The organism is Pseudomonas sp. W2I6, assembly GCF_030815935.1.
Taxonomy (GTDB): Bacteria; Pseudomonadota; Gammaproteobacteria; order Pseudomonadales; family Pseudomonadaceae; genus Aquipseudomonas.
Genome location: NZ_JAUSXJ010000001.1, coordinates 5,269,199 through 5,326,122, shown reverse-complemented (window position 1 = coordinate 5,326,122; position 56,924 = coordinate 5,269,199). Strand labels below are relative to the sequence as shown.

58 protein-coding genes and 1 pseudogene (2 of these 59 running past the window's edge) are annotated in these 56,924 nt (G+C 55.0%); 8 read left to right on the top strand and 51 right to left on the bottom strand.

Going from position 1 to position 56,924, the window contains the following annotated elements; translation table 11 throughout:
• The 3 genes in view from QF039_RS24585 to QF039_RS24575 are tightly spaced (each overlapping or abutting the next) and all read left to right on the top strand, a layout consistent with a single transcriptional unit that may run on beyond the window.
• On the top strand, positions 1-1,185 hold the 3' portion of the coding sequence (locus QF039_RS24585) for a TolC family protein (RefSeq protein ID WP_008437421.1). Its footprint begins 72 nt before the window's first position; 1,185 of the gene's 1,257 nt are visible here — the last part of the coding sequence; its start codon lies off the left edge, out of view; it ends in the stop codon at positions 1,183-1,185.
• Positions 1,182-2,666 (top strand): efflux RND transporter periplasmic adaptor subunit, encoded by a 1,485-nt coding sequence (locus tag QF039_RS24580; RefSeq protein WP_008437420.1) that lies wholly within the window; start codon positions 1,182-1,184, stop codon positions 2,664-2,666. The genes QF039_RS24585 and QF039_RS24580 overlap by 4 nt, the downstream gene beginning before the upstream one ends.
• Positions 2,663-5,821 carry an efflux RND transporter permease subunit gene (locus tag QF039_RS24575; RefSeq protein WP_008437418.1) on the top strand — a complete coding sequence of 1,053 codons (3,159 nt, stop codon included), beginning with the start codon at positions 2,663-2,665 and terminating at the stop codon, positions 5,819-5,821. The genes QF039_RS24580 and QF039_RS24575 overlap by 4 nt, the downstream gene beginning before the upstream one ends.
• Positions 5,822-5,926: 105 nt before the next feature.
• Here QF039_RS24575 and QF039_RS24570 read toward each other — a convergent pair whose 3' ends face one another.
• The 42 genes and pseudogenes from QF039_RS24570 to QF039_RS24365 form a co-directional block, all read right to left on the bottom strand.
• On the bottom strand, positions 5,927-6,610 hold the full coding sequence (locus QF039_RS24570; protein WP_008437415.1) for a DsbA family protein: 684 nt from the start codon (positions 6,608-6,610) through the stop codon (positions 5,927-5,929).
• The gene (locus QF039_RS24565) at positions 6,607-6,903 is read right to left on the bottom strand and encodes a hypothetical protein (protein ID WP_008437414.1); all 297 of its coding nucleotides are present in this window, start codon (positions 6,901-6,903) and stop codon (positions 6,607-6,609) included. Before QF039_RS24565 ends, QF039_RS24570 begins: the two co-directional genes overlap by 4 nt.
• Positions 6,900-9,863, bottom strand: coding sequence for a conjugative transfer ATPase (locus tag QF039_RS24560; RefSeq protein ID WP_307521154.1), 2,964 nt, complete (start codon positions 9,861-9,863; stop codon positions 6,900-6,902). Before QF039_RS24560 ends, QF039_RS24565 begins: the two co-directional genes overlap by 4 nt.
• Positions 9,863-10,291: a TIGR03751 family conjugal transfer lipoprotein gene (locus tag QF039_RS24555; RefSeq protein ID WP_008437412.1), complete on the bottom strand. Its 429-nt coding sequence runs from the start codon at positions 10,289-10,291 to the stop codon at positions 9,863-9,865. The genes QF039_RS24560 and QF039_RS24555 overlap by 1 nt, the downstream gene beginning before the upstream one ends.
• The gene (locus QF039_RS24550) at positions 10,269-11,759 is read right to left on the bottom strand and encodes a TIGR03752 family integrating conjugative element protein (protein ID WP_024073352.1); all 1,491 of its coding nucleotides are present in this window, start codon (positions 11,757-11,759) and stop codon (positions 10,269-10,271) included. Before QF039_RS24550 ends, QF039_RS24555 begins: the two co-directional genes overlap by 23 nt.
• Positions 11,749-12,651 (bottom strand): TIGR03749 family integrating conjugative element protein, encoded by a 903-nt coding sequence (locus QF039_RS24545; RefSeq protein WP_008437410.1) that lies wholly within the window; start codon positions 12,649-12,651, stop codon positions 11,749-11,751. The genes QF039_RS24550 and QF039_RS24545 overlap by 11 nt, the downstream gene beginning before the upstream one ends.
• Positions 12,651-13,304: a PFL_4703 family integrating conjugative element protein gene (locus QF039_RS24540; protein WP_020302977.1), complete on the bottom strand. Its 654-nt coding sequence runs from the start codon at positions 13,302-13,304 to the stop codon at positions 12,651-12,653. The genes QF039_RS24545 and QF039_RS24540 overlap by 1 nt, the downstream gene beginning before the upstream one ends.
• The gene (locus QF039_RS24535) at positions 13,301-13,681 is read right to left on the bottom strand and encodes a TIGR03750 family conjugal transfer protein (RefSeq protein ID WP_008437403.1); all 381 of its coding nucleotides are present in this window, start codon (positions 13,679-13,681) and stop codon (positions 13,301-13,303) included. The genes QF039_RS24540 and QF039_RS24535 overlap by 4 nt, the downstream gene beginning before the upstream one ends.
• Positions 13,682-13,694: 13 nt before the next feature.
• Positions 13,695-14,033, bottom strand: coding sequence for a TIGR03745 family integrating conjugative element membrane protein (locus tag QF039_RS24530; protein ID WP_008437401.1), 339 nt, complete (start codon positions 14,031-14,033; stop codon positions 13,695-13,697).
• Between the two features lie 18 nt (positions 14,034-14,051).
• The gene (locus tag QF039_RS24525; protein WP_008437400.1) at positions 14,052-14,291 is read right to left on the bottom strand and encodes a TIGR03758 family integrating conjugative element protein; all 240 of its coding nucleotides are present in this window, start codon (positions 14,289-14,291) and stop codon (positions 14,052-14,054) included.
• The gene (locus QF039_RS24520) at positions 14,288-14,596 is read right to left on the bottom strand and encodes an RAQPRD family integrative conjugative element protein (protein WP_178110642.1); all 309 of its coding nucleotides are present in this window, start codon (positions 14,594-14,596) and stop codon (positions 14,288-14,290) included. The genes QF039_RS24525 and QF039_RS24520 overlap by 4 nt, the downstream gene beginning before the upstream one ends.
• Before the next feature lie 157 nt (positions 14,597-14,753).
• Positions 14,754-15,065: a hypothetical protein gene (locus tag QF039_RS24515; protein ID WP_008437393.1), complete on the bottom strand. Its 312-nt coding sequence runs from the start codon at positions 15,063-15,065 to the stop codon at positions 14,754-14,756.
• Positions 15,066-15,140: 75 nt separating this feature from the next.
• On the bottom strand, positions 15,141-16,619 hold the full coding sequence (locus QF039_RS24510; protein WP_008437391.1) for a UvrD-helicase domain-containing protein: 1,479 nt from the start codon (positions 16,617-16,619) through the stop codon (positions 15,141-15,143).
• Positions 16,620-16,628: 9 nt separating this feature from the next.
• Positions 16,629-17,384 (bottom strand): TIGR03747 family integrating conjugative element membrane protein, encoded by a 756-nt coding sequence (locus QF039_RS24505; protein ID WP_008437388.1) that lies wholly within the window; start codon positions 17,382-17,384, stop codon positions 16,629-16,631.
• Between the two features lie 18 nt (positions 17,385-17,402).
• Positions 17,403-19,619 carry a type IV conjugative transfer system coupling protein TraD gene (gene traD, locus QF039_RS24500; protein WP_024073353.1) on the bottom strand — a complete coding sequence of 739 codons (2,217 nt, stop codon included), beginning with the start codon at positions 19,617-19,619 and terminating at the stop codon, positions 17,403-17,405.
• A gap of 3 nt (positions 19,620-19,622) precedes the next feature.
• Complete coding sequence (locus QF039_RS24495) at positions 19,623-20,033, bottom strand: hypothetical protein (protein ID WP_008437384.1); 411 nt, start codon at positions 20,031-20,033, stop codon at positions 19,623-19,625.
• Positions 19,993-20,277, bottom strand: a complete 285-nt coding sequence (locus tag QF039_RS24490; protein ID WP_024073354.1) for a hypothetical protein — start codon at positions 20,275-20,277, stop codon at positions 19,993-19,995. Before QF039_RS24490 ends, QF039_RS24495 begins: the two co-directional genes overlap by 41 nt.
• A 7-nt stretch (positions 20,278-20,284) precedes the next feature.
• Positions 20,285-20,788: an integrating conjugative element protein gene (locus QF039_RS24485; protein WP_008437383.1), complete on the bottom strand. Its 504-nt coding sequence runs from the start codon at positions 20,786-20,788 to the stop codon at positions 20,285-20,287.
• Complete coding sequence (locus QF039_RS24480) at positions 20,785-21,342, bottom strand: lytic transglycosylase (RefSeq protein ID WP_008437382.1); 558 nt, start codon at positions 21,340-21,342, stop codon at positions 20,785-20,787. The genes QF039_RS24485 and QF039_RS24480 overlap by 4 nt, the downstream gene beginning before the upstream one ends.
• Positions 21,327-22,121, bottom strand: a complete 795-nt coding sequence (locus QF039_RS24475; protein WP_124361236.1) for a TIGR03759 family integrating conjugative element protein — start codon at positions 22,119-22,121, stop codon at positions 21,327-21,329. Before QF039_RS24475 ends, QF039_RS24480 begins: the two co-directional genes overlap by 16 nt.
• Positions 22,122-22,131: 10 nt before the next feature.
• Positions 22,132-22,848 (bottom strand): hypothetical protein, encoded by a 717-nt coding sequence (locus tag QF039_RS24470; RefSeq protein WP_038448855.1) that lies wholly within the window; start codon positions 22,846-22,848, stop codon positions 22,132-22,134.
• A gap of 159 nt (positions 22,849-23,007) precedes the next feature.
• Complete coding sequence (locus QF039_RS24465; protein WP_008437374.1) at positions 23,008-25,248, bottom strand: DEAD/DEAH box helicase; 2,241 nt, start codon at positions 25,246-25,248, stop codon at positions 23,008-23,010.
• Between the two features lie 104 nt (positions 25,249-25,352).
• The gene (locus QF039_RS24460; protein ID WP_008437372.1) at positions 25,353-26,810 is read right to left on the bottom strand and encodes a DUF6094 domain-containing protein; all 1,458 of its coding nucleotides are present in this window, start codon (positions 26,808-26,810) and stop codon (positions 25,353-25,355) included.
• A 15-nt stretch (positions 26,811-26,825) separates the two neighbouring features.
• Complete coding sequence (locus QF039_RS24455) at positions 26,826-27,431, bottom strand: hypothetical protein (RefSeq protein WP_008437370.1); 606 nt, start codon at positions 27,429-27,431, stop codon at positions 26,826-26,828.
• Positions 27,432-27,503: 72 nt separating this feature from the next.
• The gene (locus QF039_RS24450) at positions 27,504-27,785 is read right to left on the bottom strand and encodes a hypothetical protein (RefSeq protein ID WP_008437369.1); all 282 of its coding nucleotides are present in this window, start codon (positions 27,783-27,785) and stop codon (positions 27,504-27,506) included.
• A gap of 84 nt (positions 27,786-27,869) precedes the next feature.
• Complete coding sequence (locus QF039_RS24445) at positions 27,870-28,475, bottom strand: DUF3275 family protein (protein WP_008437368.1); 606 nt, start codon at positions 28,473-28,475, stop codon at positions 27,870-27,872.
• Positions 28,476-28,552: 77 nt separating this feature from the next.
• Complete coding sequence (locus QF039_RS24440; protein WP_082236564.1) at positions 28,553-28,888, bottom strand: hypothetical protein; 336 nt, start codon at positions 28,886-28,888, stop codon at positions 28,553-28,555.
• Between the two features lie 110 nt (positions 28,889-28,998).
• Complete coding sequence (locus tag QF039_RS24435) at positions 28,999-29,316, bottom strand: hypothetical protein (RefSeq protein WP_008437367.1); 318 nt, start codon at positions 29,314-29,316, stop codon at positions 28,999-29,001.
• 90 nt (positions 29,317-29,406) lie between these two features.
• Positions 29,407-29,721: a hypothetical protein gene (locus tag QF039_RS24430; protein ID WP_008437366.1), complete on the bottom strand. Its 315-nt coding sequence runs from the start codon at positions 29,719-29,721 to the stop codon at positions 29,407-29,409.
• A 96-nt stretch (positions 29,722-29,817) separates the two neighbouring features.
• Positions 29,818-30,321: an STY4534 family ICE replication protein gene (locus QF039_RS24425; protein ID WP_008437365.1), complete on the bottom strand. Its 504-nt coding sequence runs from the start codon at positions 30,319-30,321 to the stop codon at positions 29,818-29,820.
• Positions 30,322-30,416: 95 nt separating this feature from the next.
• Positions 30,417-30,668 carry a hypothetical protein gene (locus QF039_RS24420; protein ID WP_008437363.1) on the bottom strand — a complete coding sequence of 84 codons (252 nt, stop codon included), beginning with the start codon at positions 30,666-30,668 and terminating at the stop codon, positions 30,417-30,419.
• Between the two features lie 1,535 nt (positions 30,669-32,203).
• Entirely contained in the window at positions 32,204-32,644 is a 441-nt protein-coding gene (pilM, locus tag QF039_RS24415) for a type IV pilus biogenesis protein PilM (RefSeq protein ID WP_008437362.1), read from the bottom strand.
• A 57-nt stretch (positions 32,645-32,701) separates the two neighbouring features.
• Positions 32,702-33,088, bottom strand: coding sequence for a hypothetical protein (locus tag QF039_RS24410; RefSeq protein WP_124361237.1), 387 nt, complete (start codon positions 33,086-33,088; stop codon positions 32,702-32,704).
• Positions 33,070-34,386 (bottom strand): shufflon system plasmid conjugative transfer pilus tip adhesin PilV, encoded by a 1,317-nt coding sequence (gene pilV / locus QF039_RS24405; RefSeq protein WP_008437360.1) that lies wholly within the window; start codon positions 34,384-34,386, stop codon positions 33,070-33,072. The genes QF039_RS24410 and pilV overlap by 19 nt, the downstream gene beginning before the upstream one ends.
• The gene (locus tag QF039_RS24400) at positions 34,376-35,317 is read right to left on the bottom strand and encodes an ATPase, T2SS/T4P/T4SS family (protein WP_008437359.1); all 942 of its coding nucleotides are present in this window, start codon (positions 35,315-35,317) and stop codon (positions 34,376-34,378) included. The genes pilV and QF039_RS24400 overlap by 11 nt, the downstream gene beginning before the upstream one ends.
• A 10-nt stretch (positions 35,318-35,327) precedes the next feature.
• Entirely contained in the window at positions 35,328-35,843 is a 516-nt protein-coding gene (locus tag QF039_RS24395) for a type 4 pilus major pilin (RefSeq protein ID WP_173667485.1), read from the bottom strand.
• Between the two features lie 25 nt (positions 35,844-35,868).
• Positions 35,869-37,008, bottom strand: a complete 1,140-nt coding sequence (locus QF039_RS24390; RefSeq protein WP_008437357.1) for a type II secretion system F family protein — start codon at positions 37,006-37,008, stop codon at positions 35,869-35,871.
• The gene (locus QF039_RS24385; RefSeq protein WP_008437356.1) at positions 36,998-38,557 is read right to left on the bottom strand and encodes a GspE/PulE family protein; all 1,560 of its coding nucleotides are present in this window, start codon (positions 38,555-38,557) and stop codon (positions 36,998-37,000) included. Before QF039_RS24385 ends, QF039_RS24390 begins: the two co-directional genes overlap by 11 nt.
• 12 nt (positions 38,558-38,569) lie before the next feature.
• Entirely contained in the window at positions 38,570-39,142 is a 573-nt protein-coding gene (gene pilP, locus QF039_RS24380; RefSeq protein WP_008437355.1) for a type IV pilus biogenesis protein PilP, read from the bottom strand.
• A complete protein-coding gene (gene pilO2, locus QF039_RS24375; protein ID WP_008437354.1) occupies positions 39,132-40,463 on the bottom strand; it encodes a type 4b pilus protein PilO2 in 1,332 nt (443 codons plus the stop codon). The genes pilP and pilO2 overlap by 11 nt, the downstream gene beginning before the upstream one ends.
• Before the next feature lie 3 nt (positions 40,464-40,466).
• Positions 40,467-42,282 (bottom strand): annotated as a pseudogene (locus QF039_RS24370) (PilN family type IVB pilus formation outer membrane protein).
• Positions 42,282-43,439 (bottom strand): TcpQ domain-containing protein, encoded by a 1,158-nt coding sequence (locus tag QF039_RS24365; protein WP_008437352.1) that lies wholly within the window; start codon positions 43,437-43,439, stop codon positions 42,282-42,284. The pseudogene QF039_RS24370 and the gene QF039_RS24365 overlap by 1 nt, the downstream one beginning before the upstream one ends.
• A 456-nt stretch (positions 43,440-43,895) precedes the next feature.
• Here QF039_RS24365 and QF039_RS24360 point away from each other — a divergent pair, with 456 nt between their 5' ends.
• From QF039_RS24360 to QF039_RS24340, 5 genes are read left to right on the top strand one after another with little or no spacing between them, the layout of a single operon-like run.
• Positions 43,896-44,246 (top strand): metalloregulator ArsR/SmtB family transcription factor, encoded by a 351-nt coding sequence (locus QF039_RS24360; protein WP_008437351.1) that lies wholly within the window; start codon positions 43,896-43,898, stop codon positions 44,244-44,246.
• A 22-nt stretch (positions 44,247-44,268) separates the two neighbouring features.
• Positions 44,269-45,558, top strand: a complete 1,290-nt coding sequence (locus QF039_RS24355) for an arsenic transporter (protein WP_008437350.1) — start codon at positions 44,269-44,271, stop codon at positions 45,556-45,558.
• Positions 45,559-45,567: 9 nt separating this feature from the next.
• Positions 45,568-46,038 carry an arsenate reductase ArsC gene (locus QF039_RS24350; protein WP_008437349.1) on the top strand — a complete coding sequence of 157 codons (471 nt, stop codon included), beginning with the start codon at positions 45,568-45,570 and terminating at the stop codon, positions 46,036-46,038.
• Positions 46,038-46,772, top strand: coding sequence for an arsenical resistance protein ArsH (gene arsH, locus QF039_RS24345; RefSeq protein ID WP_008437348.1), 735 nt, complete (start codon positions 46,038-46,040; stop codon positions 46,770-46,772). Before QF039_RS24350 ends, arsH begins: the two co-directional genes overlap by 1 nt.
• Before the next feature lie 19 nt (positions 46,773-46,791).
• Positions 46,792-47,340, top strand: a complete 549-nt coding sequence (locus QF039_RS24340) for an arsinothricin resistance N-acetyltransferase ArsN1 family B (protein WP_008437347.1) — start codon at positions 46,792-46,794, stop codon at positions 47,338-47,340.
• Positions 47,341-47,595: 255 nt separating this feature from the next.
• Here the strand turns inward: QF039_RS24340 and QF039_RS24335 are convergent, their stop codons facing one another.
• The 9 genes from QF039_RS24335 to QF039_RS24295 form a co-directional block, all read right to left on the bottom strand.
• Entirely contained in the window at positions 47,596-49,551 is a 1,956-nt protein-coding gene (locus QF039_RS24335) for a DEAD/DEAH box helicase (RefSeq protein ID WP_024073377.1), read from the bottom strand.
• Positions 49,548-51,428 carry a hypothetical protein gene (locus QF039_RS24330; RefSeq protein WP_019818088.1) on the bottom strand — a complete coding sequence of 627 codons (1,881 nt, stop codon included), beginning with the start codon at positions 51,426-51,428 and terminating at the stop codon, positions 49,548-49,550. The genes QF039_RS24335 and QF039_RS24330 overlap by 4 nt, the downstream gene beginning before the upstream one ends.
• A gap of 110 nt (positions 51,429-51,538) precedes the next feature.
• A complete protein-coding gene (gene topA, locus QF039_RS24325; RefSeq protein ID WP_008437341.1) occupies positions 51,539-53,443 on the bottom strand; it encodes a type I DNA topoisomerase in 1,905 nt (634 codons plus the stop codon).
• 99 nt (positions 53,444-53,542) lie between these two features.
• Positions 53,543-53,740: a CrpP family ICE-associated protein gene (locus QF039_RS24320; protein ID WP_073845721.1), complete on the bottom strand. Its 198-nt coding sequence runs from the start codon at positions 53,738-53,740 to the stop codon at positions 53,543-53,545.
• A 178-nt stretch (positions 53,741-53,918) separates the two neighbouring features.
• Complete coding sequence (locus tag QF039_RS24315) at positions 53,919-54,344, bottom strand: hypothetical protein (RefSeq protein WP_008437339.1); 426 nt, start codon at positions 54,342-54,344, stop codon at positions 53,919-53,921.
• A 110-nt stretch (positions 54,345-54,454) separates the two neighbouring features.
• On the bottom strand, positions 54,455-54,919 hold the full coding sequence (locus tag QF039_RS24310; RefSeq protein WP_008437336.1) for a single-stranded DNA-binding protein: 465 nt from the start codon (positions 54,917-54,919) through the stop codon (positions 54,455-54,457).
• A gap of 15 nt (positions 54,920-54,934) precedes the next feature.
• Positions 54,935-55,474, bottom strand: coding sequence for a DUF3158 family protein (locus QF039_RS24305; RefSeq protein WP_008437334.1), 540 nt, complete (start codon positions 55,472-55,474; stop codon positions 54,935-54,937).
• Positions 55,475-55,479: 5 nt separating this feature from the next.
• Positions 55,480-56,205, bottom strand: coding sequence for a PFL_4669 family integrating conjugative element protein (locus QF039_RS24300; protein ID WP_008437331.1), 726 nt, complete (start codon positions 56,203-56,205; stop codon positions 55,480-55,482).
• A 68-nt stretch (positions 56,206-56,273) separates the two neighbouring features.
• Positions 56,274-56,924 carry the 3' portion of a hypothetical protein gene (locus QF039_RS24295; protein WP_138183495.1) on the bottom strand. Its footprint extends 90 nt past the window's final position, so 651 of the gene's 741 nt are visible here — the last part of the coding sequence; its start codon lies off the right edge, out of view; it ends in the stop codon at positions 56,274-56,276.

Sequence of the window (56,924 nt, the reverse complement as noted above, 5' to 3'; positions counted from 1 at the left end):
AGCTTCGCTAGCGCATTGACATTCGATGAAGCGCTGCGTCTGGCCGAAAACAATGCACCATCGTTGACCGCACAAGACGCCAAAATTCAAGCAGCCACTAGCGCGGCCATTCCCGCCGGCGAACTACCCGATCCCAAGCTACTGCTGGGCGTGCAGAACTACCCCATTGGTGGACCCGACAGATGGAGCATCGACCAGGACTTCATGACCATGCAAGTGGTCGGGATTAGGCAGGAGATGCCCAACAGCGACAAGCGCAAAGCACGTATCGAGGTCGCGGATGCGGCTGTTGATCGAGCGTCAGCCGAGCGTCGAGTGGCGCGTCTGAACGTCCGACAGTCCACGGCATTAGCCTGGATCAGAAGCTACTCGGTTGAGCGTAAAGATGCGTTGTTCCAGGACTTCTACAAAGAAAACCGTCTTCTGACCGATACCGTCAGAGCTCAGATTGCGGGTGGCCGAGCCCAACCCGCCGATGCGGTGACACCTAAACAGGAAGCTGCTCAACTGGCTGAGCAGCAGGATGATTTAGTTCGTCAACGTGCACAGGCCCGGGCCGCCCTCAAGCGCTGGATTGGCCCTGCCGCCGATGACAAACCGGTAGGCGGTTTGCCTGATTGGCCTATTGAGACCTCAGGTTACTCCCATAAGCTGCAACATCACCCCGAATTAGCGGCTTTTGTGCCGATGACCCGTGAAGCACAAGCCAAGATCCGTGAAGCTGAGGCGGAAAAGCAGTCTGACTGGAGCTGGGAATTCGATTATCAGCACCGAGGCCAACAATTCGGTGACATGGTCAGCGTGCAGTTTTCATGGGATCTCCCGCTGTTCCCTAACTCTCGGCAAAACCCCAAGATTGCGGCCAAGCACGCCGAACTAAACCAGCTTGAGGCTGAGCGCGAAGCCCTGTCACGCGAGCATACCCAGCAACTGGAGGATGAGTTGGCTGACTACGAGCGCCTCAATCGTGCAGTCAGCCGTAATCAGGAAAGCTTGTTGCCGTTGGCTAAAGAAAAGGTCGAACTCACGATGGCCAGCTACCGCTCCGGCAAGGGTGATTTGAACTCGGTTGTTGCCGCCCGACGCGAACTCATCGAAGCCCGTCTCAAGCAGGTTGACGTTGAAGAGCAACGTGCCCTGACCAGCGCTCGCCTGTATTTCTCTTACGGGGAGTCCGCTCAATGATTTTTAAATTATGGAAAGGGACTTTAATCATCGGCATCTCGATTGCCTTGGGTGTTGCCGGGGGTTACTGGTTAGCCCAACCGCGAATGAGCGGAGTAGCTGGTGTCGTACCGGATCATGAACCCAAAGCCTCTGCCGATCGAAAAGTTCTGTATTGGTATGATCCCATGTACCCACAACAGAAATTCGATAAACCGGGTAAGTCACCCTTCATGGACATGCAGATGATCCCTCAATACGCAGATACCAAGGGGGACAGCGCTGCCATTCGAATTGATCCAAGCCTGACTCAGAACCTTGGTGTGCGACTGGCTAGTGTCAGTCGAGGCGTATTTGCCTCGACACTGAACGTGGTAGGTGTGCTGGCCTTCAACGAACGGGACGTTGCAGTCATTCAGGCCCGTACAGCGGGTTTTGTCGAGCGTGTGTATGCCCACGCACCTGGTGATGTGCTGAAAGCGAATGCCGCCTTGGCAGATATCTTGGTGCCGGAGTGGGCAGCTGCTCAGGAGGAATTTCTCGCCCTCAAGCGTAGTGGCGATGCTGGCTTGCTGACAGCGGCCCGGCAGCGACTGCGGCTAACCGGAATGCCACTTACGTTAATTGCTCAAGTTGAGCGCACTGGCAAAGTTCAATCGAACCTGACGCTGACCAGCCCTATTGGTGGTGTGCTTCAAGAGCTGAGTGTGCGTGAAGGTATGACGGTGGCCGCAGGCGAGACGTTGGCTCGTGTTAATGGTTTGAGCAGTGTCTGGCTGGCCGTGGCTGTACCAGAGGCGGAAGCTGGGTCAATCGTAGTAGGGCAAGCAGCTGAAGCGCGTTTATCCGCATTCCCTGGAGTTGTGCTCAAGGGCGTCGTCAGTGCGATTCTTCCGGAAACCAGTTCGGACAGTCGCACACTTCGCGTTCGAGTTGAGTTACCCAATCCAGATGGCCGACTCAGACCAGGTTTGACCGCACAGGTAAGCCTCAATCGTTCAACGGAGCAAAGTGTTCTGTGGGTGCCGAGCGAGGCCGTCATTCGTACCGGTCGACGTGCGTTGGTCATGCTCTCTGAAGACGCTGGTCGATATCGCCCGGTGGAGGTGCAGCTAGGCCAGGATAACGATGGCAAGACGGCGATATTGAAAGGCTTGGAAGAGGGGCAGAAAGTGGTGACCTCTGGCCAGTTCCTGCTCGACTCGGAGGCCAGTCTCAAGGGCGTTGTCGCAAGCTCATTGGACGTTTCGCCATCTACTATGCCCGTTGGCGCTTTGCATGAGGCCGATGGTCAGATCGTTGAGATCAACGACAAAGAAGTCACGCTCGCCCACGGTCCCTTCAAGACATTGGGTATGCCAGGCATGACGATGACTTTCCCTCTCGCCACTCCTGCTCTGATGAAGGGCCTAAAAACGGGCGACAAGGTTCGGATCGCTGTTAGCCAGACGGACGATGGTCTGCGTGTTGAACGTCTGGAACGCTCTGGGGGCCAGCCATGATTGCGGCCCTTATTCGCTGGTCGGTGGCCAACCGCTTTCTTGTGTTGCTGGCGACGCTGTTCGTCACGGCATGGGGGATCTGGGCGGTTCAAAGTACGCCCATCGATGCATTGCCAGACCTGTCGGATGTTCAGGTAATTATCCGTACACCTTACCCAGGCCAAGCCCCACAGATCGTCGAAAACCAGGTGACCTATCCACTGGCAACCACCATGCTCTCGGTACCTGGGGCCAAGACTGTGCGCGGTTACTCCTTCTTTGGCGACAGCTTCGTTTATGTGCTGTTCGAAGACGGAACTGACTTGTACTGGGCCCGCTCGCGGGTGTTGGAATACCTGAGCCAGATACAAAGCCGCCTACCAGCCAGTGCTAAGCCAGCCTTAGGACCTGATGCCACTGGCGTTGGCTGGATTTTCCAGTACGCGTTGGTTGATCGCAGCGGTGGGCACGATCTGGCGCAACTGCGAGCCCTACAGGACTGGTTTCTCAAATTCGAGCTCAAGACGCTGCCGAACGTTGCGGAAGTTGCCACCGTAGGTGGCATGGTCAAACAGTATCAGGTCCAGCTCGATCCGCTAAAGTTGGCGAACTTGGGTATCACGCAGTCTGAGGTGACCGAGGCGATCGGCAAAGCCAATCAGGAAACCGGTGGAGCCGTGCTGGAAATGGCGGAGACAGAGTTCATCGTACGAGCTTCCGGCTACCTAAAGACGCTCAATGACTTTCGCGCCATCCCGCTCAAACTGGGCGCGGGCAGTGTGCCGGTCACGTTGGGCGATGTTGCCACGATTCAGTTAGGGCCTGAGATGCGTCGAGGCATTACCGAACTCGACGGTGAAGGTGAGACCGTCGGCGGCGTGGTGATTCTGCGCAGCGGGAAGAATGCTCGTGAAACCATTGCGGCGGTCAAAACCAAACTCGACGAGCTGAAAAGCAGTCTGCCGGCGGGGGTTGAAATCGTCACCACCTACGACCGCAGCAAGTTGATTGATCGTGCCGTGGAAAACCTCAGCCACAAGCTGATCGAAGAGTTCATCGTCGTCGCGTTGGTCTGCGGAATCTTTCTCTGGCACCTGCGTTCATCTCTGGTGGCAATCATTTCCCTGCCGGTTGGGGTGCTGATCGCCTTCATCGTGATGCGCTATCAGGGTATCAACGCCAACATCATGTCCCTTGGCGGGATTGCCATCGCCATCGGCGCTATGGTCGACGCTGCCGTGGTGATGATTGAAAATGCCCACAAGAAGGTCGAGGCTTGGCACGTGGCCAATCCTGGGGAGGAACTGAAAGGTGAACGTCATTGGCACGTGATGACTGAAGCGGCTGCCGAGGTAGGACCTGCATTGTTCTTCTGTCTGCTGATCATCACCCTGTCGTTCATTCCGGTGTTCACGCTGGAGGCTCAGGAAGGACGTCTATTCGGTCCATTGGCGTTCACCAAAACCTACGCTATGGCCGCAGCGGCTGGACTGTCGGTAACTCTCGTACCGGTGTTGATGGGGTATTGGATTCGTGGACGAATTCCCAATGAGCAGCAGAATCCGCTAAATCGCTGGTTGATCCGGATCTACGAACCCGCTCTGGACGCCGTATTACATCGACCTAAAATAACGCTGCTGGTTGCGTTGCTAGTCTTTGTCAGCGCGTTGTGGCCGATCTCTCGTCTGGGTGGTGAGTTTCTTCCCCCGCTGGACGAAGGGGACCTGCTCTATATGCCATCAGCTCTGCCTGGATTATCGGCGCAGAAGGCCGCGCAACTGCTTCAACAGACTGACCGTCTGATAAAGACAGTTCCAGAGGTCGAACACGTTTTCGGCAAAGCCGGCCGCGCTGAAACCGCGACTGACCCAGCACCTTTGGAAATGTTCGAAACCACCATCCAATTCAAACCACACGAACAGTGGCGCCCAGGCATGACCCAGGAAAAGCTCGTTGAGGAGCTAGACCAAGCGGTGCGTGTCCCAGGATTGACCAACATCTGGATACCGCCGATTCGTAACCGCATCGACATGCTGGCCACTGGCATAAAAAGCCCTATTGGTGTGAAGGTTGCCGGTACCAACCTGACGGAGATCGATGCCGTCACCCAAGCCATCGAACGTGTTGCCAAGGATGTCTCAGGTGTGAGTTCAGCGTTGGCCGAACGACTGACCGGTGGCCGCTATATTGATGTGGATATCGATCGTAAAGCTGCGGCCCGCTATGGGTTAAATATTGCCGATGTGCAATCGATCGTGGCCGGCGCAATCGGCGGTGAAAACGTCGGGGAGACGATTGAAGGGTTGGCTCGTTTCCCAATTAACGTACGTTACCCTCGTGAGTGGCGGGATTCACTCGGCGCTCTGGAGCAGTTACCTATCTATACCCCTCTAGGCAGCCAGATCACTCTTGGCACCGTTGCGAAGATCAAGGTCAGCGATGGTCCGCCGATGCTTAAGAGTGAGAACGCCCGACCTTCAGGCTGGGTGTATATCGACGTGCGGGGACGGGATATTGCTTCGGTAGTCGCCGATCTACGACGGGTCGTCAGCGAGCAGGTTAAGTTGCAGCCTGGTATGAGCCTGAGCTACGCAGGACAGTTCGAATTTCTCGAAAGGGCCAACGCACGACTCAAGCTGGTGGTGCCTGCCACGCTGTTGATCATCTTCGTGCTGCTTTATTTAACCTTTGCTCGCTTCGATGAGGCCTTGCTGATCATGGCCACTCTGCCATTCGCACTGACTGGTGGGGTATGGTTTCTCTATCTATTGGGATTCAACCTGTCGGTCGCCACTGGTGTCGGCTTTATCGCTTTGGCCGGTGTTTCTGCCGAATTTGGCGTAATTATGCTGCTTTATCTGAAGAACGCCTGGGCTGAGCGTGAAGACCTCGGCGATAGGACCGAGCACGGGCTGATGGCCGCGATTCGTGAAGGCGCTGTCCAGCGCGTTCGGCCCAAAGCCATGACTGTGGCTGTCATCATTGCTGGCTTGTTACCCATTTTGCTGGGCAGCGGGACCGGCAGCGAGGTGATGAGCCGAATTGCGGCACCCATGGTTGGAGGCATGATTACCGCGCCCTTGCTGTCGCTGTTTGTCATTCCGGCAGCCTATCGACTGATGCGTCGCCGGCACCTCTCAGTTGAGCCCATCAATCCTCAAGAAAAAGTCGTATGAAACTGACCCTGATTGCAGTTGCAAACACCGTATTTGCGCTGTCTCTTTCGGCCCACGCGTAGGACATGCCGGGCATGAAAATGTATGAATGGAATGCAAGCTCATTTAATGACAATGGCTAAGTGATTTAACGTTCGACTTTTGCAGAGCGTCGCAGCTCTTTTTTTGAGCCAGCCAATCACGAGCTGATAATAACAATACCCCGTCAGCTGGTCCCTCAAGCTTTACGGAGCTGCCAGTCGTGTTGTCTTTAATTATCACAGTAGGAGTTGCCGTAATGCCCGCTTTGAGGGCCTCCTCGACCTGTTGGCCAACATGCCGGGCGATCACTTTGTCGGTAGCTGCACAGGACAATAAGTCCTGGTAAGTAACATCAACGACGTTCAGATGCCCATTGAAACCCTCACCGTTGCTACGGGTCCGGTCAAAAATCTGGTCAATGGCTTGCCAGAAGGCAGGTGCGCCACCAAGCGCCCCCGCACATTCAGCGAGCTTGGCTTCGTGTAATGCGGTCGGACCGTGCACATCCAGTGGCAGATGATGCCACTGCAGGTTTACATCCTTCTGCTGCTGTATCCAGGTTTTCAACGCAGGTGTGTACGTCTTGCAGTAGGGGCACTCCAGATCCGCGAACTCAGTCACAGTCCAGCGTGCTTTGGAAGGACCAAACAACCACGGGCCTGTGTTGTGCGGGGATGGTATCTCACTTCGAGTGAGGGCTAAGCAGGCCATCGATGTGCCTGCCAAAACGCACCCCAGCATCAACCAATATTTGCGAAGGCCTATCATGCCCGAGCCTCTGCTGGCTTCGATGAAAGCAGCGCTTGTTTACGAAGGGCCTCAAGAAGAGCGTTCTCAGCATTCTCGGGTTGTGGGTGCTGTAGCAGCCAATTGGCTAACACCGCGTGAAGTTGGGACTCGATGTCACGACGATCCACCGCACGAACCAAAACCTGTTGCAGTTGCTCTATCAAAACGGGGGCACACACCTCAAGGGTTTGAAGGGCGTCTTCACCCGGTTGTTCAAGCAGCTGGGTCAGACTTTCTATAAGGTTCTGGGTCAGGGAATTCAATGCTCTCATGCTTGGCGCTCCAAGGCCGTGACTTGCTCGGGGAAAGTAATGATGTGAGGTTCGATACCGCGATAGCGGTCAAGCGTTGCAGCAACTTCAATGGCCGCATCCAGCTCGCTGCAGCCTTTGGCTTGCATGATGTCGAAGCGTTGCTTTTTCTCTTCCGGCTCGGTCATGGCCAGGGCCAGATACAAACTCGGTGGTACCGCCCGGAATAACATTTCCATGCTTTTGGACAACACGACGCCCTCGGTGAATTTGCCGCTTTCTTTACGCGCTGACAGCATCATCGACTTCTGTGCAGGAGTCAGTTCACGAAACCGCGCGATCTTCTCCACCTCATCAGGCGGCATGTTTAAGCACATCCACCACTCGATCATGTTGAGCAGGGCTGAGGCCTCTGGCGGCACGTCGTCAACGTTCTGGGTGGCCATCCAGAACCAGGCGCCGAGCTTTCGCCACATTTTGGTAATCTTGACGGAGTAGGGGGATAGGAGTGGGACCTTCAACTGGATGTGGCCTTCGTCGGTGAAGCAGATCAGCGGACGGCCTTTAAACTGGTCACGCTCGGCAATGTTGTTGACCGTGTTGAGCAGGGAAATATAAGCGATGGCCATCTGTGCGCTATAGCCTTCTCGCGCATAGGTGGCAAGGTCGACAATGGTAATGTCCGCTTCTGGCCATGGGGTGCCAGGACGGTTGAACATGTCGCCTTCGGTGCCCATACAGAACATGGACAAGGCTTCCGCCATCTCCAAGAATCGTGAGCTTCGGGCGTCTGGAATACCGGGCTCGAGTCCCATTTCTCGCAGCGCTTCACGGATATCTTCCGGCAGAACGATACGTTGCTCCGTCACGCATTTTTTCGCTGCATTCAGTATGCATTGGCGGATGGCGCTACGGTCGGCACGAGTAAGACGGGCATCCTCTTTTTCTTCACCACCGGTGATCATCAGCCTGGCCGCAATTTCCATCTCGCCCAGGATGTCGCGTTGTTCATCCTCGGTCTGGCTAGTCAGATGTTCGTCCGACGCCTCAAGATCATCAGCTTGGATAATCTTCACGTTTTGGCTGGGTTCGATGAGCTTCACGGCATCAGCGAATGGCGCGAGGCTGACACCCGATCCAGGTGCAAGTCGAACCCGGTTTACCGTCAAACCCAACTTTTTGGCGAAATCACCGAGTAAGCCGAAGCTGTTGCCAGCCTCCACAATGAATAGACGTGGCCGATAGATGGCGATGATTTGGCTAAGGATGTTTGTCGCGCTGGCCGATTTACCTGAACCCGTAGGCCCGAAAATGAACAAATGCGCGTTCATCTGCCGGTCCAGCTTGTTCAGCGGGTCGAAGGTTATCGGCGCTCCCCCACGGTTAAACAGGGTAATACCCGGGTGCCCGGTTCCGGTCGACCTACCCCAGACGGGGGCCAGGTTCGCAATGTGTTGGGCGAACATCAGTTGTGCGTACCACTCCAGTGCTTTGCGCGCATTGGGGTCGAAGTTGCCGGGTAGCCATCTAAGGTAGGAGTTCAGCGGTGCCACTTCATCCCGAGGTTCCACCGGCTCCATGCCCGCACCCAGCAATGCGCTGCTGAGTTGCAAACTGCGTTCGTGCAGCTGGGCATCATCTTTACCCCGCAGGTAAAACGCTACGCTACCTCTGTACAGCTTGTGCTTGCGCCCGAGCAACTGACGGGCGGTGGCGACGTCTTCGCGTGTCAGGATCGAGGCCTGAGTGTCTCCAACTGCCTTGCGTGAAAGCTGTTCCAGATGCCCTTCGAGAATGTCCTGCGGGGTGATCACGAGAGTGATACAGAGAATGGTGTCCTCTGGCATTTTGTCGAACAGTGCGTTGAGCGCATCACCGCCCTTTCGGGTTTCACCGGTTAAGTGCCCGGTCTTGGGAGCATCCCTCAAGCGGTCAAGCATCACCACCTGATGGGGAAGGCCGTCGAAATACCACAGACCTTTCTCTATATCTGACAGTGGTTCGCGATAAAACAGGTTTTGCGAGAAGTCAGTGCCGCTGGCGAGCGGCAGCTCGCCCTCTGCAGCACCAGGTGCTTGCTTGCACACCAATTCGTAGAAGCGGCGAATATCTGCATCGGCAGGGCCAAGATGATCGGGACGTGGATTGAACCAATGAATCAGCCAATGGCGAATGGCGTGGCCATCCATGCGATGGGTTTTAATGCCGGCGTTCGCCAAGCCGCCCACCAAGCGATCGCAGATGATTTTCAGGTAAGGACCTGGTGCCTGGCCTCGCACATCCGCTTGCGCGCCTTGGGTACGGCGGTAGACAACAACACGGACGCGGCGCTGTTGGCCCCTCCAGGGCAGTTGGCTGACCTTGGTGTCTTCAAACAGCCCGCCTGGTTTGGAGATGGATTCCAGGTGTTGCTTCATCAGCTTCAAATAAAGCTCGGTGAATGCACTGCCTTGTGCGCGTGGTTGAACGTAGTCATGCAGTTGCTGAAGGTAATCGTCCCAGCTGGTTTCGTCCTGGGCATAGAGCTGAACCACCCAGGGTGAGGTTTCAAGCTCGTCGAAGGAGTCCTGGAGGGCGTTTTCCAGGGCGTCGCGGGCCTTGCGTAACCATTCGGGATCCCGACCTTCAGTACCAATCGGTGTCAGCTCAAAAAAGGCAGCACGAGACACGCCGTCTTCCAATAGCATGGCTTTTTCTGCAGGCAGGTAATCTACCCACGGCAGTAGGTCTACGAAGGAGGGGTTGACGTGGTATAGACGGTCAGCATCAGCGGTTGTGGCTGGCTTTTTCTTTGGGTTACGCCAATCGCTCGGCGAGGGAATACCCATGGCAGCAAGGCGTTCGTAGTAACACTCTGTAGCAGCCTCAAACGTCTCGGTTGCTGGTCCCTGCACATCGTCAGATAACGGCGAACCTGGTGTTACGCCAGGTTCCACACGCTCTGTCGCCCGTCGCGTTTTGAATCGTTCAAAAAAACCCATCAATATGCCTCCGTGCGTTCGCCAGGCATGGCGTATTGCACCCGCTGATACAGCGGAAACACCGTGGTGTAGCCTGGGATCGGTGCCGGGTCTGAACCCGCTAAATGAGGAAAGACGTACATCACCAGGTCGGGATTGGGTAGGCGTTTAAATTGGCTGTAGATCTCGTTTTGTGCGGTACGTGTGAACATGGTGTTGTCTGTTTCCCTCGTCTCCAGAGGCCGACGAAGATCTTGGCGTGCATCGAGCAATTGGCGGCTGCTCGAGCTGCTTGAGCCGCTGGAGCCTTGATCCCAAACGTCCATCATTGTGCGGTCCCCATGGGGGAGCAATTCGTCTTTGTTGGTGGAACAGGCCGAGGCGAGTAGGGCGATGGCCAGGTATGCACCTAGTTTTAAGCCATGATTAGTCAAGCGCAGTCGAAACATGACGGGCTCCTGAGCGATAGTTGACCTTGCGGCCATTGAGTTCGTAATCGATGGTCAGTTGCTGGTCCAGGTGCACAGCTATCTTTGCCCCGGGTTGTACATACACCGCTGCGAAGGCTTGCCCGTAGAGTTTGTTGACCCAGCTGGAGACGTCATTGACGCCCTGGCCAATAATTTTGCCCATGGCTTCACTGCCCGAGCCGCCGACAGAACCGATGGTCCCGGACTGAGGGTTTATAAAAGAGCCGCTGTTTCCATCTGACTTGATGAGGGAGGCAGCACCTGCGCCGGCGGCGGTAATCAGTACCTGCGAGCCAATGTATTGCGAGGCGTTGCTTTTGCGGTCGCCACTGATACAAGGAATGCCATAGGCATCGCTTATCCAGCCCAGGCCACCCTGAATGGTGGTTTGGTTGCCATTGTTCTGATTGTTACTATTTTGACTGCTATTCGTTTCTTCCTGAGGTTGTGGCAGCGTGCGCACAGTGCCGTCATTGAAGACGAACGTCAGGCTTTTGATCTGACCGCGTACGCAAGACAGGGTCCAATCGCCGGAAGCCGTTCCGCTGGCCACCGCGCCGGCGACGTCGGGCAAGTCGATGCCGTTGGCCGTGAGATTGTCCGGCCCGATCAATACCTTGAACGGGTAGGGGTCGTTGACAGTGCCGTCAATGGGCACCCGGCCGATCAGCGCGGACATGGCCACCGAACCCATCAATGTCGAGTTCTGCGGCAAGGTGTAGACCTTGCGCACCTGTTTGCGGGCCTCCTGTGGCGAGATTTCATTCGCAACACTTTGAGCGCCCGTGCGCAGTGCATTTTGTCCTCGGTCCACGGACTCGCCAAAAGAGGTCGGGAAGTTGAAGCCGCTTGCCGTTTGATTTGTCCCTGCAGCGATGGGCTTGCCGTTGACATCGACCGGCGTTGCGTCCTGCGGCTCTATCCAAACAACGTCCGCGCCAGGTCCGCCTTTGAAGCCTTGACCGTCACCTGGCTGAACGCCGAAGCCGATCGGCAAATCAGATCCAGACTCATTGCCACTGCCCGATTTGCTGCTCAGGGTATTGTACTGCTGCTGCAGTGTGTCCAAGAGGGTTTGGCTCTGTTGTTGCGCCTCCTGCTTCATCGTTTGCTGAACGTTCTGCAGTTTGTTATCGACGTTGAGGTCGATGTTCTGCAGGCGTTTTTGCAGCTCGATGTTCTGTTGCTTTAGTTCGTCATTGTTCTTCAAAGCATTGGAGACTTGGTCCTTGAGTTGTCTGCTTTCCACGACAATGGTGCGCAATGTGTCGCTGGGTGTATCTCCGTCAACCCCAAGCTTTTTAGCCTCCTTCGTACTAAGTACAACCGTTTCCGGCGCATGAACCTGTTGGTCGGCACTTTCGCGATTGAATAATTTGACCACTACGTATATCGCCAGGATCGCGAACGGTATGACCAGGTATTTAACAAGTGGATTACTCTTCACGACGGCCTCCCTTCGGATCGATCTGGCTGATGGCGGCCGGCAATAACGATTCGGCTAGACCATGACCACGGGTCACCAAGTAGACCGTCGAGGTGTCGCTGGAATCACCTTTGGCGCCAAGGTAGGGATGCTGAAAAGTCGCGGTGACAAAGTCACCCATCAGGTCACGCGGATCCAATGTGAGGTTTTGGGCGCTTGTGTTACGTAGCTTCACCGCCGTGACCCAATACTCGTCTAACCGCCACGACCCCAACGCAGAGGCTTCGACCGGCAATATCGGCATTAGGGTGGTGAGGTCCAAACCGCGCTTCAGATTGATCTGAGCAATCCCCTCCACGGGCTCAACGGTGCGTAGGGGCGCGTAAAGCATCTGTGCGGCATAGCGCGTCATGACCACCGGAAGAGGGGTCTCACGACGCGGTTTCGGCGCGTCCTCATCCTCCTCGGCTTGAGCGCTGGCTTGGGCCGTGGAAGAAGTTGAATGGTTGCTTGTAGGTTTGGCGTTGACTTGGCCGTAACGCGGGGCGGGACTGTCCCCGGCTACAATTTTAGCCGGCTCGGATGCGACCTGATTTGGTTTCCCTACCGTTGCGATGATATCCACGAGCATGATCTCACCGGAGTTCATGTTCTGCAGCTGTAAGCGAGTCGGTTCAATCGGCTCTTTCGCCAACAGGTAGAGGGCACCACCGGTGCTCTGCACGCGCAGTTTGTCGACGAGGTTACGAGGCAGACCCACCCGTACGTTTTGGTCCACAAAGACAATACGCTCCTGACCCACGATCAAGGGCAGTGCTATAGGGATACGATCCCAGCGCAGGATTTCGACGGCGTTGGCCAACCCGCAGAAGTGAAGGGCTACGAGCCCGATGATCAGTAGGCGGCGTGTCATCATTTGCCTCCTGCTCTGGTCGTTTCTGCGGAGACTTCGATGCGTTGTGGATTACTGCTATAACAGTCCCAGGCCAAGCCGAATGGGTTTTTTTCGGGATCGACGTCGAATCGGATAATTCTTAACGGATAGCGAGCAAATGCCCGCTTTACGCGCTCCCCGCCGTAGTGCTCGTCAGCGGTGATGTCCAGGTTGACGGTCCAGTCATTGATGCTGTGCTGTTCAATATGTTGCTCAGACTTATCGTCGATGCCTCTGCCTGGAATTTCAAATACACCCCGCTCACGTTTGCGCAGTTCCCCGCTATTGCGGCGTAGCTCGAAATCTTTCTGCAAGTAGGCTTTGCAGCTGGGAGTCAGGTAGCTTTCCAAGCGGGTAATGTTGTCCTCGTAGTCGGTTTCACCGTCAACGGGCCAACGGTTCATCTGCTGAAAAATGTACAGACCGAAGGCGTATACCGACTCCGGTGGAATATCCCACCACTTACGGGTGCTACCTGAACGTAGATCTGGAGGTACATGAACAGTTAGGTCACGCGGTGCGCTCTGCCAGCCATAAGCCATGTACAGACCCAGGGCAATGAGAAAACCAATGACCATGCGCAGGCTGTTAATGTGGGCCAGTTGGGCGTCTACTTTTTTACGGTAAGTCATTGAACCTCCGTTCGATGACAGGTCCACGCACCTGTACGAGTAATCAGCAGGGCTTTATTCCAGGTAGGAAAGAACCGCGCGATGTTCAATTGCATCTGGCGGTATAGCCATGTATCAGGTCGGCCGCGTTTCCACCGACGCAAGAAACGACTGGCAAGAAACAGCCCTAGGACAGCACAGAGCATGGCGGCGCCGATGATAAGTGCCCAAATCTGGGTCAATATCGCGGCCGGAATACCGATAACCAGCCCTGCGCCGGTGCTCAACGCCAAGGTGGCCCACATTTCGTCAGCGGTAAGGCCGCCCATGATGACTGGCTGATTGTTCAATCGCACAGGGAGGAAAATCAGGGTCCCATCGTCTGAGAGTTCTGTCATGGCCACGGCTCTTTTAAAGAATATTTGAAGCCTTGGTGACCAGAAAAATGGCGACACCGAGGATGGCGACGCCAACGGCGGCTGTCGCCCCCAGATCTCCCCATTTTTTCTTGCCAAGTTGAATTTCGTGGTAGGTGCCGAAGGCATGCCAAGCAACGCCACTGAAAATGACTGCGCAGATGATGAGGCCAAGCAAAGTAAAACCGTCAAAGGCGTAGTTCTGCATGGTTTGCATCAGGTTAGAGCCTTCCCCCCGGGTAGGAGGCTGAGACTGCGGAAGAGCCGCCATGGCCAGTTGGGGGAGAGCAAGCAACCCGATCAGCATGCGGCCCGGTTTTAAGAATGAAGTCATGGTGTATCTCCCATAGGGTCAACTAAGAACAAATGTGGTGAGGATCATGCAAAGCAGTAGGATGCGGACGAGCGAGGTCGAGGCAATCGTTCGATCAAGGTTGCCAGTGGCCCATCCTCGGTAGCAGCTCCAGATAGCCCAGGCGCCCCACATAAAGATGATGGCTACAGCGACGCCGACGAAAAACAGGTAGCTCGTCGAGGCAGGAAATCCTCCTGCCGCTTGAAACGCAGCAGCCTGAGCGCCGCTCATGCTCATGGCTTGCGTCCTTCGGTCGTGTATTGGCCTGACAGCTCAACAGGATCACGAGGCTGGGCTCGGGTTGGGGTTAGATAGCCCTCCAACCCATGACGAATTCGAGCGATATCACCTGCTAGACGCTGGTAATCGAAGAAGTAACGCTTGCCAGGTTCGTCGGCCACTTGAGCGCTACGACGTGCGGTGTCCTCTAAGGCATTCAACTGGCGGATCATCACGTCCAGGTTGGCCTGTTCGGAGGCTGAAGCAGCGGTCGCATGAGAGACAGGCAGGCCGCATCCAAAAAGTGCGATGAGGCCTGGCAAGGCAAGTCGGCAAGTGAGTGCAGTGAGACGCGGGTACTGGATCACGGCTGGGCTCTAGTCATTCCTGATGCCGTCAGCTTGCCGTGATCAAGCTATGGTCGCCGCAAGAAAACCATATTCAGGACTGTAAGGATTTCTTCTGACGGTACTGACACCATCAATCACAGTGGATAGGGCGTTTGAAGAACAGCAGATACCCGATGGGCAAGGCGAATCCGTAAGCCCAGCCTTGGGCGTTTTGATTGCCAACCTTGACTTCTCCTTTGACCACGGGCTGCACGCTGACCAGCTCCCAGCCTTCGCTGCCTAATTGAGCAAGGCGGTTTTGACGTTCAGAATCTTCCAGAAAACCCTGGGTGTCGGGTTCAGTGGTGGGCTCTTCGGACTTGAACATGAAGAGCTTTTTGGTTCTGACAACGTACTGAAAGGGAGAGAACTCAGTGTGGTATTCAAATTTCTGACGGCCCATGGCGACGTCCTCAATGTGCAGAGCTACCAGGGTTTCAATAATAAGCGCGTGCCAGCAATCTGAAATAGTTTGTTGCTAAGCGCGTGATTTCTGAGGTTGGAGTGCAGAGGTCCGAGCATCGACATAGCGCTGCATGATAGAAAGCACCATTGAGTTCAACGCTAGGATCTTCATCCCTCGCGTCACCGCCACGTACAGCAAATTCAACTCGTCATCTTTACGACCTTGATCGATATCGGGTGAAAGCGGATCAGCGCTAAAGTCGTCATACAGGCTGACAAAGTCCCACTCCAGCCCCTTGGCCTTGTGCCCAGTCGTGAGTGTCACGGTGGCGTCGAGCTCGTTATCTACAGAGCGGGAACGTAGGGTTTGGATCCGCTGGGGCAGGTCCGGATAGGCTGTAATGATCTTGATCGATCGCAACATCTCCGTATCCTGGCTTACCTCGGCTATTTCCACGTACTGTGAAAAGTCCCGGTAATCTCTCAACAGCCTGCGGTTCTGCACCTCATGGTTACGGTTGCGGCTGAATAGGTATAAATCTTCCAGATCGCGTAGCGAGTAGCTGTCGATACCGCCGACCCAGAAAATCTTGGGGTTGCTTGCGACCAGCTGCAGGGCGTTCTCGATGACGCCGGTCACGGTACGATGGATAAACGTGCGATGCGGTAGCTCTTCAGGCAGAGCCCGTTTAACCAGGGTATTGCAACCTAACCCCTGCAGCTTTCGTGTCTCACCCTTGTAAAAAAGAATGATGTTGGCCACATGCGCGACGGCAGGGCCGAAGCGAAAGCTTTGGGTCAGGTAGTGACGTTCGGCGTCGGCCATCCAGTCGCTGTTGAGCGCATCTTCTGCGCCGCGGAAGCGATAGATCTGCTGGTGGGGATCGCCGACTGCCACCTTGCGGACCCGTTGTATTTTTACTATGTCGGCAATAACTGGGTTCACGTCTTGACCTTCGTCGAGCAGAATGGCGTTAAATCGTTCGCTCAGGTCGGGCTTGCTTAGCTGATACAGCTTCAAGTAAGCGTCATGGGTGATCGACATTGCTGTGTCCTGCAGATCGATCATCCGGTTCCAGATGGTTTTAGCCACGTTTAAAGCATTGTTCAGGAAACGTTCCTGGGCACTTGTGAGCATTCGTTGCCCCTGGAATCTGGGAAAATGCACACGGCCCAACTCGTCATCGGCGCTGGCCATGAAGTTGTTAAGCGTGCTGAGGACATCCCGCACGAGCTCCCAGTCCTGGGTGTTGATGGCCCTTGCGATGTCCGTCAGGCGTAAGTTATTGGTCTGCTTGGTGGCGTACTGACTGCCATAGACTGCATATGCGAGGCCATGCGCCGTCTTACACACCACGTTTCTGCGTGGAAAGCGGCCCCTGGCAGCGAGCTCGACGGATTTGTTGTAGCAGAGGTAGAGCATTTTCACCGAGGCGTGTTGTGTGGCGTAGCCCACCAGTGTGGTGGTTTTGCCGGTACCGGCAAAAGCCTGAACCAGTAGCTTGTCAGCCGTGGAATGGATGATGGGCTGCTGTTCTTGTGTCCACTGCATGGGCAGCTCCTAAAGGTATTTTTTGAAGCTTGAAACGGTGATGTAAACGGACACACCCAACAGCACGGCGCAGGGCAACAGAATCAAAAGGGGGCTGATGCTGATGGGGATGGCCAGGTAGACCGTCCAGGGCACGATGGTCAGCGGAATGATCGTCCCCCGGGCTTTGTGATACAGGTAACTTGACTCGCGGCCGGAGCCGAATTTTCGTAGATCACGCCGCACCAGGCCATCGACCAAGCCAGTGAACGCCGCCAGTGCGAACAGCGGAATCGTCAACGTCAGAATGACCATTCGCACACAGAAGGTCAGGACTGTGTATAACGCGGCTAAGCCATAGTCCTGGAATTTGATCATCGCCCGACCGAGTTCGTAGCGAAGGTTCAAGGTTCCCGTTTGTTGTGGTGATGTTGAGCGAGCGTACTGTGTCAGTGCATTTATATTGTCCTGCATGCCGGTTTTCACCATCAGCCAGTCATAGACCGTTTGTGCCAGCCAGGTTGCCGTACGCCCCGGTTCTTTGATGACAACGCTGTGCAGCAGATCCTGGGACAGCCAGCCCAGTTCATGTTGGAACATCTGCTGAGCATGTTTCCAGCCGGCATCCGGCCAGAACGTGTACATGCAAAGCCATTCAACGACGATGGCGCCGAGCAAGGAGCCGAACATCACCCCCAAGAAATGAAAAGGGGTAGAGAACAGCATGCCCAGGAAGTTTTTTTGACCTTCCTGCTGTTGCTGGGCTTTTTCCGCGATATCGGCCATGGCTCTGTTCCTTCAAGCCTATGCGGCTTTTCCGTTATTGGCCATCTGGCGGAAGTCGTCTACCAAGTCATCAGGAAGCGACTCACTTAGTGCGTCATATCCCGGTGCTTGCCACCAGTCGCTGCTGGTTCCGGATCCTTTACGCATGCCCTCAACCAAGGCCTGAAGATCCTTGGGCATCACTTCATCGGGATCGCTTGCCGGCAACGGCATACGAATCTTCCACAAATTCCCGCCCTCTATCAGGGCAAAGCATTGCCCCTTGGGTAGGGCAACCACATGCGCCGGTTCGATCATCGGTACGCTGACACTTTGGATCTGATCGTGAGTGTTAGAGGTGAAAGCGGTGTTGCCGTTAATAGCGTCGTTTGCACTGCTTGCTGGTGTACTGGTAAACACCTGGACCTTTGGCAACTGGTTGGTCAGCAGCTCGGCGGTTGCAGTCTCACGTACACGTAACATGAACAGGTTGTTGAAGTTACCGATGACTTGGCCAGCTTTAGCCCGGTTACCGATTTTTGCCTCAATATCGCTCATGGTTTGGGTATAGGCCGTGACCTGCATGCCGGCACCACCGCCTTTGTTGATCATCGGTATGAATTCATCGCCCATCAGTTCGTTGAATTCGTCCGCATGTACGTTAATTGCTACCTTGCCGCCGGTGGCCCCGGGCAAGCCATCATCGATGCCAAACTTATAGATGTGACCCGCAACTGACACCAGGTCGCTGAACATCGAGTTGCCCACCGCTGCAGCTACCTCTGTATCAGATAAAGCGTCCAGGCCGACATAGACCACTGCCCGTTTGCGGATGATCTGCATCCAGTCAAAGATTGGTCGTGGGTCCTCAAGATCCATGTAGTCGGGAGATAGCAGCTCTGCAATCCGGCCTGTGGTCAGTTTTTCCAGCAATGGCAGAAGGCTGGCCACGATCTTGTCGAAATAGGTTTTGTCATAGCGTACGGCTGATCGCAGACCCTCCATCACTGGGTCGGAGATGCGTTGCTGAGTGAGGTACATGTCCAGGGCCACCACGCGTAGCGGTCGATCCTTCATGGCGAAACTGAGGTTCTTACGATCGATCTTTCCTTCCAGCTCAACGATGGTTTGCCAGGCTTTGGGATCATTTTCAGCAAAGTGCTTCTGCGCATACTCAATAAACAGCGCGTCAATGTTTGTCACATGCTTGAGGATCTGTTCATAGTCCGGCCGACGTCCCAGTGCCACGAGGGCGCGCGCGATGATGTTGACGAAACGCCAGGCGAATTCCCGGAATGCCGCGGAATTGCCTTCCCCCGAAAGTTGGCCGGCAATGCGGGTGGCAACCTCCGAGATCCGACCAAACCGGCCGACGGCGTTGTAGCGAGCGGAGTGATCGGGCCAGCCTAGGTGGAACACGTAGAATTCCTCCAGTCGGTTTGCGCGCTTGCATTCGATGTACATGCGCTTCAGGAGGTCTGCGTCGCCTTTAGGATCGAAGACAATCACCACTTCGCGGTCCAGGTCCATTTCTACATTGCGCTGGCTTCGATGAACGGGTTGCACGCGGCGCCCCATATGAACGCGGCGCCGGGGGCTACGGCGGGTACGCCTGATGTCTTGGGTGATAAACAACTCTGCCAAGCGGGTTTTTCCAACACGAGTAGTCCCCAATACAAGGGAGTGTCCAACCCGCTCACCCAGTGGCAGGCTGACATCCGCTTCGTTCGGCTCTATACCGTGTAAGCGCGGTAGCCCCCCGACTGGAGGAAGTGGACGCGCCGGGTTAAATGGCACATCCCACGAGGTAGCCTTTGACAGCAATTTGAGTGGAAAGGGTGCGAACTCCAGACGCTCCTCAATTCTGCGAGCAAAGGTATAGATAGACGTGGGCTCGACATACTCGGCGTACTTTGGGAGGTAAGTCTCCATCAACCGCTGAGTATGTTTTTGGGTCCAGCGAAAGCCTTTACCGATGAATAGCCGCTCATTGCTGACCGGCATGTCTTTGCTGGTCATGGTGTAGTGGGGTAGGCGCCGAATATTGCGCCGGTAACGCAGCACTACCAACGCTTGTTTGAGGCGGACGAACCCTAGACCCAGAAAGCCTGTACCGGCAACCATGCCGAATAAAGGCGTCAGAGCAACCGCCCAGGGCGCGAAAATACAGAGCAACGCCGCAGCGGCACATACGCAAACTGTGTACAGCTCAACAGCAGGGCGTAGTAACGACTCAATGGTGTAGGAGGTGGTCATGGATCACTTCCTATGAGTGAAAGGGGACAATGGCCCCACTGTTTCGAAATGGAAAACGACTGGCTTGCCTGTCTCAGCGATCAGCCCATAGGACTTGGCCAGGCGGTATATGGGGTGGTAGCTGTTAAGGGAGTTGACGTGTCCAGCAATGCGCTCTCGCCAGACTTCTAGTGGCATCGCTGCCTTGCTCAAATTACACGGCACGCACGCGGGCATCATGTTGCTGATGGCGTGGTTCTCTGGCCGCCCCAAAATGATGGCACCGGAGTACTTGCCGTCCACCCTCTCTGGTTCTCGCCATACTGCTTCCATGTGGTCCGCATGCCACCGGTCACCCAACAGCACACCGCAGTATGCGCAATGGCCCGCGAATTTAGCGTGAAGCTCGCAGCGTTGCTTCTTGGTCAGCTTCATGGGGCCGGGATCCTCCTTTCATGCGTGATGATGAATTGGCCAACTCTTGCCTCGCTTGCTCAACTGCCTCGGGCAGTCGTTCTTTTAGCCGCTGACATAGCTCCACCTCGTCACCAGGTACGCGGGCGATGACGGTGCCGCCATAGAGCTTGGCGACATAGGTGACCTGTTCAAAAAGCAGTTGGCCTGCTCGTGGGTCATCTGGTTGCTTGATGACCAAGGTGATGTGCGTAAGAGAGGCCATACCCTGGTTACTGCTGGATCGTTGTGGCAGTGATCAACAGCGGGTAATGCTGGACTCCCAAGCGCTGTGCCAGATCATTTGATGGAGCCGGGACCAACTGTAGATTTCCTGCCCATCGTTGGATTTCGGCAAACCGCTCGGCGCTGGCCACGTTAACCACAAGGCCCACTGCCTGCAGTTGCTGTAACTGATCGCGGCGCTGTGATAACCACTTTCTGGAGCTTTCATCGTCGCCTACAAGAAACAATGGTTGCAGGCCAGGTGCATTGATTACCCGGCCCTGTACCTGCCCGGGTGTCAGTTGGTCAGAGCGCACTGGAAACGAGCCTTGCCCACGCACACCAATATTCTCTGACTGTGCTGACTGCTCAGTAGGTTCTGGAGCCAAGTACTGGTAGTAGGGCAGAGCGGAAACACCCCCTCGGTCTTCAACAACAATCAGCGAGGTGGCATGCACTGCCATGGGGGAGGCCAAAGACAGCAAAACAGGCAGATGCAGCAATCTATTCATGGATTATTCGCCATCAGGTTGATACCGGTGACCCGGCTGAGGTGTTTGGCAAAAGCTCGTCGGTATCGGGCAGCGGGTTCGCCTCCGGCAGGGCGGTGGTACCGACCAGCAGCGGTGATCCAGTCGCCTCCTTTGGCTTTTTGCTCAGCCAGGATCTGGGCCGTAACCGAGAGGTTTTTGTACGGATCCAGCCCTTCGCAGGGATAGCTATAACGGTGGCCGTTGGCACCGATGTTGGTTTGTCCAAGCCCGACGTCGACTCTATTTGGGCCTGCGGTCTGAAGGGCGATCATCAACGCTCTGCAAGCATCGCTGCGTGTCGCAAAGCGATATCCGGCGCCGGCGACATTCAACGTCCAGGGCCAGGGGACGATCTGGCCGCGAAGTCGGGTGCCACTCTCTTGCAGTGCAACGGAGTACAGCACCTCGGACGGAACGCCGGCAGGCAGGGCAATCAACTGATAGGCCGGTGGCGGAACCTCGGCACCGTTAGCAAATGCCGCGGTGAGCAGTAGCCCCCCCGTTAAAGCCGCGCGAATTACAGACGCTGCCATTGTCCATTCACCTCGCGTACCACGGCCGGCAGCTCACCGCCGAGTCCAAGGCCAAGCCATCGACCGGCATCGTGATTCAATGTGATCTGTCGGCTTCTCACGCTGGCCGGTTCGACTCCAGCCAAGATGGCCCAGCGGCGAATTATTTCGTCATCACCTTGACTACCAACGAAGTACAGATCAAAGGACTGTTTCTGGTTTTGTAAGTCTTTGACGCGGTCAATACATGCGTTGCAACTGTCTTGAACAAAAACGGCTAGTCGTCCAGTGCCTTTCACAGCAGTTACCGCTCCCGAGCCTGGAGCAGATGCAGGGTTGGACGATAGTTGGATGACTTTTTCATTGGGGTAAAGACGTGCGAAGGCTTGGTCATAGGCCCTTTGGTACGCCAGTTCCTTATCGATACGCTGTCGCTCGGCTCGCACCTGCAGCTCTGCATAGCGTCGGCGCTCCTCCTCCGACTTCGCTTCGATGCCAAGTGCTGTCAGAGGATCCAGGCCTGGCGAATAGATTCCGCGAGGACCCTCCATCACAGTTTGAAAGCGGGACCATTCTTGGGGGGTTAATCCCCACTCGCGGGCGAGTTCTGTCTGACTGGCTCCTTGAGAAGAGTTGTGAACTTCACTGTTCTGAGTGTTCGAGATCGACGTTGATTGCCCCGAAGCCGCATGACAGACATATGCAAACGCGAAGGTGGCCAAGCCTGCAATGAAACCCAAAACGTAAAGAGCAATGTTCCTGGGCTTCTTTGTTTTCGAGGAAGTGGTAGGGGAGTGCATAAAGGAGGTCCTATTGCGCGACGGTTACGGTTTGAGGTGTTCCGGCCACGTCAAAGCGTGCGGATCTTCCGTCCAGCGCGTTGAGGCGCCAGGCGGTGCCCGCCACAGCGTCACCAGGTCGGATAAGGTAAATTTGATTCAACTGCGTGCTGCCAGGCGGTGCTACGGACAAAAAGCGTTCACCGCCGCGATACTCGATACCGACAACGGTAAAAGGGGGTGTTTGCGGTGTGACAGTGGTGGTAGCGGGCGGTGTTGGCCGCTTTGGTTGGCGGGCAACGGGCTTAGGCTTGGGCTTGAGGGGAACAGCAGTGGTTTGTTTGATGCGTGACTGACTGAGTTCTTGAAGACGGCTATCGAGTGTTTCGACGCTGGCTTTGAGGACTACCAATTCACCAGCAGACGCAGCATTTTGAGAGATTTCTTGCGCAGACTCCGTCGCTTGCTTTGCATACGCTTGTGCGGCATCAATTCGATTCGATAAAGCCTGCTGCCCGGCTCGGAAGTCCTCATTGGTCACCAGGTGGTTGCCGGCTACCGTGTCCAGTCGCTCATCGACTTTGCCCAGCCGCGTCAACAACGCATCGAGCGACTCTTTGTCTGCAGTCGCAGCCAAGCTGTTGCTGAGTTGGGAGAGTTGATGATGCTCATAACCCAGAATGCCTGCCAATAATGCAAGGCACAGACTGAGTATCGCTGTGGTTCGAGTAGGGCGTGGTAGGTTCATGGGCGTCCTCGCGAAAAAGCGAATACACCCTCTCAAACCGGTCTCTTAGGTGCATCAGGAAATAGGTTTTCCAGGACGCATGGTTTTTGAAGTGTCGAGTTGGCCGCTGGTAAATTGGGATCGTTATAAAAAAATGGCCACCCGAAGGTGGCCGTCAAACTATGAAGCAATGAGCTGCCTTGCAAGTGTCATTTCAACTGAATCACCATCTTGGTTCAGCGAGTCGAGACCAGAATCTGGCACATCTCCCGACGTGCTTTGAGCCACGGCGATTTTCTTGGCCATCAACTGCAGGCAAGTAATCTGAGAGCTGCCGGCATAGCCAAAAAAAACCACCCGCACCGGCTGCTTTTGCCCAATCCGCCATGACCGTCGAGCTGCCTGTTGCAAGGTGTACACGTTGTACCCCGTCTGCAGGAACGCAATGGTCGGAAAATCGAGCAAATCCAACCCGGTCTTGACCAGCTCCGGGTTAGTGATCAGTACGTCGACACCTCTGTCTACCTGGTCGAGGATCCAATCCTCGCGCCTGGCGGTATCCACTGACGCCCTCAGGACCGCTACTTTTAAACCAGATTGCTCCAGCAGTCGTTTCAGGCGAGAGGTGGTGTCTCGCGTGCCGCTGTACACGGTATAGGCCAGAACCTTCCGGCCTTTGGCTTTTTCCGTGAGGCAGAGGTCGAGCAGTGCTTTCTCCTTCGGCATTATTTGCTCATCTGCAAAGATCGAGGGGACGAACGCCAAGGTATCTTTGCTACGAGGGTGCTTAACGATCTCCGGTCGAAAGCAGCAGTCAGGCCAAGCCAGCAGCACGTTGAGTACTACCCCTAGCAAGGTAGTGTCTCGACGGGCCAATGCTTGGCGAAGTTCCTGCGTCAGTTTTCCTGCCAATTGCTGATAGGCCGACGCTTGTTCTGCAGACATGCTGATATCGACAAATTCCTCCTGGTACGCCGGCAACACGTTGCCACCGATATCTTTAAGTTTCAGAAACACGGTGAACGGCAACACAAAACGGTGAATGCCTTTAGGGCCGAAGCCTGGGGCTTTCACCGTTCGCACCGAGAGTTTTTTTCCCTTGGCTGTTTTGTGTGACACGTTGTCCCGCTCGGTGTAAATGTCCTTCAATACGCCGTGGTCGCGCATGAATGACATCGCGGCCGGAGCCATACTTCCGCGCGCGTTTGGTTTGTAACCGTCCTCGATCATTCGCCGGGTAAGTATTCGGAACAGGAGGTAGAACAGATCATCGGCATAGCCACCCATGAGGGTGCCTGTCAGCAGCACGGTTTTCCGTGCTTTCGCTGCCAATACACCCATGGCTTGACCCTGGGCCGAGCCACTGTTTTTGTATTCATGTCCTTCATCCACCACCAGCAGGTCGAAATATCCGTCTGGTAGGTAGCGTTTGATGAACTCGGTGGGTTGGAAACCGCCCTCGCCAAAGCCAAACTCAATGTTGGCCATGGCGCGCTCCATGCGTTTGGCTTGGCGGTCGCTGAAGATGAAATTGCCCTGAGCGTCCATCAGGTTGATGAATTCGCTGACGTTGTCGATCAGCATCGAAGCGAGGAAGTCCTCCCCGAAGTCATTCAGCAATCTGTCCGCACGTACTGGACCGATAGTCGGAATCCGACACATCGATTTTAGTATGGTCGCACGACGAGTTCCGTTGTCGGCTTTGCCCGGGCGCATCAGCGTCCAGAGTTGTCCTTGGCAATAAGGGCAGCTGCGACGGCGTTCCTCTCGGTGAAACTCTTCGACAGTCACACGGTTGCCTTCTAAGTCCAACAGAAGGCGTCCGCAGTCGGGGCATCCTGCGAAGTTGTATCCGCCGCTGGCGCGACGTGGCCAACATACCGTACGCCAGTGATACCCCATGCGCATTCGCACGCGTCCGAGAATGAAGAACTCTTTACGGCCATCGTAAGGATCCCCCAGTTGGTCACGTAGCTTGATCAGCTTAACCAGCGTATCGGGTCCATTGAGAACCCACACGCGTGCGTCTGGGATGGTTTCGAGTATCTCCCGTCGCCATTTGTAGACCAGGTGTGGAGGCGAAACCACCAAAGTGCGGCGGTAGCCCGCACTGTGCATGACAGCGGCTACAGCGATGGCCATCATGGTTTTCCCAGTGCCCATTTCTGCATTGATAACGGCTGCCTGCTCGTTGCGGTCTAGCAATAAAGCTGCAACGGCCTGCACTACATCAGCTTGAGCAGGGAACGGCTGGCGTTTGAGTTCGCTCATAACCCGTTGATAGGCTTCGTTGATGCTGCCGGAATAAACCGGTGGGTTAGAGCGATTGAGGGAGTCCAATAATTCATCACCGAATTCGTCGATGAACTCAGTCAGGCCGATGGCCAAGGGCGATACAGAGACTTGGGATAGGTCGTTCATGAGTGTTTCTCCAATAGGAACGAAACAGGGCATGCACGACACCCCGACGGGTATGGTGAATACCCTGCGGGTTGGTTAACGGATGGCCAGGTTGGCGTGGTGGGTCAGTAGTCCGATGGCAGCAACACGGTTGTTGCACTGCGGTCAGCTTCGGTGATGATCCAGAGCCGGGTCTCATCGCCGGCGCATATGTCATAACAGGAGAACAATCGATCCCCGTAGGTCAAAGCCCGTTGGTTACTGCTCCAGTCTTCTTTGGGCAGTTCCCCCCAGTCACCGGAGAAATGCCGTCGCAAGTAAGTGCTTGGATCGAGATGTCCACGCTCAATCAGGTGGTGCACTGACTGGGTCAGCACTAAGCGGCCAGGTTCAAATGTCACTCGTGGTGGTGGGGTCAGTGTTGGCTGTGTCACCACCTCATCAGCCTCATGCGGCGTATCCGCCGATGAACTGATGGTGATCACGCGGCCTTGGTTGGCAGAGCCTGGCGTCATGTCCCATGCCCGAATGATGGGCACGAAACGATCAGTCAGGATCCTTACCTCGGACACGTTGCCGTCCTGGTCTTCGGTGAACTCGGTCTTGCGGACCTTATCTTTGTAGGTATCGCCTTTGAGTACCAATACTCGGCCGGTTTTGGATTTCACTACGCCGGAAATCGCACCGGCAGCCAATGCCAACGCCAAGTGCCAGCGCGACAGCTCCCTCACGGGAGGTCGTGGCTGAGCGCCGCTTTGACCAAAGTGCAGTGTGAAGTCAGGCCACATGCCACGAAGTCTTTTGATTTCTTCGCTGAGCTGTTCAGGTTCAAGGCTGATACGGTAGAAGTGTTCCAGCTCGTTGGATGCCGAGAGAACCCTGTAGGGCTCCCATGGCCAACTGGTTGGTAACGCTTCCGCGCTCAATGTGCCGGTACCGATCGCCTGAAGGCGTGCGCGTACGTTTTTGACTTCTTGCGGTCGAGCGAGGTCCTGCCGGCGGATTCGTATACCGAAGATCACTACCTGTTTAAAGGTTGGATCAGCGGCTTTGTAGATCCGCAGTTCAGTAAAGTGATTGCATAGCCAACCACACAGCTCATCGTCCAGCACGTAGTGCGGAACAATCAGCACCAAGACTCCCCCGTACTGCAGCAGTGGTAGCGTCCGTTGATAGAACATCTTCTCCAGGCGCCGACGGCCGTTACCTTGGTACTGAGATGCACCTGCATGGTCAGCGACCAGGTTACCGTAGGGCGGGTTGAGCCAGAGCAAGCCGAAGGCCTGGCGGCTGATCATGGTGTCCATCAAGTCGCTGTGCAGCACGCAATCCAGCAGTGTCTTGCTGTGTTTGGCACGCTCCTGGTCATACTCGACTGCGTAGGTCTCAACGCGGTCACGCCCGAGTGCATGAGCAGCTTCAGCTAAGGCAACGCCTTCGCCTGCACAGGGATCGAAGATCCGCATCTTCCCGCTTGGGGATGGTGCCAACGCTTGTAGGGTGAGTTCCAGCGTCGTTTCGTCAGTGGGGTAGTAGCCATTGCGAGCGAAGTTGCGCGCCAATCGTGGGAACATCAAAGCCATGGTGAGGCTCCTGGATCAATGCTCAAACTGAGCGTGGGTTGAGAGCTGCCCCTGGCGAATGAGCTCGCCTAGGGCTGTTTCGAGAACGTCGAGTTGCAACGACAAACGCCATGCCGCAACAGCACCGGACGTTCCAGGTAACAGCTGCAGCATGTCGTGTTGGGTGAGCAACCCCATTACCTGCTCCTGCCAATGAGGCAGTAGCGGTAATGGACAGGTGTCCTGTATCAAAGGCCAAAGCCGTTGATGAGGTGACTGCCCGTTCTCAAGAAGGGCGTAGGCGAAGTGGTTGGCCCGATCCGGCTGTACGCAGCGTCGGTCAAACAACCAGAGGTGAATCAAGCTGCCGAATAACGTACCGCGCATTTGTCGCGTGGTGCGCTTCTCCAACAGATCGATGTTGGGGAAAACAGGAAGACTTCGGCCATCTACAACGATGTGAAACCGGCTTAGACCATCTTCTGTCGTGCCGAGGGTCAGCCTGGCCAGGAACTCCTGCAGCGCCGTGTCTCGACCCCATGCAGAAAGGAACACCAGGTTGCGTTGTTCGTCACACGCGCAAGCGTCGACGAAAAGATCATTGCACTCCTCGATTGGGAAGAGCGGGGTAGGGCTGGGCATGGGAACCTCCATAATGGAGGGGGAACCCGCCCGGAGGGGCGGTGAGCCCCTCGGGGGTGTTAGCAGTAAGTGTTATTGCTTGGGAAACAGCAGGTTGTCCGATTTGAACGTTTTATCGTTCGGGTCAAACGAGACCGTCTCGTCTTGAAATAGAGGGCTGTGCCCAGTGAGAAAAATTTGCCCCAGGTATTTGGGGCGAAGGGCAACGGCGGCATCGGCTTGTTCTGCCGTCATTTCGAGCTCCTCTACCAAGAAGTCCCAAAGCTCCTCATTCGTCGACACCTCGTTATTGGCGAGCTGATCTTCGATGTTTTCGAGGATTTCTTGGGTCAGGTTATTGAAGATTGGATTCATGTGCTGCTCCTGCTAAGTCGAGGAGCGCCCAGGAGGGAGCCCCTCATGGGTTGTGCCGATTGGCTTGGCGTATCGCGGGCTTCGTCAGGTATTGGAGATATTCCATACCTGCAGTTTGAAGTTGTGTACATAGCCGAGCTCAGAGAGCCGACTGCACTGTTGGCGTAGTTGCTGACGATCAACAGTTGTGTCCAGCCTGACTGTATCGCTTAGAGGCCAGATTGTGCCGAACAACTCAGCATCTGCCTCGAGGTCGTTGGTTCCGCCGGTCGGGGTCATCCCAAACGGGGCATCCTCTTTTGATACCTGTTTATTAGAGGCCGGTACTGCGGGTGGATTATTCCGCTGCACTGGCTTGGAGAGGTTGGAGGAAGACTCTTCATCCATAGGGTCAGGCTCGTTTGGCGAGAGCCTGGCGGCGTCTTCCGGTGTCAGATTGTCCACGTCGTCGAGGCTCATGCTTTCCAGCTTTGCACGGATCTCAACGACCAGGCGACCTGCTGTGGAGTAATACGAAGGACGGATCTCCGTTATCAGAAAGTCGCCTCGGTATTTTCCTTCATCGTACTGATCAAGGAGTGCGTCTTTGATCACGAACTCACCGATAGAGGTCGAGAGCCGTCCGACGTTGAATTCGCCATTGCGGCCACTGATGGTACGGATGGCCAGTTGGCCGGGGATGTTGATCATGGGCAGCTCCACACTGCTACGAATGAAAAAAGCCCGACAGATGTCGGGCTTTGGGTAGTGCTGTGAATGTCGAAGGATTATGGGCAAGAAGTATGAGTTTCTTCCTTGAGTGAGATGTACAGATAGAAAACGCCTGGCGGTGATTCTATGCGGTCAAGTTTTAGGTCCAGCCAGACTCGATCGGTGTTATTGCCGGCAGGCAATAAACGATAGAGGCCGAAATGGATCTGTGTGCTGTCAGGTTGCAAATGCAGTTCTCGATAGGCCTCCAGGACAACATCGCCCAGTCGCTCACTGACAACACTTGCATCCTGTGGGTTTTCAATATGCACCGCTTCCTGCCAGGCCCGGGGTGTTAAAACGACCGGGAGTTTGAGCAGGTCAGACGATACGAGGTTAGTGGTGGTTTGCATGTTTATCTCCAGGTGCGAAAACCACCTGGCCCGGTCGGGAGATGGTTTCCCGATGGGTCTTTATGCTGATTTGGAATCAGCGTGAGAGTCAGCCTATGCTACGTGGCGAGTTAGTAGTATTCGGGGTGGATAAGCTTATCTTCCAACTCCCAGCGAGCCCTTCGATATTCCTTGAGAAGTCCGTACTCCGACAACAGTGGGCTGTTTTCGGGATTGAATTCATCTCGATGGTCCATCTTTGCCAATGTGATAACCCCATCCAGAACTTCTAACCAAAGATCAGAAGTACGGGTGTAGCGCGGGTCATCATCGGGATCGAGTGCCGGGTTGCTCGGAAGTATTTTATCCAGCTCGCTGTAAACACTAGCTTGTGCTGCTAAAAGACCGATCTCGGTCAGCAGCGGCAGTCGTTGTGGGTTCATCATCATGGCTCATCTCCATTGCTCGGAAATCACCAATCCCGAAGGGTGGCGTTCCCTTCGATATGTAAATTGAAGTCACCCAGAGGGCGCTTGACTTCATGCAGCGTCACTTTCAGGTTGCGGATCTAAACGATCGCGGGCCTGCCAATACTCTTGGAGAAGTCCGAACGCCGATAAGGTCGGGCTGATGTCTGGGTTGAAATCATCTTTGTGGTCCATTTCGGCCAACTTAATAACCCCATCCAGAGCATCGAACCATAGGTCCGATGAGAGGAAGTAGTGCGGGTCATCATGAGGGTCAATTGCCACATTAATTGGACGTTGTTTGTCTAAGGCACTGTGAACACGAGCCTGAGCCGCTATTAGACCGATCTCAATCACCAGCGGCAGTCGTTGAGGGTTTATGATCATGGCGAATCTCCAGTCTTCGGAAACTACCAATCCCGAAGGGAGGCGTTCCCTTCGATACGAATATTGAAAGGCGCCCAGGGGGCGCCATGATTTCAATCATGCAGATTGACGTTGTTCAGGTTCAGGTTGTCCTTGGGCGTCATCCGAATCATCTCCAGCAGCACCATCCTGGGCAGGAAGGGGCTCAGCAGAGTCTTTCGGTTTGGCTTCATAGACAGTTACCCCATCCACCTTGATCCAGCCGATAAACAACAGGCGGCCCTTGAGGCTTGCTCCAGGTTGACCTTTTTTATCGCCTTTTTCGTAGGTAAATGCGTCGGTCCAGATATCACCGATTCGGAAGCTCACAAGGACCTTCTTTCCGGCTTCAACGGCTGCTTGGCTGCGACGAATCAGCTTTTCAGCTTCAGCGCCGACCACGTTGCAGTCGATATAGGAATACTCGGCATCATCCATCGAGCCGCGTAGTGCCGCAACGGTAACTGCCATGAATGGCTTACCTTTGCCGCGAGGTTTCACTTCACGGATACGGTTGAGATAACCGATACCAGTGGTGTGAAGGTCGAAGAATTTTGCTTCGTTGGATTGATTAGTGCTCATGGTGATTCTCCAGTTTCGAAATAACAGAAAGCGGAGAAACACTTCGCCCTGGGGGGAAAGTATTCCCCGCGAGGGTGGGTGGAGCTTAAGGTTGTTTAATGCATCAGCTTCATTGCAGCAATCATTACACCGACAGCTGCAGACAACATGACGCCCATGCGAATGGTGAGCTTGACTTCAAGCTGTGAAATCTCAGATTTGAACTCTGCAGCAAGAGCAGTTAAATCTGCCTTGGTAGCCAAACGTGAAAGCATGTCGGTCTCCAAAGCTTCAATAACAGCATTTGCCTTCTGTTCCGGGACGTTAATCGAAATCAACGCCTGGTAGAGAGCCAGTTCAGTTTTCATCAGACCTCCAAAAGTGAGAGGCCTGCCCTGACGGGGTAGGCCCGTCATGGGTGGGAAAGGTGCTTCCATCGACTAAGTCGACTGATCGCGCTACCGGAAGCTATGGCGATCTTGGGAGTGGATCAATGCGGAAAACCGCATCGTAGTCTTGCGGATCCAGACTACTTGGGCATGTTGCTGACGACGTCAGCGATACATGTGCAGATCATGGAAATACGATTGTCGCTTGTCAAGCCCCTACCGTGAAATCTCTGAGGAAACCTTCCCTTTGGGAAGGCTCCCTACAGAGGCGAAGGACGCAGACTTAGCAAGTTGCTGGCACCAACGAGCGTGCAGCTGGCTTCTTACGCGGTTTCCGAGCGGGCTTTTCGACCACTCGAGTGTTAGCCGCGTACCAAAGGTTCAGGTCGACACCTTTACGAGTTATTGCCGGTACATGATCCATCTCACGTACGAGACGCTCAGGTACGCAGGGCGGTGGAAGCAACGGAGCTGCTTTGGTATGGATAGCTGTGGGCGCAGCGCTGGTTTTCTTTACCGCACGCAGAAACTGTCGCGTGATGGTGCCAAGCGCGAAACCGAAGCCATAAGCAAGTTTGGACATGGTGATTCTCCTGCAGGTTGAATGCGGAGAACCCACTGACCCCGTTGGGGAAGTGATTCCCCGCGAGGTGAGTTGCATAAGGTGCTTCCATCGACGATTGTCGACCGACCGCGCTACCAGAAGCTCAGCGGTCTTGGGCGGATCTGACACGAACATCGTGTCGCAGTCTTCAAGATCCTGACTGCCTGGGCATGATGCTGACGACGTCAGCAAAGCACGTCCATATCATCGAAGGGGGGATGGTGATGTGTCAAGCGGAGAGGGATATTTCGCGGAGGGCAAAGAAGGTTCAGGTCGACAGGAGAAGCTACCGAGAGTAGCTGGGTCAACAGTCACTCTCGGATGTAGTAAGTAGCGTCTTTCAGAAAAAAATACCACCTGTGCGGGATGAAGGCGTTGTTGATCCCTGGGCTGTGATCTGAACGTCTTACTTCCAACACCTGGCCGATTATCGTGGCTGAGGCCAGCTAGCATAAGGCACGCATCCGCGCACAAAGGGAGCCCTGCGTTTCGCCGGCGGGCCACCGGCAAGGAAAAGCAGCTACCAATAGGTAGCCTGATCATCCTTTGCAAGATGATCAGGCTACCTATTGTGTGAGCTTTAAAAAGTGTGGGCCACAACACCAGTGTGGCCCTTAGACTACGGTGCTTCGAACCTCAACAGAGCCCTATGTGCCTTTGAACTCGCAATTCACGAGTTAGACGGCTGCGTGTCTGGCTTGAACAGGGAGACACAGGGAGAGCTCTGAACCAGGTCCGCACGCCCTTCCCGGAGCTATGCGTGCTTTGGGGTTGGTGATGAGGCAAGCCGCATCACCGGGCGCTACTGATGACCGCCAGTAGCCAACGGGGTGGAAACGTTGTTGTGATCATTATGTTGATAGGCCGGAGCTTATGCAACCCGGCGCCTTTCAAAGTCGGTCGACTCAGACTAATTGACGGCGACGACCGCACCTTCGGGAACAGGGGACGGAATTGCTATACCGGTCGCCCCAGTTATCTGTGAAATCAGCATTCCTGAACGCTTAAAACCAACGGTCGTTGTCTTTGTCAGGTCTACCAGCACAGAAGGCAAGCCTGACGGTGCAACCCCATCAAAATAAGTATAGGCCGTTCCTGATGAGATGTAAGAACCTACGCCCACAGGTTTCACAAACCACCCAGGTAGGTTGAGCGCAGAATCGCTCGGTACCCCGCTGAAGCCCGGGTTGGCCTGGGCATATTCGGTAGCGGCAGATCGGTACACCAGAAAGCCGCGACCCAGCGAGTCGAGGGTAGCGTAGTCGGATGTACGTTGGTCCTGATGTTGGTTCTCCATGAAAATGCTGGAGGCAATGAGCACAATCATCAAAACGAGCCATTGCATTGTCATGATATGAGCTCCATCCACAGAACGGTGGTTGTTACCACCTACGCGTCAATAACAAAACTATTTCGTGAGGATAATCAATGTTAAGCAAATTCCTACTAAGCCAAGCGCAATGACAGTCCACTTTGCGGCTCGCTTGATGCTCATTGGTTTGCGTTGTGGATTGATTAATTCCATAGTGGCGATCTTTTTTACTAAATAACGACCAGAGGCCGTTGGTTGTAACTTGTAAGTGAACTCGCCGACCTCGAATGCCTCTTTTCCTTCTAGTGCGCGACGCCATAGCACAGTTGAGCATATCCTGCTTCGGGTGCTTAGCCAGGTCTGTAATTCTCCAGCACTATACTCAACGTTATTCTCAAGCGTCTGCACTGCAATAATCCCCATAGACATACTATAAAACGTTTTGGAATTTATAAATGGATGCTTTATTTGAAGCAGCTCCAATAGAAAAGACCTGGCCAGGAAAGTCGAGATGTGGAGAGAAACCATCCACTTGCATTTCTGAAGATGTACCCAGTCTCACTATCCCCAATGCCAAAAGCGCCAGTTAAAGAGCACGACTTCCATGTAGTGTCGCCAAGGGAGCAGGTCACACTTCCTCTGGCAGGCGCCTGGCAGGTGCCCTGGATCAGCTGGAATTCCCACCCACCTGGTCTTTTCCATAAGCCTTGTTCGCAGGACAACGTTATTCCCGCGGCGCTTTTTGCAAGAAGGGTTCGGTCACTGCACTGTTGCCCCTCGGTAGCTATGCCTCCCAGGGACAAATATTCATTTGTCTGAATGCGATCATAGGCCGTTATCTTGCCCGTCGAGGTTATCTTTCCACCCCATAGTTCACCTCCGGTTGAAAAGTTTTTGTCGTTATAAACTTGGACCCAGTTGGGGCTATTTTGATAAATCCCGCCTCCCCATTTTTCGCTGTACCAGCCTGTGTCACCACGTGTTCTGAACCAACCACCTGTGCTGGTATCACCGTTAATGGTTGCAGTAGCGGCATTAACATTGGCTGTGGCGATAACGTTTCGAGCTGTAATGTCGGCGTTAGCTGTTATGTTGCCTGACGCTGTGATATTTCCTGCGTTGTTAATATTGTGGTTGCCCATCGTGATATCAGTATTCATCGTGTTGAATTCTGGATGATTGGGCACAGCGTTTCGATATAGATAGTCATTAGCCAACGCTCCATCCATAAGAAAAAGTGCGCTAGCTGTATGTCCTGGGCCAGGAGCTATAGCATAGTTACTTAGTGCTACCTGCCATCCACCCCGCACGCCCTGGACGATGTTCGGATTGGCAGAAGAGATGAACCCACCAGGTCCTCCGAGATTTTCAGCGATGGTTCGAATACCCATTTCAGGAATCGTCTGCCCACCTGTAGTAACCACAATCACTTCCAGTTGATTGGCGTTGGGTTTCCGGGCGAGGCCGACAATGGTCTGCCCAAAGGCGTTAGTGGGACTGAAACCCGCAGGAAGGTAGTTGGTGTTGACGAGCATCGGAACGGTTATTTGCACCGGTACGGTTGCTGCCGCGTTGGCCAGCACCACGCTGTAGTTATCCTTCAGATATTTGGCCAATGCCTCTGAAATGGTTCTCTGTTGATCAGCCGCAATTCGATAGTCCTGAGAATCCATCTGCTTGATTTGCCATGCGATCGCCAAAGTGACGACAACGGAGAAAACGGCCAATCCGATCGCCATGTCCAAGCTCAAGAAGCCCCGCTGCTTGTTCCTACTGGTCATTCCAGAGACTCCTTGATGATTGGTGAGCGATGTCGTGATCGAGCATCGTGATCTTTCCTGCATGGACTTTCTCTCGGATGCCCGGTCCGTCATCGCCCGTGAACAGCAGACTCTGCAGGGTTAATCGACGACTCCCTTCGTTGCCGCTTGATAAGGACTGGTGAAGAACGGCCACTAGCCCCTTGGAGAGCAGCTCTCGGGCGTTATTGAGTAACGGCTGAGCCAGGGCTGATATACGCTCAATGCCTTGAGTAACGCTGCCTGCATGGCCTGTGCTGATGATGAGATGGCCATTGATCGAGGCTTGAATTACTTGTGCTGCTGTCGAGCTGTCGCGAATTTCTCCCACGAACAGGAAATCGGCTCTTGTGCGCAGCGCTAGAATCAACGCTTCCTCGTATCCCCCCATCCGGCGAGAGACCGGAACTTGAATGCAGCGCCCACTGCCATGCCGACCATTCAAAAACGGTTCTGGAGGATCCTCGACAGCCACACAAATGCCTCCCCAGGCCTCAAGGCGAGCTTTCACCAGTGATGCAGCACTGGAGGTTTTCCCTGTGCCCATTTCCCCACAAATGAATATCAGGCCGCGAACCGTGTCACTCATCAGCGCGTCCTGCAGATAGTCGGGCAGACCCAGCATGTCCAATGGACGGATCTGGACTGAGGATTTGCTTACGACAAACACAGGTTTGCCATTCAAATCCAGCAACTGGGTTACACGAAGGACGACGCCATCTTCAATTAGGGCGAACTCTGGATCCTGGGTTGCCTTGTGCTTTTCCTCGCACTGCGCCCGTAAGCGCTCAAGGTCTGCCCGCCATTCGGCGGGCGCTTCAACCCTTCGTGCCTGCCCAGGGAGACCTTTGGCGTCGGCAAATCCATCGCCGAGGTACAGGTCGACGAATTCAGCATCAGAGATCACGCTCACACTGAATTCCTTAGTACGAAGTCCAAGCGATGGTATTGGCGTCCGAGGAGCAGCTGGTCGCAGCTGCCACCGCAGTGATTTCGCCGGCAATTGCAGTGCCGCCGTTGATCGCCGTAGTTGTCTGTTTGTCCTTGGCCATGTTCGAGGCAAGGGTGATGCAGGCATTTTTCGGAAGGTTGGATTCTGTGATGGTGAAGGTCATGCCGTTGCTCATCACGGTCACTGCGCCGTTCCAGCGGTTGGACAGGGCATTACCGTTGATGCTCATGCCGCCAGTTGCCTCGAGGTTGATCAAAGAAGGCGCTAAGTTGGTGCCTGCCGTGGCGTAACCCGTGGTGCTTTTCAGTCGTTTGGTATTGCTCAGCAACGTGCCGAGATTGCTCTGTTCAATAGTGACGTCCGAGCTGCCGAACGTTCTGTAGCCCATGAACACGATGAAACCAAGTGCCACCGCGATCAGCATCAACCAGAACATCCCGTCTAGGGAGAGAAATCCGCGTTGGTTGTTTGGAGTGTTTGTTGGCATTTCCAGTACCTCATTTAGGTTTGATTTAAAGCGTTGCAGTCACATTGCCGGCCAACTGGAAGATCCCGATCACTACCAGAATCATCATGACCCCCATGGCCATGGAGGACATGCCGATAAGAGATTTGGCGATGGCTTCGACGCGCTGAAGCGTTTGCTCCAGCCACCGGTTGGAAAACCGTTCCATCGACTCAGCGAAGCCTTTGCGGGTGGCGAGCACTTCCAGAAAATGCATCGCCATGGGGTCTGGGAATTGATGACCCGCAAGCTTCAATGCGGTACCGAAGTTTTTGCCGGCGCTCACTCCGTAATGAATGGCGCTCAGGCGCTCTTTCAACCATGGAGAGGCATTGCGTTGAAGAGAGGTCAGCGCATCTAGTTGGTTGATGCCGGAGCGCAGCATCACAGCCATGTTGAGCAGAAAGATCGATCCGTGGAGCGCCTTGTAGACTGACCAAGGCGGGAGCCTCTCTGCTCGGACTCGCAGGACCTGGAGCAGCTTGTTCAACTGCAGCTTCCACGAAGGGCTGGCGGCCGTAATCTGAAGGCCGCAAAACACGGGTAGAGTGATGATCGATATGAGGATGAAGACGATTACAGCTATCAGCGTCACTAGCCCGTAGTGGGTCACGAAATTCGATAGGGCATAGAGGAAGGCCGGCACGCCGGTCCACGCCTCGGGGTTGGAGCGTCGTGTCATGGAGGGCACCATCCACACTGCAATCACATACAGCAACGCCGCCATGACGCTCCACACCACGGAGGGGAAAACGGTGGCGGACGCTACGAGTTTGCTGATCCGCTGACGTACTTCGATGATCCTCACGCAGTCCCGAAATGCCTGCACCAGGTTGCCGGTGTCTTCCCCGGAAGCGATCAAAGAGTTCTCGTCATAGGGAACCCAGCCTTCGCAGGAAATGCTCAGCGATTTCCCACCTTTTACCGATTGCGCGATATCCCTGCAGGCAAGGGACACTGGATGGAGCTTCTGCCCGTTATCGCTGAATGCTCTGGCCACCGTGTGCAGTGCGTCCTCAAGCGACACACCATCCTCAAGGATGCCCATCAGGCTCTCGTAGAACTGGATTCTTTCGTTTTTGCCAAACTGCTTGGCATAGAAGGTCTCTGCCCAACGATTCAGCATCGCTCTGACGTCACTCAGCATGAGCGAGCTCCAGGATTTGCCGGTCAAAGTCCAACGGCCCCACCGTCATTTCGGCGTGGCGGGGGTCTACTAATCCTTGTTTCAGTTTGATGATCGTGTGTGCGGTCTTGGTAATACCGCCCATTTCCTTGACCCAGTGGCGACGTGCCGCACTTGCACCCTGCCCATTGAAAACGCGCATGAACTCAAGGTCGGTGAGCAAAGTTTCCGCAACCACCGTGCGACCGGTGATGCCCAAGCCTTTGCAATGCGGGCATCCCGGTCCTTTGAGGTAGGTCTCATCAATCGCTTCCAAATCGCGCAAGCGCTGCACCAGCGCACTGTTGAGCTGCCCGAGATGCTCGCGTGCGGGGACGCGGCAGTGGGAACACAGCACGGGCAAAAGGGATTGATTGACCACGCTTGTCATCAGTGCAGGATCAGTAACCAGGTGTCGGTCTACACCCATGTCGATCAGTCGTTGAAGAGCTGCTACAGCGTTGTTGGTGTGCAGTGTCGTCAGCACCAGGTGACCAGTCATACCGCCGCGGAAAGCCGCTTGTGCTGATGCAAGGTCCCGGATCTCCCCATACATGAGAATGTCAGGGTCGAGTCGCATGGAATTGGTGATACCGTCATTCCAGGTTTCACCGGCGCCCAGCGGTGACTGATTGGCGAGAAGTGGATATTCAGGTGGATCTTCCATCGTCAGAATGTGTTTTGTTCCACCGCACTCTTCGTGCAAGAGGTTCAGGTTTACCTGCAGCGACTTCGATTTGCCGGAACCGGTGGGTCCAGTGATCAGGTTCACCCCATAAGGCAAGCTGCGGATGCGGCTGAATGCATCAATTTGCTGCGTCAGGAAACCGAGATCACTAAGCGTCATTTTGGTTTTGTCGTCATACAGCAGACGCAAAACCATCAGAGGGCCATCTACGAGCGGCCGAGTGGCGACTCGGGCACCGAACAAACCGAGTTGGTCGACATAGGCGCGTTTTACCCTGGCGTCCTGGCTCACCTGCGGCTGGTAGTGGTCTTTCGCGACATCGCACATGCTGTTGTAGAGGGACGAGCAGAGCTCCATGCCCACCTGGCTCTGGTGCTGCTCTGCCTCCCACAAGAGCCCGTGGATGCGAAAGAAGATTCGAGTGATATCGTGACCTACGACAAAGTGGACGTCGCTGGCATTGCGCCGGTGGGCTTCTCCTAAAAGCTGCACCACCTGGGCCTGGCGCTTCGTCTCAGTCGCCGATAGTGCTTTACCATTTGCATCATCATTGGCGCGGTAGAGTGCCTTGATTGTGCTCATCGAGCAGACCTTGACCTCAAAGTGGTGATTTTCGTGTTCCAGCTGGTCCTCGAATGCCATGACATAGGCATCCGTTTGGTGTTGGGCTGACACATACAAAATCCCATCGCTGGTCAACGCACATAGTTGACGCAGCTCGGGTTTCAGCTCAAACGGTCCACCAGGGGCCGTCAGCAGTGTTTGGTGCGACGTCAGTAGGACTGCAGCAGACTCATCACTGTCAGGCTCTATGACATCTGGTTTTTCAGTCAGGATCGTCATCGAACTTCTCAATCAACGTTGGCCAGGGATCAGCCCAGGCGGCATAGGTGCTGATGGGGTAATGCTGGGGGCTGAATTGTTAACGTTGCTCAAGCTGGCCGGGGGCGTACTGGAAAAGCCGAGGGGGTAGCGCTTACCGCCACGCTCGAGGGTCACGTTTTCGACGGAGAGGATGGCCATGCGATAGCCACCGGGTAACTCCCGAGATGAGGCATCTGCGTCTACTTCAAATCCGCTGCTGTAGAGCAGAGTCGCACGCAGCCGTTTTGCTGAGCCGAATACCGCTTTCACGACAGGCAAGTCAGACTGTGTATCACTGCTGTGCGCCGAGGCTGCAGCCGGCTGTGTGAGGTTTCCTTGAGAAAAAAACACAGTTGACGGCTGCGTCGTCGCACTTTGGTCTTCGCCCTTGATCGATCTTTCGGCCTTGGCCTTCTCGGCTTTGGCATTCAACAAGATCGTCTGGCTTTGAATCTGGGCCAGCTCGCCGACGTTCACCCCAGATAGGGTGTTCTCATCTGCCCAGCTCGATGGTGCCCCTAACGCAAGGATGGAGCACAAAAAGCACAGCGCTTTATTTCGCATATAGGTCACCTATTACTGACCAGACAAGGTGGCCGGTCTCATATTTGGTTGTGATTTCGCGCAGCCGTAAGCCCTGACTGGGTGCGCCGGATAATGAGTCCAGCGGCGTAATGCCAGTGGCATAGCTCAGCTCGAATTGCTTCCATTGAGGCGGTGGGGGCGGCGGTGGCGCAGGTTGGCCCGGTATCGCTGGTTGAATGGGCACAACGACCGGCACTTCTTTCAGCACTGGGGTTTGAGTGAAGCTGTGCAGCCAAGACGACAGGTTCGCCAACATCACGATGGCGTCTTTTAGAGGCTCATCACCGGCTGCGGGTAGAGAGATGTCGAATTTCAACGTGGCCGAGTTGCCCTCGTCAAAGAAGGCCGGCCGATCAGAAAAGTGGCCCTGCGTCGCCTGTATCAGTTTGTCGGCCGTGCTATTGCCCGAGCGCTTATAGGAGGACAAAACCTGTGCGCCGTCGCAGACGGCACTCGTGAACTGCCATCCCTGAATGGACAGAGGCAACTGATAAATGACGTTGCTGCAACCCTCCAGGAAATCTGCAACAGATGGACGTTTGGCCCAAGGGTGTTCAAGCGCTTGGGGCGTCTGTTCCATACCGGATTCTTTTTGCAGTCTGGCCAACTCTGCCAGGCGTTGCTGTTCAGCCTGGAAAGCCGCCTCTTTGGCTATTTGGTCCTGATGGCTCTGCCATTGAGCCCACCCGATGATGCCGGCAGCGATCAGCGCGCCAAGAACCGCCAGCTGCACAAGTTCTGGTTTGGATAGCCCAAAGACGAGTGGCCGTAGCCGGTACTCGCGTTTTAGATGCGACGGCTGAAGTAGCTCTGCCACGTCCAGTGGTTGACCGCCCATATCGAACTCTGGGGGCAGGTACTCGTTGTCGAAGTTGATCCCACGACTGCGTTGTTGCGCGACTCGGCGGCGGACCTCAGCACCAGTGCCGATCATGTCGCAGCCAGAGATCACGCCACCTTGATACACAGCAACGAGGGCATATTGGTCAATCTCGCTCTCAGTTTTCCAGGCCGCGATCCATGAGTCCCCCAGCTGTCCAGCCAGGGTGGCCGCGAGCGAGTACATCCCTTTGGTGACCTCCTCGCTGCGCGCTACAAAACCTGCCTGAATAATGGCTGGTGTTCTTCTAATGGCGACAATGTCGAGGTGGTGCTCACGACCGTACTGGCGCGCTTCCTTCATGTGCCCGGTGACACTGCCCAGCGGATGCCAGCGCAGACCGGTGACAAATGATTTTCCACGATACTGGAGTACCTGGACTCGAGCAGAGCGTGCATTTTTTGAGGTTTCCGCAACCATGGCTTACCCCTTGGAACCTGTGCAATGCAGCAGTGGGGTATGGCAAGAGCCCCAAGGCTCGTTGGCAGCAGGTGAAATCACCGCGCTGGGGCTGCCTGTTTCGCTATCAACAACAGGAGTAATCAGCACTACGAGTACGCTGTGCCCTGTGGTGCGGATACGGCTGCCGCCCAAACCGAAGAATCCAGGATCACCTACGCCAGACTTGGTTGCGTTTTCGCTGTTCTCCTCAAAACCAGTCAGTACGAGGGTTTGACCGCTGCGCAATTTGACCTTGGGCGACAGGTTCTTGGTGTCGTAATCCGCTGTCTGGACACTGGAGCCGTTGCTCGTAAAAGTGGTGAAGGTCGGTTTGCTACTCATGCTCAGGGTGATCATCAGCAACATGTTGTCCTGGTCGATGATTCGAGGGAGCAACATCATGTTGAAGCCGCTGGTGATAGTCGCGGGGGTGAGCGAAGTAGACGATCCAACGGAAGCCGTGGTGGTTGTCGAGCTTGATGCGACATAGCTCTTTACGTTGCCGATCTGGATGGGTGCCGGCTGCAGATTCAGCGTGGTGACCGACGGCGAGCGAACGTTCGAGATTCGGCCCTGTTCGGAAAGTGGCTTTGATGATTAAGTTGGAGCCAGCCCAAGGAGACTTCGACGTGTCCAAAATACTCAACGAGCCCGACACCGCGCCCGTGCTTATGCCGGTGGTGGCATTCTTCAGCGAAAAGCCCCATTTGTTGCTCAAGGACGTATAGACAGCCGTCCAGTCCAGGCCGGTCTGGTCTGTGTCGGTGAGAGTTACCTCGAAAACTTTGACGTTGAACAACACCTGACGGGTGATACTGCTGTTGATCGAATTCAGGTATTTAGCAACGTTTGAGAGTACTTCTGGTCGATCACTTACCGTCAGGGTGCCAGTGGAACGCGAGAGGAACATCCGACCTTGGGGCTGTTGGCTCAGCATCGCCTTGACGTTTTTTTCAATGTCTCCGATCAGCGAGGTCTTGATGGTAACGGTGGTGCTCTGGTTGCTGCCTGATTCACCCGATGCACCTGTCGACGAAGATCCGCCGCCACCACCACCGGAACTGCTCCCGCTGCCTGTAGCAGTCAGCAAGCCCGACTTCACTGTGCTTTCAATGACCTGGTCATCACCAAATGCCCAGACGTCGAACGTCTTGGTGTCGAAGTAAGTGACATGCACGCTTCGATCATCGGAGGAATAATTCCACGCTAAGCCTAACTGGGAGGTCGCTTGATTCAACAACCCTGACAGCTTGCCGCTGTACTTAATGGGGAATGTGTTGGGCGCAGTCAGCCCAATCGAATTCATTGAGCGGGCGTTGCTCGGAACATTGCCGATGACGCCGGCGGGCATGAAGTTGGTCAGGTTGTCGGCAGAGCCCAAACCAGGTGGAACTGCAGGTCCTGAGTTGCCCTGCGTCGAACTGGAAAGGACACTTGGGTCGATTGCGTCAGGGGCTACGATGACCGGTACACCACATTCACTAGTGATGTACTGCGCGATCTCAGCGATCCCAACGTTATATGAGGGGCGATAGGTGATGTCGCAATCCATGGTCAGCGGTAAACCACGCTTGGCGACCAGCGGTTTTTTGGATACCCATGGTTTGTCGCTGAACACCACCGTAGCGCGCGCGGACTCTTGCTGCTGATTTCTCAGAAATCGGCTGTATTGAGAGGCTGTCGCAGCGTCATTTTCAGCTCGGCTGGCCGATTCATTCACACGCTGCAGCGAACAGGAACTCACCAGTGCGACGATAAGTGACAAGGCTGTGCTTTTGATCCAGAGACGAGCAGTCATCATTTGTTCCTCTCTGTAATAAAAATCAGCCGCTGTGAGGAGTTACTGTCGACCACATCGACCAGAAAGGACCGTGGAGCCGAGTCGTAGAGTGGGAAAATCGACCCAATGGCTTCTTGGAAACTGCCCTCAAATCGAAGTGGAGCGTCAATTGAGTAATCCAAATCATCGACCTGCCACATCAGTTTCCAGCCCGCTTTTTCAGCCCAGCCTTCGACGGTTTGACGAAGGGTTGAGCCAGTTGAAGCCGTCCATGTCTGGGCCAGCGGCTTCGGCGCTGCAATGTCCGTCGCAACCGGCTTTGGCGCTGCAGAAACTGCGGCCGGCGCGGTGACCAGTTTCGGAGTTGAAGCGGCCTTGGCATCTGGGTTGCTGGACGAAGTCGAGGCCGGACTCTGAGTCGGCAAGGCAGACGTTTGTTTTGTAGAGCCATCCTTGGTAATCACCGTAGGAGGGGCCACGGTTTTGGCTGGTGCAGCGTTCGCCACAGGGGTAGCGGCTGATGCCGTTGTTGTGAAAGGCGCTGTTTGGGGAACGGCGGCGACTACTACTTGGCTGCCCGCATCATTGTTATTGCTCTTCGCTGCGATAGGCTGTGCAGCTGTCGATGTGTTGAGTTGAGCAATCTGAGTTGATGCAGGACGTGGAGAGTCCGGGAGCTGGTAGCCAGGGCGCAGGACGTAGCACACCTGACGGTTGACCTCGTCGACCTTCACCTGCCAGGCCGGACCTGCGAGCACCTGCAGGGTGTTACGCAGGGTCATAGGGCCAAGTTTATATTGGGCTGCTGGGAGTGGTCGGGTGTAAAGGATGTTGACGTGGCCAGAGTCTGCCGAGCAAAGCGTATAACCTGAACGGTCCACCACGTACTGCATGGCCTCATGCACATTTGGGTGCATGTTGGCTGGAATGCTGATGTCGATAATCTGAGCCATCAGGTCACGTTGGCCAGAATCTGGCAGCGTGCTGACGAGGGTGTAGCGGCCATAGCGCACTACTGGTTCTTTTTCAGGAACGGCGCCGCCAGGATAGAGGTCTGGCGTCAACATGTCCGGATTGCGACTGCTGTCGAAAGCGGGCTTGGGTGTCTGCGCCGTTTGGGTCGTGCAACTGGCGATTAACGCTAGAAGCGAGAGCGTGGTGACGTGCCTGATCATGTGCCGAGAGGCCCCCTGTAATGATAGGGGAACGGTGACAGGCTGGTACCAGCTGCGCAGTAGGAAATAGAAAACTACGTCTATAGGTATTTATAGGCTATACAAAGATGACGCGACCGAGGTGGAAAATTACCTAGTATCTGATCACCCATTTCCATTCACGCTGAGCATTCATTTGCATTCACGCTGACCACTCAATTGCATTCGACCTGACCAGCTATCCTGCCATTACGCCTAGAGTAATGAATCCAAAATCGCGTTCAGCGAACATCCATTCGAACATCAAATCTCCGTCCGCGTGCTGAGGCGATTGTTAATCCCTCCTGGTCGTTACCCTGTGGTCGACCGGTGAGCATTGATCCCCATCGTTAACTCCCGCCACAGGCATTTGTGCAAGCAGGCTGAACGTGGTTAAATCTGCATATTCGATTATCCACATATGCAGAGCGATTGCTTATGAGCCTTACACCACACACATTCTTCAAGTGCTTGGGTGATGAAACTCGCGCCCGGATCATGCTCATGCTTTCGGCTGAGGGTGAGTTGTGCGTGTGCGAGTTAATCTGGGCACTGGACGATAACCAGTCGAAGGTCTCCAGGCATCTTGCCCAACTGCGTGCTTGCGGGTTACTCGCAGATCGGAGGCAGGGTCAGTGGGTTTACTACCGGCTGCATCCCGAGCTTGAACAGTGGGCACTGGATGTTCTGAACGTCACTACGCAGGCACACCAGTCCTGGGTTAACGACCATCAAGGACGGCTGGCTTCCATGGAAGACAGACCCGTGCGCCAAGCCTCCTGCTGCTGACATCCTGATCTGGAACATACTCATGCTCATCGCAGCATCGATTTTCGTAGTTACGCTCGTCTTTGTTATCTGGCAACCCAAGGGGTTAGGTGTCGGCTGGAGCGCGGCAGCGGGTGCCGTTCTGGCACTACTGACTGGCGCCGTAAGTCTAGGGGATGTGCCGGTTGTGTGGCACATCGTCTGGAACGCTACCGCGACCTTCATTGCTGTGATCATCATCAGTTTGTTGCTCGATGAAGCGGGATTCTTCAAATGGGCGGCGCTTCATGTCGCTCGCTGGGGTCGGGGCAAAGGCGGACGTCTGTTTGCGCTGATGATCCTGCTCGGTGCAGCCGTTTCGGCACTGTTCGCCAATGATGGAGCCGCACTGATTCTGACCCCAATCGTCATCGCGATGCTGACGGCGCTTCGCTTCAGCCCGGCATCCACCTTGGCATTCGTGATGGCCGCAGGCTTCATCGCTGATACCGCCAGTCTGCCGATGGTGGTGTCCAACCTGGTGAACATCGTTTCGGCAGACTTTTTTGGCGTGGGTTTCGGTGAATACGCTTCTGTCATGTGGCCAGTGAACCTAGTGGCCGTGGCCGCGACACTGTTCATGCTCTGGATGTTCTATCGCAAGGACATTCCCGCCCAGTACGACGCGGATCAGCTTGAGGCCCCGGAGTCGGTGATTCGAGATCGGGCGACCTTCATTGCTGGCTGGTGGGTACTTGGCCTGCTGCTGGTTGGTCTGTTCGCACTGGAGCCGTTAGGTATCCCCATCAGCGCTGTTGCTGCTGCGTGTGCAATGATCCTGCTGGTCATCGCAGGTAAAGGCCAAATCATCTCCACGAGAAGGGTCATCAAGGACGCGCCCTGGCAAATTGTCGTGTTTTCGCTGGGCATGTATCTGGTGGTCTATGGCCTGCGTAATGCTGGCCTAACCGACTCGCTCTCGGGGCTGCTGAACATATTTGCCGAGCATGGCCTATGGGCCGCTACCTTGGGCACCGGTATCACCGCTGCGCTGTTGTCCTCGATCATGAACAACATGCCGAGTGTGCTTATCGGCGCTCTGTCCATTCAGGGCAGCGACGCTACAGGACTGGTACGTGAGGCCATGATCTACGCCAACGTCATCGGTTGCGATCTTGGCCCCAAGATCACGCCCATCGGAAGCCTGGCCACGTTGCTGTGGCTGCATGTGCTAGCGCAGAAAAATATCCGCATCACCTGGGGTTACTACTTCAAAGTCGGCAGCATCCTCACCCTCCCTATCTTGCTGGTAACGCTGGTGGCACTGGCGTCGCGGCTGAGCATCCCTGTCTAGGAGAAACCCATGAAAGTGCTATTTATGTGTACGGCAAACAGCTGCCGGAGCGTTCTCTCGGAGGGGTTGTTCAACCACCTGGCCCCGAGCGGTTTTAACGCCGTCAGTTCGGGCAGCTTCCCAAGCGGACAACTGAATCCACGCGCCGTGAGTACGTTGCAAGCGCTTGGTATCGACACCACAGATCTCTACAGCAAAGGCTCAGAGGTGTTTTCGGACTCACCACCGGATGTGGTGATCACCGTGTGTGATAAGGCTGGAGGCGAACCCTGCCCGGTCTATTTCGGGCCTGCTGTCAAAAGCCACTGGGGCCTCGCCGACCCTTCCGATGTAGAAGGCACAGACAGCGACATCCAAGCCGCATTTGACGCGACCGTCGTCCAGATTAAAAAGCGTTTCGAGGCATTCTTCAGCTTGGATCATTCGGCGCTCACACCGCAGGAACTGAAGCGCGAGCTAGATCAAATAGGTGAACTGTAATGGACGAATTTTCCTCGGAAAGCAGCCTGGATCTACCTAATCTGGATCAGTCGCTAATCGACTTCGTCACACTGGATCGCCTGCAAGGCAACGAGCAACCGACTCACAAACCACGCATCTTGTTGCTGTATGGCTCAACCCGTGAGCGCTCTTTCAGCAGGCTGCTGACCCAAGAGGCCGCGCGCATCCTGACCCTAATGGGAGCCGAGACCGTCATCTTTGATCCCTCGGGTCTGCCTCTCCCTGATGACGCTCCGGAAGACCATCCAAAGGTTAAAGAGCTGCGGGATCTGGTTCTGTGGTCAGAGGGACAGGTGTGGTGTTCGCCAGAGCGTCACGGTGCAATGTCTGCTGTATTCAAAGCCCAAATAGACTGGATACCTCTCACGTTGGGCGCTGTCCGCCCCAGCCAGGGCAAGACGTTGGCCGTCATGCAGGTCTGCGGTGGATCACAGTCCTTCAACACGGTAAACCAGCTTAGGATCCTCGGGCGCTGGATGCGGATGATCACCATCCCAAACCAGTCGTCAGTACCCAAAGCCTTTCTGGAGTTCGACGACGCAGGGCGTATGAAGCCATCCGCCTACTACGACCGTGTTGTGGACGTGATGGAGGAACTGATGAAGTTCACGCTGATGGTTCGGGGCCGGGAAACGTATTTGGTAGACCGCTATTCGGAGCGCAAGGAAAGCGCCGAAGCACTCTCGAAACGAGTCAATCAAAGATCGATTTGAGCGACCAAGGGGATAGAGGATGAGCAACACCACAGTAAGGATTGCGCAGATTTCGGACGCTCAAGCCATCCAGGCAATTTACGCACCGATGGTTGAGCATACGGCGATTTCGTTTGAGCTTGAGCCGCCCACAGTCGAAGAGATGGCCAAGCGGATTGGGTCGACTTTGCCGACTTACCCGTATCTGGTAGCGGAGCGAGACGGCCAGCTCATCGGCTATGCATATGCCAGTCAGCACCGGGCTCGTGAGGCCTATCGCTGGTCGGTCGACGTCACCGTTTATATATCGCCAGAAGCGCACCGTAGCGGGGTCGGCCGGGCACTGTATGGCGTGTTGCTGCCGACATTGAAAAGGCAAGGGTTTCACGCAGCCTTTGCCGGGATCGCGCTGCCAAACGATGGCAGCGTGGGGCTGCATGAAGCACTAGGCTTCGCTCACATCGGTACGTATCCAGAAGTAGGATTCAAGCATGGCGCTTGGCATGATGTTGGATATTGGCGTATCGCGCTGGATTCAACGAGTCCGCCAAAACTGTCCGTGCCTTTCAGTGAGATCAGTCTCTTCTGAATGGGTCTCGACGGCCATTATGAGCGATGGGAAGATTCTAATACGTAACAAAGTCAATTATGTTCGACTCCTCGAAATGAATACGAGCAAAGTGGGTAAAATCGAAATAGATTTGCCACTTTCGGAAGTTTGCAGATATCGAACGAAACTATTGTTGCCGATGGGGAGGCCTATTAGATTCCAGAAAACAAAAGTAATGGTTCCAAGTACGTTTACAAGGTCTCAGCCACTAAGAAGCAGTGATATACCGCAGATCTACAAATTGGTCGCCAATGCTTGTCTCGCGTTGCCGGCCGCGTCGGGCTCAATGAGGTCACTTGCCAACTGACGCTTATCCTGCAGCATTTGCCAAAGCATCTGGTCGATTGTGTTTTCCACCAGCGGGATTTTCACCACGACCATGCGCAATTGCCCATTGCGGTAGGCCCTGTCCTCAGCCTGGTCCTGCAGTCCAGGCGTCCAGGGGAGGCCCAGGAACATCACATAGTTGGCCGCAGTGAGGTTGTTGCCGGTGCCGGCAGCGGAGGTAGTGGCGGCAAAGACGCGGGTTTCTGGATCACTTTGGAATTGATCGATCGCCTTCTGCCGTTTGCCTACAGAGTCACTGCCGACAACCGTGACGCACCCGTACTCAGCTTGCTTGCACCGAGTGCGAAGTGTTCCTACCGTATCCTTGAACTCACAGAACAAGATTACTTTGTCCTCCGCGTCCAGTTCGCACAGCAGATCCATTACGACACGAATCTTTACCTGCTCAAGCAACTGACGCAGTGATCCCAACCTGGCGAGGCTAGGCCTGTCTTCGAGCCGAATTTGATCGTATTGCTTGCGCTCTTCAGCAGTGAGTTCGATGGGTAAAGTTTGGCGCTGTTTGCCCTTGAGACCGGGCAAGACATCCTTGCGTCGACGGAGCATCCAATCGCCGATTGCGCCCCGCAGATTCATGCGGAAATCCTGACTGCCGGCGAACTGTTCGCAGAATTCTTTCAAGGGCAGTTTCCCAACGGGGTGGCCGGATAGCCGTAGCAGCGTGTGCAGCTCAGATTCTCGGTTGAGGACTGGCGTACCCGTCAGCAGGTAACGGTTGGGTATCTTGGCGGCAATGTCGAAGCCGTGACGTGTCCACGCGGCGGTCGGCTCTTTCAGGCGGTGCGCCTCGTCGATGATCATCACTTCAAAGTGTCCTGCATGCAGAACAAAATCGCCAAGGCGTTCGTAGTTGGTGATAATCCATTGCGAAGAGGGATCAAAGACCTGTTGGCCGATAGTGGCCTTGGGATACACCATCTGGATTTCGCGTTGCCAGTTGATGATCAACGTCGACAGGGTGATAACCAAGATGGGTCTATTAGCTGCTCGGATTGCAGCGGCAATGATTGCTTGGCGAGTTTTACCAAGCCCCATGTCATCCGCAAGCAAGGCGCTTGTGCGCTGTAGCAAGTGCCGGATGCCTGCCGGTTGATGGTCCAGTAAAGAATAACCAGCCAATGCCTGGTTAATCTGTTCGGTAGTGGACCCGGTGCGCTCGATTGAGGGCACCGCGGCTAAATACACATCGGTTGAGGTGCTATCGTCAGCCGCTTTTGCTGCGCGCTCTTGTGGCGGTCCACCAAGACTGATGCGGGTGATTTCATCAGCTGGAACAACGGATCCGTCGGTCAGCAGCTCTTGCACGGTGTCGAGGATTTCGAACTGATCCTCCGACAATCCAAGCTCCAGGATCAAGTTGCTTCGCACCACTTCCGCACCAGCGTCAATGCGCCAGGACTTGGAATGCCCGAGAAACACGCCGTGCATGCGCCTTGAAACGGCGACCGCGCCAGGATGGTAGTCACCTGACAGCAGGATCCCGCCCTGAACGAGTGGAGCTATCCGAAAGGTCAGCCCCCACGTGAATGCCTGCCGATCTGGGTCGTTTTGTGCGGCTGTGATTTTATGTGAAAACGTCTCCCAACTTTCATTGAAACGGTCCTCGGACAACTCCATCAAACGGTGGAAGAGCACATCCAGGTCATCCAGCAACTTGCCTTTTGGTAATCGCCAATAGCGATGTTGAGGATGCTCGGCACGCCGAATATAGAAACCATTACGTTCGAGAAACAGCCGGTTCGCACCCTCAACGTATTGCATTAAGACCCCGAAGTCATAGCCGTCAAAAATGACTTTTTCGACCAGGTCCTGCCGGCGGTTCATCAGACGTGGACGACTCATGTCCTGCTCAATCGTTGGTTGATCCATTCCGCACAGGCCTGGGCATGCATTTTTTTCCGGTTTCGATTTGTATAGCGCGACATGGATAGTGTTTGGTCGGGCCATTCCAGGTTAATGGCGAGCTCACCCGATTTGATCTTTGCCCAAAACCATTGATAGGCCCGGTCAACCCTGGAGCCCGACTTAGGTGTGCGATTGCGGAGCCCTCTCAGTTGTATCGTCACCAGGTGTTTGGGAGTCAATTTTGCTAACGTTTCGCCCCAGGCACTTTCATCCATTTGGATTTCTGCAGAGGCCAACGATTTCCCGTTTTCGCGAACCGAAAAAAGACGGCAGATGCCCCGATAAGCACTGTAGTCGTAACCATCAATGCAATGGCCCAGCGCTCGATGTTCCGCATCAAGATCGGCGGGGCACTTCAGTTCGATAATTTGCAGCCCATTTGGACTCACGAGGGGTGTGCTGGTTGAATAAAGCAGCGGCTTCCAGGGCGTTAAAGAGTCTGTTCTTGTTTGTGGATCTACTGCATCTAAAGCCTCACGGATGTCTATCAACGCGAGGTGAAAGCCATTCACCAAGCTGGCGATCTGGTGATAGGAAGCAGTAGCAATGAAGCTTTTGAGTTTCTGCAGTGCTTCACCAGAAGCTGGTCCGTCGCTCTCATCAACGTTGTTAAAGAGCTCGTTCAGGTCTCGAAAGTCGTCGGCGATTTTGGACCAATTGTCGTCCGACCAATCAGTTGGACACCCTGACAGCAGCCTGTTCCAGTCCTGCGTTTGATCCAGCAGTTGATACGGGATTTTATCCAGCAGCGCGAAGAGAGTGATCCAGTGCGCTTTTTTAAGAGGACGGCGATTGCCCAGTGAGGCTCCCAGCAGCAGTCGATGCCAGGGTCCTTGTGGCCCCTCGCGGCTGATACGGGTCAATGCACTGCCGGTATCGAATACCCGCTGTTGACCCAGGTAGCGCACTGCAGCGCGCGGCGCCTGTAGCAGCCAAGCCAGTGTGTCGGAAAGGGGGAGGCCCGCGTCGGCTATGCGACCTACCAGGCACTCTTCAGCGGAAATCAAATAACGGTCCTCACTCCAGTATGGGCGCCACGCCTGAAGTTCATCCCATGGGCAGTTCATGTATACCTGCTGCTGCCCATCCCACGGCCACGGCCATTGATCTGCTAGTACCAGAAGTGGAATCAGTACTGGCTGGGCTTTTAGGGCCTGAAGGCGGCGTTTTCGGTCACCTTGAGCCAGCCAGTTATAGAGCTTGGGTGAGGGACATTGCGCTGAACGAATGGCGAATAAAAGCTCTTGGTCCAGACACTGGCAAAACTGCTTCAGCGTGCTGCCAATCTGCTTCAGGTAAAATCGGGTGCGGGGATTGAAGTACCGATTGTTGCTCGCCGTCCAATCGAAGCCGCGGCGATTAAAGCTTCCTAGATCTTCAATCGAAAGGGCTTTCGCCCTCTCTCCAGCAGACTTGCAGAAGGAGGTCAGTAGGACGTCTGCATACCAGCGTTTTTCAAACCTGAGCAGTAGCTGCTGGGCCACCATTGCGGTGGGTTTTCTCTTATGCACGCGGTCCTTGCTGAAGATTTTGCAGGCCTTAACCTGATGACCATCGAAGTACTGGAGGTGATCGCCGATTCTGGCCAGGAGCCGCCGTGTTTGATCATCTGTAGAGGGCAGGGCTACGCACCAGCAACGAGTATGGACAGTGGAACTCAGATAGGTATCGATGAAGGAGGTCAGCTGGGAGGGCGGTACGTTAAATTGTAAAGCCCAGGTCTGGGCGACTTCAATTTGCCGGTCTGAGAACTTCTCCAGCTTCGGCGCTAAGATGCGCAGCCCCACCACCGATTGTCTCTTCTGTACGCTCACCCATGACCTCCTCTGCAATTTCGCAGAGGACTGTCAGGTATAGGAATGGTGGGCTTCTAGGGTTAATGCGTAACGGCGTTGTCGGTGATTTATATCGGCAATGGCAGAAGTCACACCCCTCTGGGTTTATTGAGATCTGGTTTGCCATTCAAGTTTGGAAAACTCACCTTGCATCCATTCGATTTGAAGCCTGTGCAACCCCAAAAGTCATAGCCACCGCCCCCTTTTTTTTGTCGCCTTGCGAGGGGTTGATTGCACTTGGGACAGTTGAAAGCGCCACCTGCTGTGGCTGGGCGTGGAGCGGACGCCATCGGCACACTCGGCATTCCACGTTGCTGAGACAGTTCCTCTTCCAGGCGTCTATGCAGACGCGCAACGACAGCTCCATAGGTGTCTTGGCCCTGGGCGACTTTGTCCAAATCCCGCTCCAGCTCCCTCGTAAAATCGAGCTCCACGAAACTGTAGAACCCTTCCAGCTTCGCGATTGTTTCCTCCCCCAGCGGCGCCGGTACCAGCTTGCGGCTTTTTTCCTCAATCATTCCTTTGCTGGTGATGTTCTTCAAGATCGAGGCGAACGTGCTGGGACGACCAATACCGCGGCGCTCCATTTCTTTGATTAGACTGGCCTTGGTGTAGCGGGATGGCGGCTGAGTTTTCTTCTTCAGCAGTTCTCCGTTGTGCACAGAGATGATCTGTTTTGGTGTGAGTGCAGGAACTGGGTTGCTCGCTGCTCCATCTTCCTCATCGTCTGTGTCATCGCCCTTGAGCAGTTTCCGCCACCCAGGATGAAAAAGGGTTTCACCAGTTGCATTGAATCGCAAAGCCTTACCATTTGGGCCAACCGCGAGCAGTTTTACAGCACGCACGTCGAATACCGCCGCTTCGATCTGGCTGGCCAGCGCCCGGACCCAAATCAACTTGTACAGGGCGAGTTCCTCGTCGTTCTCACCAGCTTTTGTATCAGCCCAATGCGTCGGGGTAATAGCGGGGTGGCCTTCCTGCGCGCCTTCGGCGGCCTTGAATGTACGTCGCTCGTCGACGGTCTTCAATCCGATAGATCTAGCTACGGTTCTAATATCCTCCATGGCCTCGTCTGGTACGTTGGGATTATCCGTCCTGTGGTAGGTGATCACGCCTTGTTCATACAATCGCTGGGCGACTTGCATGGTCTTGTCCGGGTCCCATTTCAAGGCGTTGCTGGCTGCTTGTTGAAGGGTGGAAGAGATGAAGGGCGCGGGTGGGTGGCGCTCGGCCTTGCGGTCTTCACAGGACTCGACGACGACATTACGTGTGCCGGCGACGAGTCGGGCCAGGTTGGCATCTTGAACGTAAGGAAAGTCTTTGCTCGCGAAATCCGGTACCGGTTGCCAGTCTGCATACCAGGTGGTGCCCTGATTCATATCCACAAAGTTCAGACGCACACCGAAGTGGTTGATTACCTGAAAGTTGCGGATCTCGCGCTCGCGCAAAACCACCAGGTATACGGCAGGCGATTGCACGCGGCCTGCAGAGGTGGGCTTGCCCATCAGTCGGCGTAGCTCCTGAGTCACCAGGTAACCCACCAAACGATCAAGTACACGCCGGCATTCTTGTGACGCGACTCTGTTCAAATCGATTTGGCGAGGATTGGCTAGAGCCTCTGCGACACGCTTCAGGGTGATTTCATTGAAGGTGATGCGTTTGTAGGATTTGACCGCCAGTACCTGCTGGATGTGCCAGCTGATGCTTTCACCTTCGCGATCCGGATCGGTTGCGAGGTAGATTTCATCGGCCTGTTTAGCTGCGGCCTTGATGGTCCGCACGGCCTTGGCGCTCTTATCCAGGATCTCGTACACCGGTGTGTAATTTTTGCGGACGCCTGTGGTGATCATGCTGTCGTCCTGCCCTCTGGCGGGCAAGTCACGTATGTGCCCACCACTGGCGACAACCAACCAGTGTTCGCCTGGGCGCAGTTTCTTCATCATTGGCTGAAGCTTTTTCAGCTTCCCAGGTGCCTCGATGATCAATAGCTTCACGGTGTGCCCCTTCTCAATTATGCAGAGCGGGACTGTCACGTCATGGCAGGTAAGGCTTCAATGGGAAATGGTCAATGCACAACGGGAGGCTTTTAGCGGCTAGAGGTCCAGCGTCAGCTGCTGTTCCTGGGCAAAGCCCTTTAGCCACGACGCGCGCATCGCAGGATGGTGGTAAGGGCAGTCATACACCCGTAGCCCTTTTCGGGCGGCGTCAGCACCGGCTATTTGAACGGCAGTATGGGGGTTATTGAATTGCCGCCTATCTGCTGGTTTCAAAGAAGTTCGAGATTGCGCCATTGGCTATCGGTCCCCGAAGAACAGATCTATCAGACAGTAACATCACGAATAGCGCATTTTTTTGCATCAAAAACGGAAGTTTTAAACTTCTGTGCTTGAGATAGCCGAATGGAAGTGTGACTCAACCTGAAAGTTAACGAATGGCGCGATTTTTTGCCAACCAATTGGCGGTTTGATGTCAATTCGAAGCTGGCTCGTCCGTCCAGTTCGCAACTCTGATCCACGCGATGAAGTCCTGAGTGGATTGTCCGCTTTGAACACGTAGTTGTTCCAGCTTGCCGTATAAGTGTTCAGTCATTTCGTCGTCGTCGTCAAAGTCGACGCGGTATTCAGTATCTAAGCGGTATTCATCGAGCAAGGTGTTGATAAATCGGCGGGCTTGCCAGGTATCAAGGTCTGTCTCTCCACGGCCCCCCATCAGATACTCTCCCGTTCGCCACCCAACTGGAGCCCATGATGCTCGGTTTATGTCCAGGGTGAGCCCGTAGTAGTCCGGAGCATTCACCTCGCTTTCATCAAAGTAAGCCCAGTAAACACGGCCTAAAGCTGGGTGCTCTGCGCCAATGACAACGTACCCTGTTGGGTCCCTCAAAACTTCATCCATCGGCACGTCCTAATTTGTAGTGGTTCTCTAATGAGGTCGGGGGAAACGATGAGCTGTTTCCCCCAACACCGACAGCTACACGAATGGGCCGAAAAATTAAGCCCCTGTTTTCAGAATTGCGGTGGATCGGTATCTGGATATTCATCCGGGCCTGGAGCTGGCTGCGGCCGCGATTCGGGTCTGTTGGACTGTTGCGAATTCTGGTTTTGCGAAGGCGCCAGATTCACCATGGTCACGCGGTGTGGCAGCATGCCGACCCGGCTGGCCTGGATTTTCAAAGCTTCGAATTCGCCATCGTCGTTCTTCCAACGGTCCATAACGGCGCGACCGGAAACCAGCACTCGCATACCTTTCTGGAACAGTTGCGAATAATGCTCGGCGTCCTTGTGCCACCACTCCACATTCGCCCAAAAACCGCCACGATCTTCGTAGCCGCCTTTGCCATCCGGAATCGAATTGTCGAAGTAAACGTTGGCTCGCATGAGTCGACGTGGGTCTTTATTGCCGTTGGGGAATTCTTTGAATTCCGGTGCAGAACCGATATTGCCTTCCCAGCCTTGTACGGGCGTGCCCATGAGTATTCTCCGAGGTTATTGGTGTTGCGTTGGGTTGTTGAGCTGCTGCAGGCGAGCGGTATACACGGCCTCTGCCTGGCCCATTTTTTCTGCGCACTCGGCGGCCTGTTTGGTGATCGAGTGCAGCAAACTCATTTGCATATTCAAGGTGATGCGCTGCAGCTCCATCACGTAAAGATCCTGCAGCATGGATTCCGGTGTTCTGGGTGAGCCCATCATTTCTGCCCAAACCCCTACGCCCATCCGCCGATCTGTCACCTGCTGCCATCTCAAAAACTGGGTGCCGGCTTGGGTGTTCTGCTCAGTCAACCGCACTGGAACTAGGGTGAATGGATATCGGCGGGCCTGGCTCAGCACTTCCTGGGCAAGAGCTTTTAAGTCCGATTCTTGAGCTCGGCAAAGATCGGCAAATTGGGTCAGCTCCCCCTTACCTTTAAAAGGCTTTAAAAGGCCCTTTAGTGAGGCAGCCTGTTGCAGTCGCTGAAAGGCTTCCTGTTGCAGTGGCCGGAAGGCGGTCTGTTGCAGCGACCCATCATTGGAGGGAATCTGGCCCATGCTCTTTAACCCTCAACGGGGTCATCGAGATGATCATCCGTCTCGGTTTGCTGCTGACCGCGGATGATCGGTGGCGCGAAATTCGAACGGCGGGTGCCTTCCAGGATGTCTTGTGGCAGCTCACCGTACCGCTCGTACATTTTGCGGGCTGCTTCAGCCTTGGCATTGTTTGCAGCGAAGTCGTCGCGGGCAGCGCCTGAGTACTTATAGATCTGGGCCAGACCAAACAGTCTCCGCAGTACCGCTGCGCCTTCGTCGATCCAGGTTTCCATATCGTGGCGCCCGACAAGGCCAACGTGCTGGGCCAACAGAATGCGTCTGACAATTTCGTCGTAGTTCGTCAGCAGGTACACAGCCTGAAATCCCAGGGGATTGGAGATGTACAGCGGGAGGCTGACAGGCTGGATCGAGAGGTTTTCGCTAATGCTGATGGCCGGTGGAAGAGAGGCCATGGCTGTGTCCAGGCGATCTTCGATGGTCTTTAACGCTTCCTTGGAATCGTTGATCTTTTCCTCGAGGAGGATCATCCACCAGTCAGAGTAGGGATCATCCTGTTGGGCGCCTCGAGACATTCGATTGACGACAGTGCAGAACCCTGACAGACCAATGATGCCGGCTTTGAGGTCATTTTTAGGGCGCCCCATCCATATACGAGCGGCGTGGTGAGTGTGAAGGGTGAGCTTCACATCGCTGCGCAGTGAACCGATGTTGAGCCGGAAGTTATCAGCCATGGTGCAGTGTTTCCTTGGGAAGAGGATTGACGTACCCATGCTGCAATTTGGCTATAGGAGACGCAGCATTAAATACGTAGCCCGATGGAAGGGGATTTGTTGAGGCTTCTATATAGGAAGAGCTGAAACTCGCCGGTGCGGACCGAATCCCTTGCGTGGCGGCCACCTCCGGTGCCGGATGCTGTCAGGGTGTTGTGGGCCACAACACTTGCCATGTCGCCGGCACGGATGCCGGATCCTGCCAAGGTGGTGCGGGCCGCACCACTTATATGGCTGCCACCTCCGGTGCCGGATGCTGTCAGGGTGTTGTGGGCCACAACACTTGCCATGTCGCCGGCACGGATGCCGGATCCTGCCAAGGTGGTGCGGGCCGCACCACTTATATGGCTGCCACCTCCGGTGCCGGATGCTGTCAGGGTGTTGTGGGCCACAACACTTGCCGTGTCGCCGGCACGGATGCCGGATCCTGCCAAGGTGGTGCGGGCCGCACCACTTATATGGCGGCCACCTCCGGTGCCGGATGCTGTCAGGGTGTTGTGGGCCACAACACTTGCCATGTCGCCGGCACGGATGCCGGATCCTGCCAAGGTGGTGCGGGCCGCACCACTTATATGGCGGCCACCTCCGGTGCCGGATGCTGTCAGGGTGTTGTGGGCCACAACACTTGCCGTGTCGCTGGCACGAATGCCGGATCCTGGGCAAGTGATTTGGGCCGAGTC

Coding starts and splice junctions, on each gene's coding strand:
- QF039_RS24580 (WP_008437420.1), top strand. CDS start 1,182: ATGATTTTTAAATTATGGAAAGGGACTTTAATCATCGGCATCTCGATT.
- QF039_RS24575 (WP_008437418.1), top strand. CDS start 2,663: ATGATTGCGGCCCTTATTCGCTGGTCGGTGGCCAACCGCTTTCTTGTG.
- QF039_RS24570 (WP_008437415.1), bottom strand. CDS start 6,610: ATGATAGGCCTTCGCAAATATTGGTTGATGCTGGGGTGCGTTTTGGCA.
- QF039_RS24565 (WP_008437414.1), bottom strand. CDS start 6,903: ATGAGAGCATTGAATTCCCTGACCCAGAACCTTATAGAAAGTCTGACC.
- QF039_RS24560 (WP_307521154.1), bottom strand. CDS start 9,863: ATGGGTTTTTTTGAACGATTCAAAACGCGACGGGCGACAGAGCGTGTG.
- QF039_RS24555 (WP_008437412.1), bottom strand. CDS start 10,291: ATGTTTCGACTGCGCTTGACTAATCATGGCTTAAAACTAGGTGCATAC.
- QF039_RS24545 (WP_008437410.1), bottom strand. CDS start 12,651: ATGACACGCCGCCTACTGATCATCGGGCTCGTAGCCCTTCACTTCTGC.
- QF039_RS24540 (WP_020302977.1), bottom strand. CDS start 13,304: ATGACTTACCGTAAAAAAGTAGACGCCCAACTGGCCCACATTAACAGC.
- QF039_RS24535 (WP_008437403.1), bottom strand. CDS start 13,681: ATGACAGAACTCTCAGACGATGGGACCCTGATTTTCCTCCCTGTGCGA.
- QF039_RS24530 (WP_008437401.1), bottom strand. CDS start 14,033: ATGACTTCATTCTTAAAACCGGGCCGCATGCTGATCGGGTTGCTTGCT.
- QF039_RS24525 (WP_008437400.1), bottom strand. CDS start 14,291: ATGAGCATGAGCGGCGCTCAGGCTGCTGCGTTTCAAGCGGCAGGAGGA.
- QF039_RS24515 (WP_008437393.1), bottom strand. CDS start 15,065: ATGGGCCGTCAGAAATTTGAATACCACACTGAGTTCTCTCCCTTTCAG.
- QF039_RS24510 (WP_008437391.1), bottom strand. CDS start 16,619: ATGCAGTGGACACAAGAACAGCAGCCCATCATCCATTCCACGGCTGAC.
- QF039_RS24505 (WP_008437388.1), bottom strand. CDS start 17,384: ATGGCCGATATCGCGGAAAAAGCCCAGCAACAGCAGGAAGGTCAAAAA.
- traD (WP_024073353.1), bottom strand. CDS start 19,619: ATGACCACCTCCTACACCATTGAGTCGTTACTACGCCCTGCTGTTGAG.
- QF039_RS24495 (WP_008437384.1), bottom strand. CDS start 20,033: ATGAAGCTGACCAAGAAGCAACGCTGCGAGCTTCACGCTAAATTCGCG.
- QF039_RS24490 (WP_024073354.1), bottom strand. CDS start 20,277: ATGGCCTCTCTTACGCACATCACCTTGGTCATCAAGCAACCAGATGAC.
- QF039_RS24485 (WP_008437383.1), bottom strand. CDS start 20,788: ATGAATAGATTGCTGCATCTGCCTGTTTTGCTGTCTTTGGCCTCCCCC.
- QF039_RS24480 (WP_008437382.1), bottom strand. CDS start 21,342: ATGGCAGCGTCTGTAATTCGCGCGGCTTTAACGGGGGGGCTACTGCTC.
- QF039_RS24475 (WP_124361236.1), bottom strand. CDS start 22,121: ATGCACTCCCCTACCACTTCCTCGAAAACAAAGAAGCCCAGGAACATT.
- QF039_RS24470 (WP_038448855.1), bottom strand. CDS start 22,848: ATGAACCTACCACGCCCTACTCGAACCACAGCGATACTCAGTCTGTGC.
- QF039_RS24465 (WP_008437374.1), bottom strand. CDS start 25,248: ATGAACGACCTATCCCAAGTCTCTGTATCGCCCTTGGCCATCGGCCTG.
- QF039_RS24460 (WP_008437372.1), bottom strand. CDS start 26,810: ATGGCTTTGATGTTCCCACGATTGGCGCGCAACTTCGCTCGCAATGGC.
- QF039_RS24455 (WP_008437370.1), bottom strand. CDS start 27,431: ATGCCCAGCCCTACCCCGCTCTTCCCAATCGAGGAGTGCAATGATCTT.
- QF039_RS24450 (WP_008437369.1), bottom strand. CDS start 27,785: ATGAATCCAATCTTCAATAACCTGACCCAAGAAATCCTCGAAAACATC.
- QF039_RS24445 (WP_008437368.1), bottom strand. CDS start 28,475: ATGATCAACATCCCCGGCCAACTGGCCATCCGTACCATCAGTGGCCGC.
- QF039_RS24440 (WP_082236564.1), bottom strand. CDS start 28,888: ATGCAAACCACCACTAACCTCGTATCGTCTGACCTGCTCAAACTCCCG.
- QF039_RS24435 (WP_008437367.1), bottom strand. CDS start 29,316: ATGATGATGAACCCACAACGACTGCCGCTGCTGACCGAGATCGGTCTT.
- QF039_RS24430 (WP_008437366.1), bottom strand. CDS start 29,721: ATGATCATAAACCCTCAACGACTGCCGCTGGTGATTGAGATCGGTCTA.
- QF039_RS24425 (WP_008437365.1), bottom strand. CDS start 30,321: ATGAGCACTAATCAATCCAACGAAGCAAAATTCTTCGACCTTCACACC.
- QF039_RS24420 (WP_008437363.1), bottom strand. CDS start 30,668: ATGAAAACTGAACTGGCTCTCTACCAGGCGTTGATTTCGATTAACGTC.
- pilM (WP_008437362.1), bottom strand. CDS start 32,644: ATGACAATGCAATGGCTCGTTTTGATGATTGTGCTCATTGCCTCCAGC.
- pilV (WP_008437360.1), bottom strand. CDS start 34,386: ATGACCAGTAGGAACAAGCAGCGGGGCTTCTTGAGCTTGGACATGGCG.
- QF039_RS24395 (WP_173667485.1), bottom strand. CDS start 35,843: ATGCCAACAAACACTCCAAACAACCAACGCGGATTTCTCTCCCTAGAC.
- QF039_RS24390 (WP_008437357.1), bottom strand. CDS start 37,008: ATGCTGAGTGACGTCAGAGCGATGCTGAATCGTTGGGCAGAGACCTTC.
- QF039_RS24385 (WP_008437356.1), bottom strand. CDS start 38,557: ATGACGATCCTGACTGAAAAACCAGATGTCATAGAGCCTGACAGTGAT.
- pilP (WP_008437355.1), bottom strand. CDS start 39,142: ATGCGAAATAAAGCGCTGTGCTTTTTGTGCTCCATCCTTGCGTTAGGG.
- pilO2 (WP_008437354.1), bottom strand. CDS start 40,463: ATGGTTGCGGAAACCTCAAAAAATGCACGCTCTGCTCGAGTCCAGGTA.
- QF039_RS24365 (WP_008437352.1), bottom strand. CDS start 43,439: ATGATCAGGCACGTCACCACGCTCTCGCTTCTAGCGTTAATCGCCAGT.
- QF039_RS24360 (WP_008437351.1), top strand. CDS start 43,896: ATGAGCCTTACACCACACACATTCTTCAAGTGCTTGGGTGATGAAACT.
- QF039_RS24355 (WP_008437350.1), top strand. CDS start 44,269: ATGCTCATCGCAGCATCGATTTTCGTAGTTACGCTCGTCTTTGTTATC.
- QF039_RS24350 (WP_008437349.1), top strand. CDS start 45,568: ATGAAAGTGCTATTTATGTGTACGGCAAACAGCTGCCGGAGCGTTCTC.
- arsH (WP_008437348.1), top strand. CDS start 46,038: ATGGACGAATTTTCCTCGGAAAGCAGCCTGGATCTACCTAATCTGGAT.
- QF039_RS24340 (WP_008437347.1), top strand. CDS start 46,792: ATGAGCAACACCACAGTAAGGATTGCGCAGATTTCGGACGCTCAAGCC.
- QF039_RS24335 (WP_024073377.1), bottom strand. CDS start 49,551: ATGAGTCGTCCACGTCTGATGAACCGCCGGCAGGACCTGGTCGAAAAA.
- QF039_RS24320 (WP_073845721.1), bottom strand. CDS start 53,740: ATGGCGCAATCTCGAACTTCTTTGAAACCAGCAGATAGGCGGCAATTC.
- QF039_RS24315 (WP_008437339.1), bottom strand. CDS start 54,344: ATGGATGAAGTTTTGAGGGACCCAACAGGGTACGTTGTCATTGGCGCA.
- QF039_RS24310 (WP_008437336.1), bottom strand. CDS start 54,919: ATGGGCACGCCCGTACAAGGCTGGGAAGGCAATATCGGTTCTGCACCG.
- QF039_RS24305 (WP_008437334.1), bottom strand. CDS start 55,474: ATGGGCCAGATTCCCTCCAATGATGGGTCGCTGCAACAGACCGCCTTC.
- QF039_RS24300 (WP_008437331.1), bottom strand. CDS start 56,205: ATGGCTGATAACTTCCGGCTCAACATCGGTTCACTGCGCAGCGATGTG.